The sequence below is a fragment of the Dysgonomonas sp. 37-18 genome (assembly GCF_001899125.1).
Lineage (GTDB): Bacteria > Bacteroidota > Bacteroidia > Bacteroidales > Dysgonomonadaceae > Dysgonomonas.
This window is the reverse complement of record NZ_MKVC01000016.1, coordinates 1-57,671: the sequence shown is the minus strand read 5'-3', so window position 1 is coordinate 57,671 and position 57,671 is coordinate 1. Positions and strand designations below refer to the sequence as shown.

Below are 57,671 nucleotides of genomic sequence, written 5' to 3'. Positions count from 1 at the left end.
TTCGGATGTCTTCGTTGTCTGCTCTGATAAATTATTCGGCGACATTTGCCATTTCCTTTATGTTGAGTTTGTATCTTCAATATGTGCGGGGATTATCTCCTCGTGATGCGGGACTAATACTTATTATACAATCTGTTATACAGGCTATCGCCGCTTTGAGGTCAGGTAGTCTATCCGACAAAATGTCTCCTACATTTTTGGCAACCATAGGCATGTCTATTATTGCAGTCGGGTTGGGTGGATTGTGCTTTATTACCGAGACTACAAGCTATTACTTTATTGGTATCATGATGGTTCTTTTGGGTTTAGGATTTGGTATATTTTCTTCTCCAAATACAAATATTATCATGAGTTCGGTAGAAAGAAAACACTATGGACTGGCATCAGCAACGATGGGTACGATGAGGCTTACAGGGCAGTCTCTGAGTATGGGGATCGCTATAATGGCAATGTCGATAATGATAGGCAATATCGATTTGTCTTTAGCACCGCACCCTCAGTTTATAGGGAGTATGCGTATAACATTCATTACCTTCTTTGTGCTTTGTCTCTTTGGAGTATATGCTTCCTCTGTGAGGGAAAAGAAGAAATCGAAAGAATAAATTTCTATTTTACTTTTCTTCTTATTATCACAATATTCAGCGAGGATAAAAGCAAGAATATACATATTCCGGCAATCAGAGTGATCATAATATCCGAACCTTCGAATTCACTCCATACATTGCGTACAATATCGCTGTACTTGATGCGTATCACCAAGACCGATGCAATTGCAAGTGTGAGTATCGCAAGATTCATCCCGATAGCCATTAATTCGTAAGGGCGCACTACCACGCTTTTTGCATAACCTATCAGACGGAGATTCCGTAGTTTTTCCATATTCTTTTCCAATAGTAGATAGATACTAAGCGTAAGAACAAAAAAGGCTAGTGCGCAGATTATTATTCCTATTGCAATAACAATGCCTACCATTATCTTGAGGAAATACGACATTTTACTCACTGCCGAGTTTTCGCCTTCTACTTCATAGTTGTTCTTTTTGAGGAAGCTCGCAATATTGGGGTCGGCAGGATTGTTTACTTCTACCATTAGTCGGCTGGGATTGGAGACGGCTTGTTCGCCGTAGTTTTCGTTTGCCCATTTCATAAAAGATTCGGGAACAAGGATTGTGTTTATCCGATTCGAAAAACCGGCTATTTGCCCTTTAAACTCTTTATGTTGCCATTTGCCTGATATCGTGATGTTGAAATTCACCATTCCTATTACACTCTGCGAAAGTTTCGGCATAGAGCGAGCTTCGGCAAAACCGAAATTGTAAAGGTCAAGGTAGTTTTTAGGAAGGATAATAGGAACGAATTCATCATCGGGACTAAACTTCCATCTGTCGGTCTTCACATCTATGAAATCATCAGGAACCGATTCGAAAAACATTTCGGTGTTGAAACCTCCCTGATTGGTGCTTATTCCTCCAAAAACCTTATATCTCGAAGCAGTAAATGCTCCTACCTGCGTTGCAAAACTGGTGTTTTCTATATTCTTAATTTCTTCGGCCGAAAAACCTGATGCTTGAGGGTTCAGTGTATTGTAAATCCCTACTTGTTTTGTTAGTACCAGAAAATCCCTCTTCATGATAGTATCCTTTTCCGAAAACAAGGGATTGATATCCAGGTAAAATTGGAGGCCAAGCAGAACAATCGTTAATCCGATAAGATTGGCAATAAAGAATCCGGCAAACTGTCCTTTGCTTATATTTTGTTTCAAGAGCTTCCAAACCAGATTCATAGTGATAATATTTGAGAGTAATCCATTGGTAAATCTTTGCCTATCGAGGTGACTATCAATCCTGCATGCTGTGCTCTTACCTCTTCGTGGATAAGCTCAGTAATGATTTTGGCATTGTTGTCATCAAGATGGCTAATGGGTTCGTCGAGGATAAGAAAGTCGAAAGGTTGGCAAAGCGAGCGGATAATTGCGACACGTTGCTGCTGTCCCCAAGACATTTTTCCTATTGGTTGGTCTTTCTTGTCACTGATGCCCAACCTGTCGAACATCGAATCGATTTCCGATTCTGTTTTGTGGTGAGTGAGATTGTTTTTTAGCCGGATGTTTTCCAGAGCTGTCAATTCGGGAAAGAGACGCAGTTCTTGAAACAGGAGACTCGAATGTTTTGATCTGATCTTATCCCATTTTTTTCTCTTTATATTTTTGACTTCTGCTTCGTCAAAAAATATATTTCCCGAAAAATCGGCTCTGTAGCCATAGATATAGCTACAGAGCGAACTTTTTCCTAAGCCTGATTCTGCTTTTATCAGATATGTTTTTCCCTTCTCAAAAGTGACGTCTTTTCTCCAGATATCTGATTTTATATCTCTTACTTCCGAGAAGACATCAGGAAGGGCGTTTTTTAATTGTATCGTATTCATCTATGTTTAGCTGTTAGCTTCTAGCTATCAGCTTTTTATTTAATATTCCTGAGCGATATGTGTAACTACGCTGTCTACAAATTTACAAATTACAGCAAGGCTATTGCCACTTGTATCTGTAATAACGATTTTACCATTACCACTCATGTCCTGAGTTGTTATATAATTATAATCACCAAGCAAGTCAAAGCCTTTTGTGGCAAGCTCCTTCGCTTTATCATTACCTCCTATTTCTGACAATAATAATGGTTTTAGAGGGCTGAAAGTTCCACATATAAATGTAGTCTTATCTTTAGCCTGATCCGACAGATCACTCTTTAGTCCTGTTGCAGATATGTTTTTGAATACACTTTCGCTATTTGTAAAGAAGAACATATTGTTGTTGATTCCAAAGTAAGCATTCGTATTCTCATCCATTTTTAGCGAATATGTATTTGGATTCAGTTCAGTGAAAACGGCAGCTTCGCCATTAAGTTCTTTTATTTTTCCTTTTGCAATATTCCATATAGAGTTTGCGTCTTTGAGGTCTGCAAAAAATGAAAGCTCAGGAGATGAGTCTGTATATTCAAAATCGTAGTAATCAGATTTCTTTGTTACAATTTTTACATTATTCACGGCAAAAGTAATGTCTCCATCCATGTTGGAGATAAAAGATTTCAGGTCGATGCCTAACTCCGATAAGTTAGAACCTGCACTTTCTTCTATCAGAGAAATGAAGCCTAATTCGTTCAGATAATTATAAATACCTTCTCCTTTCATGTTAGCCGAGATGGAAAAGATAGGTTTATCTGTAAAGTATTTAAGCTGATTACCTTTTAGTTTACCTGTCATCTGCGACGCCAGTTCGTTAAATTTCTTCTCTGCTTCCGGGGTATCATAGTACATTTTATTGCTAAATGCTATTTCCCCTTTTTCGAACGAAATAAAAGCAGCTGTATTTATATCTTTTAATTGGTCATATAATCCTGTTAGCATTTTATTTACAGCATTCCCGTCATGTCCTTGCATTGCCAATGCAGGAGGTAACAAAGAAGACCACATTCCTTTTATATTACTGTATGAAGAGAAGATCGAAATATCCTTTTTGTTCGAAATAAATTCTGCGAATGATTTTTTAGAGTTGATGCTCTCTTTAGCTGTTTGCGTTAGTTGTTTTGTAACCAATGTTTTCAGATCAGGCAAGGCACTATGGTCGCGATAATATACAGTTCCCATATATGTAAGCAATAAAAGCTTGTCCTTAGTCCAGCCTATAACAAAGTTTTGTTGTGCACTTACTGTAGTCACCCCATCTTTTTCTTCCAACATTTGTTCCGGTAGCTCGAAGGTCTTGATAAGTAATTCCTTCAATTTCTTCTGATCGTCCATTTTCAGAACAATACCCATTGTTGTACTGTCCATATACATGTAACAATCGCTAAGAAAGTCGATGCCTGTCGAATTTGGGTTTTTAAGGAAACTCTCAAGCTGTTCAATAGCTTTTGTAGCGTTACCGCCGGATTTAGCCTTGTCAAGGGCTTCTTTTATAACTTTATTCTCCAGTGGCTTATAGTCGGCTTTTGTCAATAGAGATTTTGTATCGATATGTATAACAGTAGCGGCACTCGCCGGTATCGAGTTGGTCAAGTCTGCCGAATCTTTACATGAGTAAAAAAAAGCTACCAATAATGCAACTATGAGAGTAATACCCGTTTGTTTCATAATTTCGTGTTTAAAAATATTAATTCTGCGAATATAAGAAAAAGAAAGGTGTTGAGCTTTGGAATGATTAATTCTTTTCACATTTTATGAAGATTGTTTTGCGAAAAAGATAATTTTGTATCCAAATATAGAACGTAATGAATCTTTTTGAAAATTTAAAGAAAGCATATACACGCATTCACCCCAAACCAAAGTATGGTGCTTTGGAGCTATTAAAATATATAGGTCCCGGACTGTTGGTAACTGTGGGATTTATTGACCCGGGTAACTGGGCTTCGAATTTTGCAGCCGGATCGGAGTTTGGATATGCCCTGTTATGGGTGGTAACGCTGTCTACCGTTATGTTGATTATCCTTCAACACAATGTAGCTCACTTGGGTATTGTGACAGGGCTCTGTCTTTCCGAAGCCGCTAATAAATATTTACCACGAATGGGTTCGCGAACTATATTGTGGTCGGCAATGGGAGCTTCTGTCTCTACATCTTTGGCCGAAATATTGGGTGGAGCTATTGCATTGAATATGCTTTTTGAAATTCCTATCAAAGTGGGAGCCGTATTGGTTGCAGTTTTCGTTTTCGCGATGATGTTTTCCAATTCGTATAAAAAGATAGAGCGCTATATTATTGCTTTTGTCTCCCTTATCGGACTATCTTTTATCTACGAGCTTTTTCTTGTTGATATCGAGTGGGGAGAGGCTGCACAAGCATGGGTAGTGCCTTCTATCCCGGAAGGGAGCATGCTGATTATAATGAGTGTGCTGGGAGCAGTGGTGATGCCGCACAATCTTTTTCTGCATTCGGAAGTGATACAAAGCCGTCAATGGAATTTGCAAGATGAGGCTGTGATTGAAAAGCAATTGAAATACGAGTTTTTCGATACATTTTTCTCTATGTTTATCGGGTGGGCAATAAATAGTGCGATGATCTTATTGGCTGCCTCAACTTTCTTTAGAGAAAATATCGTCGTAAATGATCTTCAACAAGCCCATTCCCTGCTCGAACCATTACTAGGGAGTAATGCGGTTGTGATATTTGCATTGGCGTTGCTGTTGGCGGGAGTTTCGTCTTCTATGACTTCGGGTATTGCGGCAGGTTCTATATTTGCGGGTATGTACGATGAACCTTATAATATAAAAGATATTCATTCGCGTACAGGTGTGATTATCTCACTCGGGATAGCATTGCTAATCATATTTATGATAGGCGACCCTTTTAAGGGGCTTATTATCTCTCAAGCTATTTTGAGTGTGCAACTTCCAATAACTGTGTTTTTGCAGGTAAGGCTTACTTCATCTAAAGAGGTAATGGGCAAGTACGCTAATACTCTTTTTACGAAAATACTTTTGTATGGCATAGCCATAGTTGTTACGCTTCTTAATATATTGTTGTTGGTTAGTTTCTTTGTAGATGTTAAGATATAAACGATATTGCTCGAATAAAGAACTGTTTTTAGGTCTGTTTTTCTCTCTTATAAATACGTTGCGAGCTAAAATATAACATAAGAGAGATCAGATTCTTTTTTGAATACGTATCTTTATCACTTGATTATTAATAAAAACCGGATAGTTATGAAAAAGTATATTGTTTTTGCTCTTATCTGTTCGATTGCATTCGCTGCGTTTACTGGGTGTAACTCAAAATCAAAAACGGATAATACGGCAGATGAAAAAACTGTAAAAACAGAAGTAAAAGGAGAAGCACCGAAGAAGAAATATATTAAGCTGGCCGAAAAAGCGAATGCTTCGATGCCAATGGTATTACCCGGCAATATACGCATAGATCGAGCCGAGGCTGTTTCTGCTACAGAATATAAGTATTACTACACTTTTACTCAAGAGCCTACCGTATCTGTTGACGAATTTGTTCGGAGTGCAAAGCCTGCTATCACTATGGGAATGCGTGAGAATAAAGGCGAAGATCTCGATATGTTTCGTAAAGATAAAATGACGGTAATATTCGCTTACTATAAATTGGATGGTACGCTTTTTGCAGAGATAAAAGTGTCACCAAATGAGTATGCAGAATAATTTCTATTTGTTTTTATCTATTAATAGAATGATTTAAAGGAAAAAGGTGACGATATAAATAAGAATAAAAAGTGTCACTTTTGTCACCTTTTAATAAACCCAAAATATAACTGAATATGATTAAACACATTGTAATGTGGAAGCTGAAGGATGAAGCTCACGGAAATGATAAAGCTACAAATGCAAAGCTAATAAAAGAGAAACTGGAAGCTTTGTCGGGCAAAATTGATGGATTACTCAAGATAGAAGTAGGTATCGACTTCTTAGGAGGTGGCAACTTTGATGTTGCTCTTTATTCAGAATTGAGCAAGAAAGAAGATTTAGAAATATATCAGAATCATCCGTTACATCAGGCTGTTCTTCCTTTTGTCAGAGAGGCTGTAATAGATAGAAAAGCCGTAGACTTTGAGGTATAAATGCAAGAAGATATAATAAAAGACATTCGTAAGAGATGCCGTATGGCTATGAACGGCATCGTTTCAACAAACATGCGTCAGCGTGGTTTGGATTACAAGCTAAACTTTGGCTTGTCTGTTCAGCAGATCAAAGATTTAGCGAAGCGTTATCAACCTGATTCAGAACTCGCGGAAACGCTTTGGGCAGACAATACCCGCGAGCTGAAAATATTGGCAACCCTACTTTACCCAACCGATTCTTTTACAAAAGAAAAGGTATACGAGTGGGGCGTATCTATCCCCAATCAGGAGATAAGAGAACAAGTTTGTGCAAACTTGCTTCAAAATGTGGCATTTGCCAGAGAGATAGCATTGGAATGGGCAAATTCAACTGTTACAGATATCAGAACTACAGGGTACTGGTTGTTGGCGCGTCTGTTCATTGCAAAGAAGACTGAATCGGTAGCTGTAGAATTAGTGTCAACTATTTGGGATGATGTGATATCCGAGAATATTTTTCTGCGGAATGCTGCATTGTTAACTCTAAAACATATTGGTCGTCAATCTAAAGATATTGCAGATCGCATTCTTCAAAAATTATCTGTATATAAGGAAGATAAAGATCTGATAAAGCAAGAGGCGTTTAATAGTATGGCTTTCGAGTTTGATTATTTCTTTGAGGGGTAAGAGTAATGTTTGGATTAGACTTCTCCCTCATATTATTCTTCGTTATTCTTATACCGGCTTATCTGTTGATAAAGCACTTTAAGGGTAGAAAAGAGCCTTTGGCATTATTGATAATGTCTGTCCTTTCTATTCTTTGTTGGCTGCTGATAGGAGTTGTACTTTACTTTCTGGATATAGATATGCAAGCAACGGCATTGTTAGTCAATGTCTTGATCTTTTTACCTATTTTCCTTTCCTCTCTCATCTTATTGATAAAGCTAATTCTTTTTGTAAGACATAAATATAAAAAGCGAGGTGAAATATCTCATTAATAAAGATACTTCACCCCGCTTAATATTCTTAGATTATAAATACCTTAACTACTTGCCAATAGCATATCTTAGTCCCACGTAGAATTTACGACCCTGAGTTGGTCCCCACACCATTGTGGCATCAAAGTCATCACCAAATGGATTTTCTGCCGAGACGATCGGATTCTTTTGTTTGAAATCCGTAATATTTTCTGCACCTACATAGATACTCCAATTACGGAAGTTCTTAGTGATCTGTGCATTCAGTATTGTAAACGAATCGAATGTAGTTTTCCACAAAGGATTCACCACATCAGGGGTTGGCATGCGTCCGCCTCCGTTAAATTGGGCGGTAAGGTCGAATACCCATTTCTTTAAGCGGGTTTCGTAAGAGCCTGTTAGAAGTGCTTTGTAATCACTTATCAGAGGTTTTTTCATTAGTTTGTCTCCGTAAGTTGTTTTTGCATTTGTCCAACGATACGCTCCCAATATATTAAACCCTTTGAATAAGGGGTATGACGCTTCTATCTGATAACTATCGGCATACGATTTGCCCGACAGGTTATAGAACTTTACAGCATGAGGGTCGCTGTCTACATCCGTTACCACCTGATTGTCAAAGTCGGTTCTGTACCACTCTCCCGATATGGTTAGCTCTTCACCTCTGATTGGTATATGAAAAGAGATGCTTGTACCATAGTTCCATGCCGATTCTTGTCGTAGGTTGTCTGCTATTTCTATCTTGCGGCTGCTTGCTAAGAAGTAACTGTTTTCAGGCATAACAAATACTGTACGATAGCCTTTCCCCGCAGATGCTCTAAGGTTTAGCCACTCTACAGGCATATACTTTAAGTGCAGGCGTGGCGTAACGAATGCTTTTTTGTGCAGGGTGCTGTAGTCTGTCCGCAATCCGGCTAGGGCAATGAACTTATCATCCTTATTAAAGGTATATTGCAGATATCCTCCTGTTACAGTTTCTTCATCGGGCTGATTTGTGATTGGCTGAGTCAGATAAATTGATTGATTGTATTTGTCCCAGTTCATACTTAAACCTGTACTTAGTTGATGCATCTTGCCAACCCCTGTTTCATACATCAGCGATGCATATAGATTGTTTTCATATACATTGTATTTGTCTGCTGCATACTTTGATTTCTGATCGTGATATGAGCCTGTGAATATCAGAGCAATATTTCCGTTACGTTCTTCGTCTACAATGTATGAGTTCTTTGTATAAAATTCCCCTCTGTTTGTCTTTACAGATATTTCGTACGGATCAGTATTGATCGAGGCAGAATTTAAAGTATGCATTGTTTGCCCACTGGTACGGTAATCCTGTAAGAAACGAACGCCGAATTGTGAAGCATATCTGCCCGACATATAATTCCACCTGTTCATCATATTAAACTGATGTTTCTTCGGCATGTCTAAGAAACTGTCATCGTTGTCGTCATGTGATGCAGATTCATTCGAATAATGCAGGAATACTCCTGTGCTTAATTTATCATTCAAGATAAATGCTGCATCGGCATTGCCTTCGTATCTTCCGGCATCGCTCGAAAATAAATTCAAGCTGAGAGGATCTGCGCTATTTGGCTTTTTGTATTCCACATTCATTTGTCCTGTAATCGACTCATATCCGTTCTTTACAGAAGCTGCACCTTTAGATATCTGTATGCTTTCCATCCATGGTCCGGGAATGTAATCCAGTCCGTATACTGAGGCTGCCCCTCTAAAGTTAGGATAGTTTTCTGTTAATGTTTGCACGTAAGTTCCGGCTAACCCGAGCAGTTGTATTTGTTTAGCTCCTGTTACCGCATCGCTAAATGATACATCTACCGAAGGATTTGTTTCGAAGCTTTCGGAAAGATTGCAACATGCAGCACGGTGCAATTCTTTGGTTGTTATTTTTTCGGTATTCAATAGGCTTATCCGGGATTTGATTGTTCCCGGTACTGTTCTTTCTACAACGACTTCGCCTAATTCGGCATTTTCTTCCAACACAACGTTTTGTGTGTCTGCAAAATCATGTATGTGGATAACTTTATCTTCAAATCCGACATACGATATGGCGAGCATGTGATCTTTGTGTGGCGTACCCGATATTTCAAAGTAACCGCGTTCGTCAGTCATTACTCCTGCCTTAGCATTCTCCCATCTTACAGACGCACCTATTAAAGGCTGTTTTTGGTTGTCGAATACATAACCTTTCAAGATGTCTTTGCTAAAGGCGAAAATGGGGATGAGGAGAAGTAGAATAAATATTTTAAATATTTTCATTTGGATTCTTATTATTCGATTTGTAAAATACAATAGAAACTTTGTTGCATACCCGATGGTACACAATAAGCTGATGTGTATTACAAAAATCAAATAATAAGTACGCGAATGAGTGACAGGTATTCACGAGGCGGGATATCCGGTGGAGATTCGAATATAGAATTATCCTGAGTATATAAAGAATTATCTGTAAGGATACTCAAAGGAATAGTTGGTGAACCATCCGATATCCAAACGAATGGCACAGATACTATCGGCCTGAATGAAGAGGCATCAATATCTATAGATAAACGAGAGGTGGTGCAAGATATATCCTGAGTGAAAGAAGTGTCTCCGCAAGATTCATCGTGTGATACATCTTTGTGCATCGAACAGCAATCACCTTTCTGCTCTGCTCTCTGATGTTCTAGAGAACAACATGTATGTTGCTCGGTCATGAAAAGAGTTTGCTCGCTACATGAATTGCAGCAGTAGTTTATAATTGTAACCCCTGCACCGGTAAGAAACACCGTTGCGGCAGCAATTATAAGAATGAAATTTTGTGCAAATCTTTTCATATCAAATGCAAAGATATGAGAAAATTATAGACACATATAGGTTTTAAGTTTTTTTTAATTTAGAGTGATTCTATTTAGTCTTTTCTCTATTCTTTCTATTTCGTCACTTCATCAATCAGATAAAATATAGACTTGAAGTTTATATCGCTGTATTCGCTCATCCCGATTTCGCAAGTACGGCTCGTAGAGTATCCGTCTTTACATCCGGCAGGGATTTGTTCGTTGAGGTGTCTTTGTCCGTGAGTATTCAACTCTGGATATGTAAATCCTCTGTCGCCGGCAAAACCGCAACAATTCGTATCCACAAAGGCAACCTCTTTGGAGCATAACTTAGCCAGTTGCAATAGCTTTTGTTCCATGCCAATCTTTTTCACTGAGCATACAGGAAAAACAGTCACTATATTACGAGGGTGTTTGATTTCGAGCTTAGGCATCACAAAGTCGAGCATAAACTCTATTGGGTCATATATCTTTAAATTTTTATTCTCGTATGCCTCATGGAAAGTATAGAAGCATGGACTCATATCAAATAGAATAGGATATTTCCCATTTTCAGAAGCTTTCAATAATGCATTTTCCAGCTCTTTTGATTTGCGGGCACCTTCTTCTTTCAGACCTTTACTACTAAACGCCATTCCACAACAAAGGCTATTGATACCCTCGGGGTAAATAATCGTAAATCCTGCACGTTGTAGAAGCTCCTGTGTCTTTTTTGTCAATTCTACGTCGCCCTTTTCGTAGCCGTTTGATTTGCCCATCGAACGGTTTATACACGAAGGAAAGTAAACAACTTTATCCACCTGTCCTTCATTTATTACCATATCCTTTATCTTGCTCGCTCCCTGGGGCATATCCTTATTCCATTTTGGAATCGTTTTTAGAGATAGGGTTCGCATTGTAGAAGCAATTCCACCCATCAGTGTATCGCCTAATATAGAATGGACGAAGTGAACAAAATTAAGTCCCCCTCTTGCTGCCGAGGTAGTCCCGGCCATGCGGTTGCCGATATAAGACGCTACTTTTTTTGCTGTGTCCGATGCTTCTTCGTGTCGGACATGCTTGATAAATTTTCCTGTATCTATTTTTACAGGACAAACCAAGCCACACAGTCCATCTGTAGCACACGTCTCGTCTGAATAATACTTCGCGTCATTCAGCATTTGTTTCAACCGTGAAGGATCTTCTCCGAATGCTTTTAGTCTTGATATCTCTCGAGCAATCACGATCCGTTGGCGTGGCGATAAGGTTAGCCCCTCTGCAACACAGTTTGGTTCGCAAAAGCCACATTCCATACATTTATCTATTATCTCATTTGCTGCAGGAAGAGGTTTCAGATTCTCAAGATGTATCTTGGGATTCTCGTTGATGATTACACCCGGATTTATAAGTTTATGAGGATCAAAAATATCTTTAATCTTGAGCATGATTTTATAAGCCGCTTCTCCCCATTCTTTTTCTACAAAAGGAGCCATGTTACGTCCTGTTCCATGCTCAGCTTTTAATGAACCATCAAACTTATTGACAACAATGTCGGCCAGTTCGTCCATCATATCTGCATACTTCTGTACCTCGCTTGTACTGTTGAAGTCCTGAGAGAATACGATATGGAAGTTTCCGTCAAGAGCATGTCCGTATAACACGGCATCAGCATATCCTAAACGCTTGAATAAATCTTTTAAAGCCACACATGCATCTCCCAGTCTATCTATTGGAAACGCAACATCTTCTATAAGACATGTTGTTCCTGTTTTTCGCAGGCCTCCAATGGACGACAGAAGTCCTTTGCGAGCTTTCCAGTTAAAATTATATTCTTTACGATCAGATGTAAATTTATATGGTTGTATTGTGGGATATGGTTCAATTGCCTTGCGGATGATAGCCTCTTTTTCATTCATTTCGAGTTGTTCGTTGGCTTGTATTTCTACCAGCAGCAAACAGGCTGTTTCGGGTAATGTCCGAAAATACGAAGGAGCTTCTGGATCGTCTTCGATAGATCGTATAGAGTCTCTATCGAGTAATTCTACTGCAGACACAGGTGTCTTTTTGAGCATAGGAACTACTTCACAGGCTTTCTCTATGGTTTCGAAGATCATTAGAGTACAAGCTTTATATTTCTCGTCAACAACCGTATGGTAGGTTATGTCGGAGGTGAAAGCCAGTGTCCCCTCCGAACCAATCATCAGGTGCTTAATGATGTCGAAAGAATCTTCATAATCTACTAATGCATTTATGCTATATCCTGTCGTGTTCTTTATTTTGTATTTCTGTTTAATACGCTCTGTAAGCGTATTGTCAGCTTTTATTTTATCTCTAAGTTTTTCTATTTCACGGATAATTTCAGGGTGTTTTTCTGTGAAATCCAATTTGCTTTTTTCATCCGAAGTATCAAGAATAGTACCGTCATAGAGGACGATACGGATATCTGCAATTGTTTTGTATGAGTTCTGATCTGTACCACAGCACATTCCGCTCGCATTGTTCGCGGCTATCCCCCCGATCATTGCGGCATTGATAGATGCCGGATCGGGACCTATCTTACGACCAAATGGCTGTAGGTGAATATTTGCTCTTGCTCCTGTTATTCCGGGCTGTAGTTTTATCTTTAAAGCTTCATCATCGAGAATCGTGTATTTCCGCCATTCGTGTGTTGCTACCATCAGCACCGAGTCGGTTATCGCTTGCCCCGAAAGGCTTGTGCCTGCTGCCCGATATGTAACCGGAATGTTCAGTTTTCCTGTCTGACGTATTACTTCTACAGCCTCTTCTTCTGTATGTACCTGTACTACTATTTTAGGAATCAGACGATAAAAACTTGCATCAGTACCGTATGCTAATAGTTGTAGAGGATTGGTAATAATTCGTTTCGACGGAATTGTTTTAGATAATTCTTTTTTCAGTTGCTGATAATTATCAGGTAACATAGTATTTAGCTTTTTAGTGATCAGTATAGGTAAACGGTTTCGGAAAACCAATGCAATTTATAAAACATATTTGAAATAGGAGTACGTTTTAGACTTATTTCAATGGTGAGCAGATGTGATAAAAATCTAAAAGGTCAACGAATTATTTAGAGGTCTGAGGTTTATTTTGTATATTTATTATTCTTTTTAGTTTTGGAGATATGAGTTGCTAAAAAGCATAAATTGATGTATTTTTCCTCTGCTATAATTTATTAAATACAAGAAAAAAGACTAATTTTGCTACTCAAATTTTAACAAACAAAAAACGAAATACATTATTCATTTTTAAACAAATAAAAACAATGAGAATCGAGAAAATTTTCGCACGTGAAATCTTGGATTCAAGAGGTAATCCTACAATTGAAGTTGATGTAACTTTGGAATGTGGCGTGGTTGGTCGTGCTGCAGTACCATCTGGTGCTTCAACTGGTGAAAACGAAGCTTTGGAACTTCGCGACGGTGACAAAAAACGCTACCTTGGTAAAGGAGTGGTTAAAGCTGTTGACAACGTAAACAAAGTTATCGCTCCGGCTCTTTTAGGTGAATCTGCTCTTGATCAAAGAGGTATCGATTTGAAAATGATTGCCCTTGACGGAACAAAGACTAAATCTAATTTAGGAGCTAATGCTATTCTTGGTGTTTCGCTTGCTGTAGCTAAAGCTGCTGCTAACTACCTTGAACTTCCATTGTATCGCTATATTGGTGGTACTAACACTTATACTCTTCCTGTACCGATGATGAATATCATCAACGGTGGATCTCACTCTGATGCTCCTATCGCATTCCAAGAGTTTATGATCCGTCCGGTAGGTGCTCCTTCTTTCAAAGAAGGTTTGCGCTGTGGTGCTGAAGTATTCCACGCTTTGAAGAAAGAATTCCACGACAGAGGTCTTAGTACAGCTGTAGGTGACGAAGGTGGTTTTGCTCCAACATTGAATGGTACAGAAGATGCTCTTGAATCAATCCTTAAAGCTATTAAAGCTGCAGGATATGAGCCGGGAAAAGATGTTACAATCGCTTTAGACTGTGCTGCTTCTGAATTCTTCAAAGGTGGTGTTTATGACTATTCTAAATTTGAAGGCCCTAACGGAGCTAAACGTACATCAGCAGAGCAAGTTGAATTCCTTGCAAGCCTAGTAGCTAAATACCCTATCGATTCTATCGAAGATGGTATGGGCGAAAATGACTGGGATGGATGGAAATTGCTTACAGACAAACTTGGAGATAAAGTTCAGTTGGTAGGTGATGACTTGTTTGTAACTAACGTTGAGTTCTTGAAAAAAGGTATAGAAACAGGTTGTGCTAACTCAATCCTTATCAAAGTAAACCAGATTGGTTCACTTACTGAAACTTTGGATGCTATCGAAATGGCTCACCGTGCAGGTTACACTAGCGTAACGTCTCACCGTTCGGGAGAAACTGAAGATGCTACGATTGCTGACATCGCAGTTGCAACTAACTCAGGACAAATCAAAACAGGTTCATTGAGCCGTTCAGACCGTATGGCTAAATACAACCAATTACTTCGTATCGAAGAAGAACTTGGAGACAAAGCTGTTTACGGATGGCAACGTGTACAACGTAAAAAATAAGAAGGAAACTTCTTGATATTATAAAGGCTGTTCAAATATTTGAACAGCCTTTATTTCTTTAGATCCTTTTGAATCTATATATTTTAGTTTTCTCCCCTTGATAGAGACTATCGCCTACAACAAAATCCTTATTCGACCCAATCTTTGGCGAAATCTTAGTATCTTTACCAACTCCAAAATTTCTTACTGCCGTTCCGGCTAAGTTTAGTGACATATGAAATATATTCGACTTATAATCTTTTCAATACTTATAATATCAAGTGTCTCCGTTTATTCTCAAAGTGAAAAAGATACACCTCGTAATGGTGAAGGTATACACGCTTTTCTGAGAAGAAACAAACGCACAGGGACAGATAATCTTAATAAGTTTCTGGAGTTGAATAAAGGAAAGTTCGGTAAAGAAAATTCTCTATTGAAAGATGTTTCGTATCTATTACCTGACACGGATAAGGATAATACGAAAAAAACAGAGAGCGAAGTTTTGGATTCTGGTCAAACGGGTAAAAAAACGGAGAATAAGCTTTTTGGAGAAAAATATGCGGAATATACGATTAAATCAGATAAGCTAAAAGGTGCTTGTTTCTTCTTATCCAGTGGGCACGGAGGACCCGACCCCGGAGCAATGGCAGAGGTAGACGGTTATGAGCTTTGCGAAGATGAGTACGCTTATGATATAACACTCAGGCTTGCACGCAACTTGATGGAAGAAGGAGCTACAGTATATATGATTATTCAAGATGCAGAGGATGGTATAAGGGATGACCGTTATTTATCGAACAGTAAGCGTGAAACATGTATGGGGGCTACTATCCCTTTGAACCAGATTGCCCGGTTGAAACAACGAACAGATAAAATAAACAGCTTGAGTAAGCGTTCGAAAGCAAAATATAAAAGATCTGTTTTTATCCATTTGGATAGCAGAAGTCAGAAACAACAACTAGATGTATTTTTCTATTACTCAAAGAATAGTACTGCGGGTAAAAAACTCGCGAATACAATGCGTGAGACTTTCTGTGATCATTATGACAAGCATCAGCCGGATAGAGGCTTCACCGGAACAGTAAGTACACGCACCTTATACGTTCTTGATAAAACTCTGCCTGTGGGTATTTATGCCGAGCTTGGCAATATTCAGAATAGTTTCGACCAGCGTCGCTTTTTACAATCAGATAACAGGCAGGCTTTGGCTAATTGGATGTGTAGGGGTTTCATCAAAGACTATGAAAACTGGAAAAAGGGAAAGTAAAGAATAGATATTCTAATACTTTTTAGCTCTTATCCTTTTGAATATTGATAGCTCTACGATACAACAGGTGAAGAAAACCTCCATTGTCAGTTATCATAAAAACTAATATATTTGTATAAATACAAAAAAGTGCATTATGAGATTATTACTTATCAGCAATTCAACAAATCCGGGAGAGGCGTATTTAGACTATCCGAAGTATAACATTAAAGAGTTTTTAGGAGAAAAACCTGTAAAAGCATTATTTATTCCTTATGCTGCGGTTACTTTTTCCTACGATGAATATGAGAAGAAAGTGAATGATCGTTTCAAAGAAATAGGGCATAGTGTTGTTAGCATTCATCACTACGACGATCCTGTAACGGCAGTTGAAGAAGCAGAGGCTATTGTAGTAGGAGGCGGTAATACATGGAAGCTTGTCCGCGTGCTGCGTGATAATAAGATTATAGAGCTTATTCGTAAAAGAGTGAAACAAGGAGTTCCATATATCGGATGGAGTGCGGGTTCAAATGTGGCTTGTCCTACATTGCGAACAACGAACGATATGCCGATCATCGACCCAAAAGGGTTTGATGTGGCAAACCTTGTTCCTTTTCAAATAAATCCGCATTATCTAGATACACATCCCGAAAATCATGGAGGAGAGACACGAGAAGATCGTATCAGGGAGTTTATTACAGAAAATCAGGACATATATGTTGTCGGACTGCGAGAAGGCTCTATGCTGAACCTTGAAGGCGATGACTTGAAACTTATCGGAAAAAAGGCAGCACGTATATTCAAATATGGAGAAGAACCAAGAGAATTGAAAACAGATGATGATTTCAGTTATCTACTAAAGAAGTGATTAAAGGTTCATCTTCTCAATAGACATACCACACTCATAGCCCTCTTCGTAGAGTGCTGTGAGTTTGTTTACATCTTTTTCTATACGATCTACAATGATCGGTTTTTGTGGTCTGATAACAAATACAGATCCTTCCTCCTCAAGCTTGTCTATCAAATCCAATTGAGAATTATAAAGACTATTCCTGTTACTTAAAGCCTCACGCATAGCCGGATATTTCCGGTAAATGAAAGATGGTATTTTTATATCCTTGCTTTCTTTCCTATATCCTTTGTTGCGTGTAAGGATTACTATGTTTTTTTTATAACCCTGATCTATTGCCCTGTTAACAGGGATTGAGTCGCAGATACCTCCATCAAGCATAGGGATATCATCTACATACGCTATAGGGCACATAATAGGTAAGCTACTGGATGCTTTTACAATATCTATAACCCTTTCCTTATTCGATTTCTCTTCTAAGTACTCTGCTTGCCCTGTAAGGCAATTGGACGTTACCATTTCGAACCGTGATGGAGAGGAGAAGTAAGTCTGATAATCGTAGGGTATAATATTTTCAGGAAACTCATGGAACAGTAAATCGAAATCCATGATATTTCGTTTTTTTATATAATGCTTAAGCCCTATATATTTATACTTAGCCAGAAGGTCTATATTGCTATATTTAGCTCTTCCTTGTTGCTTAGAGATAAAAGAAAGTCCATTACACGCTCCTGCAGATACACCTATTGCATAAGGGAATTCTATATTTCGACTCATGAAATAATCCAAAACTCCACAGGTGAAAACTCCGCGCATGCCTCCTCCTTCAAGTACCAACCCTATATCTGATGTATTGATCATCTTCGTTTTTATACTTATTGGGGGCTAAAGGTAGCAATTTTTGCAATAAAAAAAGTTCTGCTCTTTATCGCAAGGAACAGAACTCGAAAAGTAGTAATTCTAAGTATGTGGCTTATTTATTAGCAATAAGACCACTGGAATTATTGTTTACTTGAACTTGCTTAACTGTTAATAGTTTTCCGCTCGCATCATCATATACGTGTATCAAATGCTGCGATTTGGTAGACCATGTTGCCATATTTTTATCCCACTTGGTGAAGATAAGATTGGCCACTTTGCTTCCATCCGAATTATATTCATATACATATTTATAAGTTCCAACCCATCCTTGAGAACTCCATTTGTAATATGTTTTTTCCTTCAGATTGTTTTTTGTATCGTAGACAAACACAGCTTTTTTCAAAGCTTCTAATGAAGTGCCGTCTACTGTTGTATATTCTTTTGTGCAACCGTATTTAGTGGTTTCAATATTGCTATATACTTTATCTTTTGAATTTCCTGCATATATATTAGAGAATGAAAATAGCGTTGCCAAAACTGTTGTTAAAAATATTGCTTTCATGTCGGTATCTTTTAAATTGTTACCTTGTTAATAGATCGAAATTTTGTTTTTTAAAGCGCTTTCTATATATATGACGTTGTCTACTATCGAATAGTTACAAAAAAGTTAATCTATTTTTAGTACTATGTTATGCATAGAAGTGTGTTTTATGTATATATGTTTGTAAATTAGTCGTTTATTGCTGGTGTTAATTAAGGTTAATGATTGAAAGACTGTTCTTTTTTAGCCATATTTTTTATGATATAATTAATAAAATACTTTTCAGTAAGGTGAAAGAACTTATCTTTACATCGTTTTCTGCTTACAGATAATATAGAATATTATTTATTATCCTTAAGAATTAAAGAAATGGAAAAAATTGATTTTTATCAGGTTATAGATGGTGTTAGGCAAGTCATTAATACCGAAGAGCAATTTCTACTATCATTGTCAGAAGGACTGATAACCACGAAACTAAATAAGCAGAACAGAAATATAAAACAGATACTTGGACACTTAGTAGATTCAGCATCTAATAATATACATCGTATTATTCATTTGCAAAACCAGCCTAGCCCATTGATTTTTCCCGATTATGCTAACTTGGGAAATAATGACAGATGGATCGCTATTCAGGATTATCAGACAGAGAATTGGGAGGACTTGGTTCAATTATGGAAATATTCAAACCTCCACATAATCCATATTATCAAACATATAGACACTGATAAGCTCGGTAATGAATGGATTACAGCGCTAGGTGATAGAGTCTCTCTAAAAGAGATGATTATAAATTATCTCCCTCATTTGCACTTGCATATAAATGAGATTCATGAGCTGCATATCAGTAATGCTTAAGACATACTCCTCAAAATAAAGAGAGGATTTGGAAACCCCAAATCCTCTTCTATTATAAGTTATTATTTTCCTCAATTAATAAGCTCTGGCGAATATTACTCGTTGAGCAGATGGCTTTCCTGTAACCATACATTTGCCCGGAGTTTTATCTCCTTCAAGAGGGATACAACGTATTGTTGCTTTTGTCTCAGCTTTCACTTTTTCTTCAGTTTCGGCCGTGCCATCCCAGTGAGCAAGAATAAATACACCTTCCTCTATTTTCTCTTTAAACTCTTCGTATGTCTCTACAGTGATCGTTTGCTTAGCTCTGAAATCGAACGCTTTTTTGTAGATGTTAGCCTGAATATCATCCAATAGATTCTTGATATACATATCCAGTCCGTCACATGATACAGTCTCTTTAGTCAGCGTGTCGCGGCGAGCAATTTCTACTGTGTTATTTTCCATATCGCGCGCACCCATAGCCAAACGTACAGGAACTCCTTTCAATTCATACTCCGAGAATTTCCATCCCGGTTTTTTGTTGTCTGCATTGTCATATTTAACACTGATGCCAAGAGCTTTCAATGATTTTACAATGCCATCCACCTTCTGATTGATTAAGGCTAATTGTTCTTCACCTTTATATATAGGAACAATAACAACTTGGAATGGAGCTAGTTTTGGAGGAAGCACAAGTCCGTTATCATCCGAGTGTGCCATTATCAGAGCTCCGATAAGGCGGGTAGATACTCCCCATGAAGTAGCCCATACGTAATCCATCTTGCCTTCTTTATCCGCAAATTTCACATCGAATGCTTTTGCAAAATTCTGTCCAAGGAAGTGAGATGTTCCCGATTGAAGGGCTTTTCCATCCTGCATCATGGCTTCGATTGTATATGTATCTACAGCACCGGCAAATCGTTCAGATGCTGATTTCACACCTTTAATTACAGGCACAGCCATATACTCCTCGGCAAACTGAGCATACACGTTCAACATTTTTTCCGCTTCCTCTACCGCTTCTTCTTTTGTGGCATGAGCTGTATGCCCTTCTTGCCACAAGAATTCTGCGGTACGCAGGAATAAACGGGTACGCATCTCCCAACGTACGACATTTGCCCATTGATTTACCAAGATAGGTAGATCTCTATATGATTGTATCCAATTACGGTACGTGTTCCAGATAATCGTTTCGGAAGTTGGGCGAACAATAAGTTCTTCTTCCAATTTTGCATCAGGGTCAACTATTACTCCTTTTCCGTCGGGATCATTTTTTAGACGGTAGTGAGTTACAACAGCACATTCTTTAGCAAAACCTTCAACATGGTCAGCCTCTTTACTCAAAAATGACTTGGGGATGAAAAGCGGGAAATAAGCATTCATGTGTCCTGTTTCTTTGAACATATCGTCTAATTGACGTTGCATTTTTTCCCAAATCGCATAGCCGTATGGCTTTATCACCATACATCCGCGTACAGCAGAATTTTCTGCTAAATCTGCTTTTAATACCAAATCGAGATACCACTGACTGTAATCTTGACTTCGAGGTGTCAGTTCTTTAAGTTCTTTTGCCATATTATTGAATTCTGTTTTTCCAAAATTGCTACAAAGTTAGTAAAAGCCCTTAATTAAATGATATTTGATTTGTATTTCTTACAGGGTTTGTTTTATAGAAGTCACTGTAACTTCCAATACCCTGCTCAGAAATGAGTATTTTGCTTTCATATAGTCATATTCCTCTCCCGAAGTAATATATTTCGCTGTTCCTTCTATATAAAAGCCTGTTCCCTGATAATCTTTATAGCCTAAAACATTTCTACTGCCCAATGTAAGTTTTACTTTGTTGTTTACTTCTACATTTTTTTGTGTTTTACGCAAGCCATAGGCAGGGATGAGAATGCGTTCATCTTCTGTAACTTCCAAATATGAGTTCCATGTGTTAGCTATATGAGGTTCTTCCTTTCCCCACGATACGATTGATACTACGCCTTCATTTTCTATTACTTTATGAAATTTCTCTGTAAGTTTCTTTGATTCATTCATTGTTTTCTGTTTTTTATTCAGGCATAAAATTACAATTCATCGGATGGGTAAATCTTAAGCTGGTTTAAGAAATATCTTAAGGGTTCTTTTTTCTAATCTCGCTCAGGTATTCCGGCGTAAGTCCTAGGAACGAAGCAAGCATATATTGAGGAACACGTTGAACAAACTCGGGAAAAGATGTCTTAAAGTGTTTATATATTTCTTCTTTCGAAAGTTCATAGAGCAGCTTCATTCTAAACTGCGAAGCAGCAAGTGCTCTTTCGGTGACTAACCTGAAATATCGTTCTAAAGAGGGCAACTCTAAAATCATTTTTTGAAAATCGTGAAAACCAATAGCTAGCACACTCGAATTTTCTATCGCTTGTATATAATAGTCGGACGCTTTTTGGTTAGAAAGGCTCATAAAATCCGTCATCCACCAACCCTCCAACGCAAATTGAATTGTTTGCTCCGTACCCTTGTCGTTGTGGAAGAACATGCGCATACAGCCTGTTTCAATGAAGTAGTAGGCTTTGCAGACTTGTCCTTCTTCCAATACAAATTGTTTGCTTTTTAGATCGAGTAAAGTTATATATTGAGATAATATTTCAATATCTGAGTCCTCGAAATGAATATAATTGCGAATATGGCTGATCAGTTTACTATACATCGCTTGTTATTTAATAAAGGCTCTAAAGTAATATAAAAAAGACAGAGTTTGTCCTTATTGATATTTTGTATCTTTGCCATCTACTAATATAAGATAATTATGAAATCAAAATATACAGATATTCTTCTCGACTTGGATGATACGCTTATAGATACTATAGAGAATACCCGGCAGACTTTAGTGGAGTTATATGATGATTATAACTTTGGAAACTATTTCCCGTCTTTCGACGATTTTTATACAATATATTATGCCAATGTCAGTCAGCTCTGGGAGATGTATGGGCAAGGTAAAATATCGAAAGCCACTTTGCAAAGAGAACGTTTTATTGCCCCTCTTTCTTTGGTAGAAGATATATCGGAAGAAAAGGCTCTTGCTATTAATGATGATTATATAGAGCGGATCATGCAAAAAAAGAACCTTATCGATGGTGCAGTCGATTTACTCGACTATCTGAAGTCGAAATACAAGATACATATCCTATCCAATGGCTTTACCGAGATGCAATATATCAAAATGGATAATGCCGGACTAACAGGCTATTTCGACAAGGTGATACTTTCCGATGCTGTAGGGGTGAATAAGCCTCATCCGCATTTGTTCGATTATGCTCTGAAAGAAGCAGGGGCGGAGAGAGACACTACAATCATGATAGGGGATAATCTATTCACAGATATCGGCGGCGCATACAATAGTGGTATCGATCAGATTTGGTATAACCCCGGAGGTAAGCCTGTCGGAGATTTTCAGCCGACTTATATTGTTGATAAGTTATCAGCAATAAAGAATATACTTTAGGAAAAGTAAAGAGCCGGTTGGGGATACTTACCGGCTCTTTATATACATCACTAAATAAAGATATATTTATTAAAAATACTTTTTTAAATCTTCTAGCCAGTCTGCTACACGCTTTTCTGTCTCATTGTATTCATTATCTTCATCCAAAGCCAGACCAACGAATTGCCCGTTTACAACAGCATCAGACTCGTCGAATGTATATCCGTCTGTTGGAACGAAGCCTACGATTTCTACTTTTCCTTTCAGAGCCTTATACATCGTATACATACCTCCGGCAAAGCTGGTAGAGAAAGATGCGCTGTCGCCTAATCCAAAGATGGCTACTTTCTTATTTGTAAAGTCCATTTTCTCAAATTTCGGCAAAAAAGCTTCCCAGTCATCCTGTAAGTCACCAATACCTGTTGTAGATGCACCTAAAATAAAAAAATCATATGATTGCAAGTCGTCGACACTAACACCATCGGCATTAAAAAGTGTAGCATCGCCGAGTGCTGCCTGTATTTTTTCCGCTACCGCTTCTGTGGCTCCGGTAGACGAGCCATAAACTATTGCAATTTTACTCATAACTAGTTAAGATGTTTATTAATTGATTATCAATTATCTGGAATCATTCAAAATAGAGGGTGCCATAAAGCTTTGGATGATACCCCTAAGTCCCAGATACACTATAAACGCCAACCATAGGATATTGTTCGCAGAAGCGTCGGAAAACATAAAATATATAAGGAAAAAAGCACCCACCGCTATCAGCATAGAATTTCTCATTTGGTGCGATGCTGTAGCCCCAACAAAGACCCCATCCCACAGAAAAGCAGAGAATCCTGCAATAGGGATCAGCAAAACCCAAGACTGATAGCTTTTGCTTAACTCTAATATATTTTTTTTATCAGTGATCAATGCCAATATATAATCCATGCCGGTGGCATAAATGAGTGTAAACAGTAAAGCTATAATAGTACCCCATACGAAGAGACGCTTCACCAACCGTTTTAGTAAAAACCGATTGTTTTCTCCGATATACTTCCCCGTCAAGGCTTCGGCTGCATACGCAAAACCATCCATCATATACGAGAAGAGGATGAACATTTGCATCAACAAGGCATTAACAGCAAGGATGTCTTTTCCCGATTTGGACGATGCAGACATAAAAAATGTTGTTACTGCAATCAGCGCCATTGTGCGAATGAAGATATCACTGTTCACTTTAAAGAAGGGAACGTATGCGTGTAAGTTTTTGAGAACAGAAAAGTCGATGTGTTTTTTCAACCAACCGTATTTCATATTCCAGACAATTATAAATGATAAGAACCCTGTGTACTGTGCACATGCGGAGGCTAGGGCTACGCCTTCTATCTTCATTCCCAATCCGTATACAAAGGCAAAGCTTAAAACTATATTTACAATGTTTACCGTGATAGCTATAAACATCGGTGTTTTGGCATCCTGCATACCTATAAACCAACCGTTGAATGTGTACATGCCCAATACTGCCGGTGCGGCCCAGATGTATATATAGAAATATTGGTGAGCAAAAACCTTAACGGTAGGGTCAGCATTGAGTAGAAAGAATCCGGCAAGAGCAATAAAGTATTGCAGCAGAACGATTACAATACCTGCACTCATCGCAACCGATAGAGACCTCAGCAGAGTATTGGCTTGTTCTCTATAATCTTTTGCGCCATAGGCCTGTGCTGTGAAGCCGCTTGTCCCCATGCGAAGAAATGAAAAGCTCCAATAAATAAAATTGAATAGCATTGTACCCAAAGCAATGGCTCCGATATAATCTTCCGAGTCGAGATGTCCCACAATATACATATCTACCAATCCGAGCAAGGGAACGGTGATGTTTGAAATAATGTTGGGTATCGCTAATTGTAATATGCTTCTATTCATTGTCACTTTCCTAATATATTTGTCACTTTTTTTATTTAATTATTTTTCTATGTATATGCCTGTAATACAGTTTTGTCTATCCTTTTTTAGAATGCAAAAGGTGACAAAAGTGACACTTTTTTATCTGTTTTTATCATGTCACTTTTTCTAGCTTTTGAGCATTCAATGGTGTTCTCGTAATCCTGCTAAACCATCTATAATAAGATAAATCTGCGAGCAAAACATATTGAACTTTAAAGGTGTACAAAGGTACTGCTCTTATAAAGAACGTACAAATGTTAAATAAATACATCTCGTATCTTCAAAATGTTGTATCTTTATGCATCTCCAATCTTGAATATTTATAATTATAAAGACCGTTTTAAGTACCTATGGATGTAAAAATAGAACAAAGTTGGAAAGACCAGTTGAAAGATGAGTTTGAAAAAGATTATTTCGTAAAGCTTACCGACTTTGTAAGAGTAGAATATAAAACCAAACAAATCTTTCCTCCGGCGAGACTTATCTTTAATGCTTTTGACCATACTCCGTTTGATAAAGTAAAAGTTGTTATTTTGGGACAAGATCCATACCATAACGATGGTCAGGCTCATGGGTTGTCTTTTTCCGTACCCGATGGAATACCGGCTCCGCCTTCTCTCGTGAATATATTTAAGGAGATAAACCGAGACTTGGGTATTCCTGTACCCCGATCGGGAAATCTGACCCGTTGGGCAAATCAGGGTGTATTGCTGCTCAACGCTACACTGACTGTTCAGGCGCATATGGCAGGCTCGCATCAGAAAAAAGGATGGGAAGCATTTACCGATGCAGCCATACATCACTTAGCCGAAAAAAGAGAGAATCTGGTTTTTATCCTTTGGGGAGCATACGCTCAAAAGAAGGCTTCATTTATAGACCCTAACAAGCACTTGGTGCTAAGGTCTGTACATCCTTCACCCCTTTCGGCTTATAATGGATTTTTTGGCAATAGTCATTTCAGTACGGCGAATAAGTATTTGCAATCAAAAGGCATTGCACCAATCGAATGGTAGAGTATAACACATATTGATATAAAAAGATCAAATAAAAATGGCGGCAATAATTACATTGCCGCCATTTTTTATATATGCTTGATTTATTTGCTTATGAAACTCTTAATGATTTTCCGGCTCTAAGTGTAGCTCTTGATGTGATATTGTTCAACTTACAAAGTTTGCTGATTGTTGTACCATGCATCCTTGCAATTTTGCCGAGTGTGTCACCTTTTGATATTCGGTGATATTTTACAGAACCCGTCGCATATTTATTTTTTACATCGTTGCTTGATCTTGTAGTAGAGGATGAGGCAAGGTTTCTTATATCTACACCTTTACTGCTTTTTCTATAGCTGTTTGGTGTTACTGTATAAGTGTCTTTGTGGCAAACCTTGTTATCGAAATCAACAATGTATATAGGATTTATCGGATTGCCTAAAAAGCGGATTTCGAAATGTAAGTGAGAACCTGTCGAACGTCCTGTGTTTCCTCCTAAAGCGATTGGGTCTCCCGATTTTACAACTTGGTCTTCTTCTACTAAGAATCTGGACAAGTGTCCGTAAACAGTTTCCAATCCATTTGGATGGCGCAAGGCTAAGTAGTAGCCATATCCACGTCTTTCGTATTGTTTTACACGTACTTTTCCGTCGAAAGCTGCGTAAATCGTATCACCCACCTGTACTTTAAGGTCTATTCCGTAATGCATACGGCGGCGGCGAGGTCCGAAATTAGAGGTAACATATCCCATGGTCGGCATTGTGAAATTGGCCAGGCTCACTTTGAATGTATCTGGAATATTCTCTATAGAACGGTATGCGTTCACATAACGATTATTCCATATACCTCCGTAAAGATCTTCTGCTGGGATTTCATTCTCTCCAAGGATGCGCTCTTCTTGAATTTCTTTAAGTATAGAAAGGTCTCTTTTTATTTTAATTCCATCTGCATATAGATTGGAATTCGGGGTCTGTCTGCTGTGTCGTTGCTTGTACTTTAGCTCTACTCTGTCGGGTGAGGCTTCTTCTGTTATTTTCTTCTGGGCGAAACCGGTCATTGGGATGAAAAATACTGCCACTAGAGGCAATAATCTTATTCGCTTGAAGCCTTTTGTTAAAATGTTACTGCTTATTCCTGTCATAAATATAAATTAAATCTCGTCACCCGCATATAAGTTAGCTAGCGTGGATTGTTTATAATCAAAAATCTCGTTGTCGTTAAAAAAGCGTTTTAGTTCAATCTTTGCAGATTCGGACGAATCTGATGCATGCACAATATTCTCCTGAGAACTAACCGAAAAATCTCCTCTAATAGTTCCCGGAGTAGCTTCCCTGCCATTGGTTACTCCAATCAGGGAGCGTACAACTTTAGTTGCATTCTTCCCTTCCCAACATTGAAGTATAACCGGACATACCTGCATGGAATCTTTTACACGTTGGAAAAATGGCCTGTCTTTTAAGTGTGAATAATGCTCACTGAGGATGGCATCAGTCAACTGTACCATTTTCATTCCTGCTAGACGTAAACCCTTCTTTTCGAAACGAGAGATAACCTCTCCTATCAGTGCTCTTTGAACACAAGAAGGCTTTAGAATAACGAGGGTTTTTTCCATGTGTGTACCTAAAAATAAATAGAATTTATAAGATATAGAGGCCAAATATAAAACATATTTCAATTTGTAACAACCCCGTAACCTGCGAAAAGGTAGATTTTAACAGTATTTACGCTATGTTTAAGAACATATTTTGTTTGGAATCTCTCTAAACAAAAGCGGTGTTACGCCCTATGGGAGGTGTAGTGCGTTTAACTAAATATAACTAATTTGTAAAGTGTTCCTCAAAGGAGGTGTATTGTCTCTATTTCTTAAATATCAGATATACAGCAGCAATAAGAAAGATAAAAGCCAATAAATGGTTCCATTTGAAAGTTTCAGTCTTGAATGCCAGTGTACTGAACAATACAAAGACAGTGAGGGTGATAACCTCTTGGATGATTTTTAGCTGCATCAGAGTAAAAGGTCCTCCATTACCCTGAAATCCAATTCTGTTTGCAGGTACTTGAAAACAATATTCAAAAAAGGCAATACCCCAGCTGAAAAGTATAACACCAAATAATGGAAGTGATTCGAACCACGAATATTCTTTCATTTTTAGATGCCCATACCAAGCAAAAGTCATGAATATATTAGAAAAGACCAATAATATTATTGTATATACACCGGATAAGTTCATTCTCTGTAGATTAAAAATTTCGCAGCAAAAGTAATTATTTTTTGGAACTTTTGTTTTGATTTAATTCTTACCTTTGAAATATCCATAAAAAACAACACAATAATAATTAGCACTATGAAAAATATTGCAAGAAAAACACTTGATGAATTTATCATCGAGAGACAAGAAGATTTCAAATATTCGAGAGGAGAGCTTTCCCGCCTCTTAAACTCAATCCTTCTCGCCGCCAGAGTCGTTAGTTACAAAGTAAATAAAGCCGGTCTGGTAGATATCTTGGGAGCAGTAGGCACTACGAATGTACAAGGTGAGGATCAGAAGAAACTGGATGTGTATGCCAATGATGTCTTTATACAAACACTTATCAATAGGGAGATAGTATGTGGTATTGCTTCGGAAGAAAATGATAACTTTATTACAATTGAAGGGCTTGACGAGGGGCATAACAATAAATATGTAGTGTTGATGGACCCGCTTGACGGATCGTCCAATATTGAAGTAAATGTATCGGTAGGAACTATTTTCTCTATATACCGTCGCATTTCTCCGATAGGTTCACCCGTTACGATGGAGGATTTCTTACAGCCGGGAGTTAATCAGGTGGCAGCAGGGTATATTATATATGGTACATCGACTATGATCGTTTATACGACAGGTAGAGGGGTGAATGGTTTTACGCTGAATCCTGCGATCGGAAGTTTTTATCTGTCGCATCCGAATATGAGATGTCCTAAAAATGCGAATATATATTCTGTCAACGAAGGTAACTACGTCCATTTTCCGCAAGGCGTGAAAGATTATATAAAATACTGTCAGGAAGAAAAAGAAGACCGTCCTTATACTGCCCGATATATAGGGAGCTTGGTTTCGGATTGCCATCGTAACCTGATTACCGGAGGTATCTATTTCTATCCGTCTACACACAAAGCGCCTAAGGGCAAGCTACGGTTGTTATACGAATGTAATCCGATGGCATTTATTACAGAACAAGCGGGCGGAGCTGCTATAGATGGGCATAATCGGATATTGGAGATTCAGCCGCAGGAGTTACACCAGCGAGTGCCGTTTTATTGTGGAAGCTTGAATATGGTGAAAAAACTAAAAGACTTTATAGAAAGAGCTGAAGAAAAAGAAAAAAAAGATAAATAAAATAAAAGCTCTCATGGTTAACGCTATGAGAGCCTTTGTTTTTAACTAACTTTGTCTCTCGAATATGGAGCTTAGTTATACATTGTCTACAAATGACTATTTAGAGTTGCAACTTTATAATTTGTCTCACAACAACGGTTATAAAAAGCAGCGGAAATGGGATCGTTATCGGTTGCCGGGGTTATCTCTTTTGTTTGGTGCGATCCTGTTGTTTGACGGGATGAACGATATTCTGGCTTATGTCTTTATCGCATCATCACTTTTGTTTTTTATCTTTTATCAACGCTGGTCGGCGTGGATGTATAAGCGTATGAGTAAGCGAAAGGTAATAGAGAGTATGAAAGGAGAATCTCTTTGCGAAATAAAACTTTTGCTGGGGAATGATGTTATAGAAGTCGACAGTAAGCGAGGTCATAATTTTTTTAATGTGCATGATATAAAATCCATTATCGAAATAGAGCGATATTTTTTTCTGATGATGAATCAATATGTTTATATCATTATTCCCAAAGATCAGATTGTTAACAAGGAACAACTGGCAGAAGTTTTCGAAGGATATAGGAATACTAAAGGTATTCCACTTATAGCCGAATTGGAGTGGGAATGGAAGTAAATATTTTTTAGCTTATTTCACATTAGACGAGATGTTTCTTGCCTTAAATGTAAAGTAGAGATTGCAAATTTTATTATATTTGCTCGATTTTATAAAAAGGGTTCGTCCTGACTTCGTATTGGATAAAAACAATCATTATATATTATGGATTTAATTAAAGAGATAGTAGAAAGAGCAAAAGCGAACAAACAGCGTATCGTATTGCCGGAAGGAACAGAAGAAAGGACTATAAAAGCAGCAGATCAGTTGCTTGGTGATGGTGTTGCCGACATTATCCTTATAGGAAATGTGAAAGAAGTAAAAGAACTGGCAGCCGGTCTTAATCTGAAAAATATAGATAAAGCAACCATTCTTGATCCGAAGGATTATGAGAAGAAAGAGGTTTATACGAATCTTCTTTTTGAGTTGAGAAAATCGAAAGGCTTGACTATCGAACAGGCAGCAAAACTTGCTGAAAATCCGCTATATATTGGTTGCCTTATGATCAAAAACGGAGATGCCGACGGCGAAATTGCCGGAGCCGAGAATACAACAGGAGATGTGCTTCGCCCTGCATTGCAAATTATAAAAACAGCACCCGGAATCAGTGTGGTATCAGGTGCTTTTTTAATGTTTACTACTCAGAAACAATATGGTAAAGACGGGCTGTTGCTTTTTGCGGATTGCGCCGTTACTCCCGATCCTACAGCGTCTCAGTTGGCCGAAATAGCTGTTGCTACAGGTCAAACGGCACGTGCTTTGGTTGGAGAAGAACCACAGGTGGCAATTCTAAGTTTTTCGACAAAAGGAAGTGCTAAAAGCCCGTTAGTAGATAAGGTGATTGAAGCTACTCAATTGGCTCAAAAAATAGATCCTACAATGAAAATCGATGGCGAATTGCAAGCCGATGCGGCTCTTGTGCCTGCAGTAGGTAAGCAAAAAGCTCCCGAAAGTGCAGTTGCAGGACAAGCAAATGTGTTAGTGTTCCCTTCGTTAGAGGTAGGAAATATAGCTTACAAACTTGTGCAACGTTTGGGGAATGCCGAGGCTGTAGGTCCTATCCTGCAAGGAATGGCTGCACCGGTAAATGATTTGTCGCGAGGTTGCTCTGTAAGTGATATATATAATATGGTGGCTATTGCCGCTAATCAGGCTATTGCCGCAAAGAAAAAGTAAAATAGTTATAAATAGCTTTGAGAAATAGACAGTTGGTACGAACAATCATTCGATTCGCTTTTCCGACCTGCTCATAGTTTATAACTCTAAATTTATAATTAAAATATTTATGGCAGAAATCATAGAACCTATTGAGGAGTATGGGTTAAGCTCAAAAAATAAGAAGAGGTCTCTTTTCTCTAAGATCGGGGTTGTTGGCTGCGGTCGTGATGGACGACATATTGTAAGCCTTACAGCACTATCGGGTATTGAGGTTACTTTTGTTGAAGTATCGGAAGATAGGATACAACTGGCCTTGAAAGATATAGAGCACGGACTGGATACAAAGATAGAAAACTGGGGGTTGACTCAGGGCGAAAAACGCTCTACCATGGGACGTATCAAAGGAACCCTTGATTATCAGGATCTGCAAGATTGTGATTTTGTGATCGAATGTATCCGTTACGATGTGGATGGTGGACGTAGCACTGATTTGAGGAAAGAAGTTTTCCGCAATCTGGAACAAGTCTTGTCGCCGGATGCTATTATCGCTACAAATGCAACTACAGTCATTATAAGTGAACTGGCTGCTGATCTGAAATACAAAGCACGTTGTATCAGTCTGCATTTTCCTGTCTCACATACAGACGCTCGTTTGTTAGAGATCGTAAGAGGAACATTTACGTCCGAAGAAGCAGTACACAAGGTGTATCACTTTGCTCACATGATCAAGCATACGGCTATACAGGTGCACGAAAGTAGCGGGCTTGTAAGTTTTCGTATGATGATAACAATGCTGAATGAAGCATGTCAGATATGGATGGAGAATGTAGCTTCTATAGAAGATATAGATAAAGAGTTTACAATCATATTCGGACAACGGTTTGGTATTTTCCAACTGGCAGACATACTAGGTATCGAAAAGCTGGTAATGCTTATGGAGGATATGTTCGATGAGTATGGCGATAAGAAATATAAGGCTAGTCCGGTATTGTGGAAGTTGTTCAGATCAAAACAACTTGGCGTATCTACCAAACGAGGTTTTTATATTTACGACGATGCAGGGAAAATAATAGGACCAAACGATTTAATTTAAAGACATGAAGATATTAGTATTGAACTGTGGAAGTTCTTCTATAAAATATAAGCTTTTCGATATGGAAAGCAAGGCTGTGATTGCACAGGGAGGAGTCGAAAAAATCGGTTTGAAAGGTTCTTTCCTTAAGTTTCCGCTACCTAATGGAGATAAAGTCGTTCTTGAAGGTGAAATTCTAGAGCATCAGGCCGGGATAGAATATATATTAGGTGTTTTAACAAGCTCTAAGTATGGTGTGTTAGGCTCTTTGGACGAGATAGACGCTGTTGGTCATCGTGTGGTTCACGGTGGAGAGGAGTTTAATAGTAGTGTATTTATTACCGATGAGGTGATAAAGAAAATGGAAGAATGCATAGAGCTTGCTCCACTGCATAATCCGCCTAATCTTGCAGGTATTTATGCCGTGAAAGAATTGATGGGAAATATCCCGCAGGTGGGAGTTTTTGATACTGCTTACCATCAGACAATGCCGGCAAAATCATATATGTATGGGTTACCATATTCATTATATGAAAAATACGGCATCAGACGTTATGGTTTTCACGGAACAAGTCACAGATATGTTTCACGTAAAGGGTGTGATTTACTCGGTGTTCCGTACGAAGAACAACGTATTATCACAGCTCATATAGGTAATGGTGGCTCTTTGGCTGCTATCTATGGCGGAAAGTCGGTAGATACATCAATGGGTATGACTCCTGTTGAAGGTCTGTTGATGGGTACTCGTTCGGGCGATGTGGATGCCGGTATTATATCTTTCATTATGGAGAAAGAGAACATCGGTACACAAGCTATTTCTACTCTCGTAAATAAGCACAGTGGGCTGTTAGGTGTATCGGGTGTATCGTCTGATATGCGTGAGTTACGTGCCGCAATGGATGAGGGTAACGAAAGAGCTATGTTGGCTTTCGATATGTTTGTACACCGTATAAAGAAATATGTGGGTGCTTATGCAGCCGTTCTGGGTGGTGTAGATATTCTTATGTTTACAGGGGGAATAGGCGAAAATGCTATTGCTGTTCGCGAGCAAGTATGTAAGGATATGGAATATATGGGAATAAAACTTGACGTAGAGAAGAATGCCAAGATACAAGGAGAAGAGGCTGTTGTTAGTGCTCCCGACTCTAAAGTAATCGTTATGGTTGTTCCTACCGATGAAGAATATATGATCGCCTCCGATACAATGGAGATCGTTAATAAATAAGCTTCTATAGTATATTTAGATATGTGAAAAACGGCACAATATTGTGCCGTTTTTCGTTTCTTTATAATACACAAGATTCTTTAACAAATTCATTAACAATTTGTAGTTCACAGTTAAACAAAATTAAACACGGGAAAAATCATAGTCTATTATTTGGAAGATTCCTCAGGGGGATTTACCTTTGTAATGTGTTTTTCATAGTATTAGATTTAAGGTTAACAATGAAGATTGGTTGTCGGGACGACAACCTTTTCTTTTTTATATAGGTTTGAAAATATTTTGTAAATGATTGATAACTAAAGAATAGTGTGAATTGATACAGAAAGTTTAAAACCTATCAAAAAAAAGAAAAAGCGTCAAAAAAGCTACTTTTGTACATGTTTTTGTATCTAATGCACTACCTTTGCATAAAGGCTTTAAAAGCCAATTAAAGATGAGTTACAGTATAAAAATCGTAGCTGAAGCATCGAAAAAAGCTACAAGAACGACTGCAAACTTGAAACTGGTTATCTACAAGACTGGTTATGACAGAGAACCAAAATCCCTCCGACACTCTGTTGAATTAAAAGATTGGGACAAGAATAAAGAACGACTAAAGAGTTCGAGTACACAAGCAGATGTGCTTAATCTTTATCTGAATGCTACAGAAAAGAAACTCTATGATCAGATTTATTTATGGGAGACTAGCGGTATTGACTGGAATCCTAAAGATTTGTTATCTATATTAGACAGCAAATTTGATAAACCTCAGCAAACAAAAGCTGTTACGGTTGTTGCCTTTATCGACAGGCAAATAGACTTTTATAAAACTAAAGAACGAATCAAAAACGGAGAGAAGACAACAGGTTCCTCTAATTGGGAAAACTACCAATGGTTAAAGAATTCACTTTTCGAATTTACAAAGGTGAAGTACAAAAAAGATTTTAACTCTTATCGCTTTAAAGATATAAGCGAGAGTTTTATGCGCTCTTATAGTATTTATATTCAAGAGAAAGGTTTGAAAAATGGGAATAAGGGAGGGTTAAGGCATAAACTCAAAAATCTGAAAGCTGTATTTAATCTTGCTCAAAAAGAAAAAGTGTCAGATGTTGATGTTTGCGTATTTGATGTGGTGAAAGAACACCTGAAGGCATCTAAAACAACACCTAGAGTTTTATCAGATGCAGATTTTATTAGAATACGAGATTTTGATAGGTCGAAGTTGTCTAAGAAAGAATGTTTTCACCTCGATTTATTCTTATTCAGCTATTATAGTGGAGGGATGGCAAATGTAGATGTATGCTATTTAAATAAATCTTGTATCAAAGATGATTATATTGAGTATGTGAGACGTAAATGCGATAAAGTAGCTAATCCTATATTTTTACCTAAGATACTTGAGATTGTAGATCGATACAAAGAAAAATCTTATGGTAATTATGTTCTGCCTATATTCAATGGGAAACAGCAGACAGAAAAACAAAAACATGATAAGGTAGAAAGGATAACTTTAAGTGTGAATAAGACTTTAGCTAGAATATCGTCTCATTTAGGTATAGCTAAAAAAGTAACGTGGTATTATGCTAGAGGAACTTATATAACAAAAGCTATAAATGAGGGGCTCAATGCTTATGAAGTAGTGGATCAGGCTGGGAATAGTGTTAAGATTATTGAGAAGCATTATTATAGGGCTGATAGAAGTGAAATACAAAGAAGAATGATTTCTGCTTTGTAGTTTTTTAAACTTTTTGTTTAAAAAAGGTTATTCTTAATTAATAAAAAGGAATCAATCTCACCTTCTTGACATAGAGATTAAAAGGATAGAATTAGAAAGATGAATTAAACCGTTCATTGAGTATGTCTATCTCGATCCTTTCGAAGCACGCTTTCAGAGTACTAAGGTTATGTACGACTTCAAAGGGGGTATGAAAGCCTTGCTAATTAACTCTTATTCTTTGTATAGAATATGGGGAGGGGGTTGTTATGTGTTTTTATAAATAAAAACCATAAAGCTTACTCTCAAAAGACTAAACTTTATCCGTAAGATTTCCAGTAAACTCTATGCAGACAGAGGATTTCTTTCTCTGAAATTCTATCAATATAAAGGGAGAAGAATAACCATTATAAGACAGATATACTGATGCTGAGAAAAAGAGCTGTCATTTGTAAAAGTCACGATTTTATTTGACATTAATATAATGAACAAGCTCTTTACTCCGTCTCAATGTTTATTCTTTGCAAATCCCCTTTCCAAAAGCCCAAGAGGGCGTTTGGAAAGGAAAAATATTGTCAGATATATCAAAACTTATTCATAAGTGTCTGTCAAATCGAGTCCCATTTTTTACATGTCATTGAATCAGTAAATGATCAACAGAAAAACATCTGCCATTCCTCCTAATTCTGATTTAATGAAGACTGTTACTCTCACTTAATCTATATTTTAATAATTATTTTTTTAATTGCTATATAAGTAATCAATAAAAATTACTGACGCATTTAGTAGAGCTACCCCTCGTGGTTATCCGTAATTGAACAGGCAGGGGCAAACCCGACCCCTACAGATACAAATACGACAGTAAATTCTTTTCATTACTTATTAATGTTTTATTGTTTAGGTGTATGGGCTTACTTGTGAAAATCTAAATAATAATTTCTCGTCCAATTCCTTTTCTAATAATATTACTGGCTAAAAAAGCGAACTGAAAATCTAAATTAGGCAATTTATAATCTCTATAAATCTTCTTTTCTCCAATTACTGAAAAAATAGTGAACAGCATAAGCATCTTTTAAAGCATGTTCCAAATCCTCCCCCCTTTCTCCCGAACGGAATAATTCAGCCTGGTAACCATCAAAAGGGGTAACATATTTTGCAGGAATAAGAAATACACTCTCTCTTTGTTTTGTCGTCAATCCTTCATATAGATTCATTAATACCCATGGACCTGTTGTATTCATGACACAAAAATGTTTTCGCATGTAAGCACTATCATATTCTTCATTCTTACCATATTCTAAGACTCTAGGCGAAAATACTTTTTCTATTATTTTTTTTATAAATGGATGCTCCGGAATACTCAGCATTAGAGCATTATTAAACATAATTTTCTTCTTGAACATAAAACAATGAGAATACGGTTCTAGTGGAAAGCAACATGTTTTATCTTTTAACAGCACTTCTATTGGTTCAATTGATTCATAGTCGAAATCTACGTACATTCCTCCTAATCTATCCAAAATAAGATAACGAATAGCATCCCAACGTTGAATATTGTAGGGATATTGATTGTAAACATCTAAATACTGTGGATAATTTACTAGAATAAAGTCTTCCATCATTTGGTTGTTCCAAAGACGATATTCCCAGTTGGGATAATCTCTTTTCCATGTTTCTCCAAGCTCTTTAAAATAATCTGGTAATGGTTCATCAATTCCAGACCATATTTGATGAATTATTTTTGGTATTTTCATTAGTATTTTTTTATATTATTAAATTATGGAATTTAGCTTTCTTTGTTTAGCATGGAATAATCTGTATTACATAATATTTATTTTATCTAATCATTCCTTCTATACATATTTTTTTTAATGGCATAAAGAACCTTTCCAGTAGTGAGATATCGTCAGTCACGATATCGGCTTGAGCTTGCATTTCGGGCAGGTAAGGCAACACTTTTTTATAAGTGGTGGTCATTCCTTCCGGAAATTCAATTTCTACTGTATAGAAATCGAGCCCTTGTGCGTCTTTTACCGGAACCATAGATATATTTTTTACCTTACCCCTGATGATTCCATATTCATTATCGGGAAAGTTAGAGAAACGGATATTTACTTTTTGCCCTATTTTTACTTTACCCGAACGTGTTAATGGCATCTGTGCTTTACCGATGATTTCCATATTATCTTTTGGTATAATTGTAAATACAGTTTCTCCTGTTGTTACGTTTTGGTTTTTTACCCAATAGTTGGTAAATGTAACATGCCCATCAATTGGAGCAATCAGAGCATAGCTTAATTCCCATGACTGTATCTCTGCAAGTAATTGTGATATATATGTTTTTAATTGCGTTTCAAGTTGATTCTTTTTCTCCAGATATTGATACTCTGTATCTAATAAGCTCTCTTGCATCTCTGTGATTTGTATTTCGGTATTTTGTATCGTAGAATGTATATTTTCCAGTGAAAGATGACCTTGTAGATACTTATTTTTGGTTGATTCCAATTCTTCAGAAGAAATAACCCCACGTTTATTTAATACTGAATCTCTTCGATATTGATTCTGATTGAGTCGAAATTGTTCTTTGATTATCGCTTTTTGCCCTTCTACATTCCTGTAATAATTTCGATATTGATTGATTTTATCTTTCATAAAATCAATCTTTTGTGTGTAATACTGCAAGCGTTTGAATTCATAATAGTTGAAAAGAGTTATGTAAAAGTCAGAATACAGCGACTGCAATGGCCCTAATTTCAACTCTTTAGATGGTAAAGTTATAATAGTATCTATCTTTTGGTTTAGTTGATCGATATATTGTTTTAATATCTGTATATCACTTGTATTAGCGGAATTTTCGATAACAGCCAGATAACTCCCTGCTTTCACTTCTTGTTTATCCTGTACGTCTAACTCCTGTATTTTACCAGAGGTTCTGGCAACTAATCCAGTTGCCGGAGTACTTCCCGTAAGTGTCATTGTAGTAGTTATTATATCCGGATATTTAAAAAAGGCGCTTCCTATTAAAATTATTAGTACAATAATAGAAATAAGGGTGATGCCTCTTCTAAGTATCCATGAAGGGGTACTACCCAATACCTCTTGAAACTCTTCGCTTTTCAATTCAATGTCAGTATTATCTATTGAGTTTTGAATCGATATGAAATTGAGATTCCTGTCAGGAAGGTCAGATTTTAATATTTTTGCCCCTTTTATGTCCATATTCTTTTACATGCCTAGTTCTAATTGATTTTTAACAAGAGTATAATAGGCTCCTTTCTTATTCGTTAACTCTTTGTGTGTACCCTCTTCTATAACCCTGCCTTTATCCATAACCACTATATTATCTGCATTCTGAACTGTGCTTAAGCGATGGGCCACAATAACGACTGTTTTTCCTTTGTAAAAATTATTCAAATTATCTAATATCGTTCTCTCATTATTAGCATCTAATGCATTCGTCGCCTCATCAAAGAATAGAAATTCAGGATTCTTATAAACAGCTCTTGCTATCAATAACCGTTGACGCTGTCCTTGGCTAATACCATTCCCTTCCATGCCTATTTTTGTATTATACTTTAGAGGAAGCGATTCTATAAACTCTTTGATGTTGGCTACTTCTATAGCTTGCTGCAGCTTTTTTTTATCCACAATATCTTCTCCTATAGCTATGTTATTAGCTATAGTTTCGGAGAAAATAAACCCATCTTGCATCACAGCACCAGATTTCTGACGCCATAGGTGAGGGTTAATATCATTGATAGATAGATCTTTAATTTTAATCTTACCTTTATTCGGTTTATAAAAAGCCAAAAGTAGTTTTATCAGGGTTGTTTTTCCACTTCCACTCGCACCAACTATCGCCGTTACCTTGTTCTCTGGTATAGACAGATTTATTCCGTTCAACACATAATCACGGTCTGCACCATCATAACTAAAATATAAATCTTCGATACAGAGAGATTTGTCTGTTGGTAATTCATTTATTTTAGATTCTATAGTTTGCTCTTCATCTTCTTTGTTATGTATCTCATTTAACCGTTCGAGACTGATTTTAGCATCTTGAGCTGTTTGTACAAAGCTGATGAGTTGCCCGATTGGACTTGATAGTTGTCCGATGATATAACTCACAGCCATCATCATACCCAATGTCATGTCTCCTTCAATGACTGAGCGAGCGGCAATAAATGAAATAAAAAGAGATGTCGTCTGGCTGAAAAATACCGATCCCATCTGTTGGTATTGTCCCAAGGCAAGCCCTTTTATACTTATCTTGAAAAGTTTTACCTGTATGCGTTCCCATTTCCATCGTTGCTGCTTTTCACAATTATTGAGTTTTATTTCCTGCATACCGGTTACAATCTGAACCAAGTTGCTCTGCTCTGCTGAGGCTTGGGAGAAGCGAGCCATATCCAATTTGCGACGATATTTTAGAAATATGAGTATCCACAAAATATATAAAGAGTTACCCAAAATAAAAACACCTAATATTGCAAAACTGTAAAATGCGAGAATGAAGGCAAACATGATGAAGTTTACAAATGAGAATAAAGTCGTGAGTGTAGAACCTGTAAGGAATGATTTGATACGGTCATTATCTCCGATGCGCTGCATGATATCTCCCACATTCTTTGTGTCGAAAAAGCGGAGTGGTAGCTTCATCAGTTTAGACAAGAAATCAGATATGAGTGATATGCTTATACGACTGTTCACATGAAGTGTAATCCAATTACGGATAAATTCTACAGCCAGTTGAGTAATAAATAGTATGAGTTGGGCTATTAAGACTAATGTAATAAAACTCACGTTGTTATTGTTGATTCCCTGATCTACTACGGCTTGTGTAAGGAATGGCAGGATAAGAGACAGCGCACTTCCTGCTAGCAGTCCAATTATGAGCTGTATGATTTGAGATCTATATGGGCGAAGATACTCCAGAAAATAATAGATACTCTTATTTGTTTTTTCTAAGCCATCATTTTGAATGTAAAAATCAGGGGTAGGAGTCAGCAGCAGGGCTGTACCAGTATCTTCTCCCTCCAGACGAGAACTTGTCCAACATTTGAGGAATCCGGCTTTGTCCAATGTATATTTCTCTCCGACAGGGTCTGATATCTTTATCTTATAGTCATCATTTCTTTTCTTTTTTATATCATAACATACGATAAAATGGTTCTGATTCCAGTGCAGAATACAAGGAAAGGGCTTTTCTGAGATCAGTTGATCAAAAGTTGTTTTTACGCCATTGGAACGAAAGCCAATAACTTCGGCAGCATCACTTATGCCCAACATCGAAACTCCTTCACGGGTAATGAAACTCTTTTCCCTAAGATATTGTATAGAAAAACTACGTCCATAGTATTTGGAAATCATACGTAAACAAGTAGGACCACAATCCATGGCATCGAGTTGTTTATAGTTAGGGAAGAATTTATTTACCATATATGGAAAGCTAAAAGATAATATACTATTAAAATAATTTATTTAAAGAATTTACTAATCTCTTGTCATTTTTTATGTATCCATCAATTCTTTTATGCATTTTATTGTTTTTATCAAAAACTAAAATATTGGGTATAGACTTAAATTCATAGTATGAGAGTAGCTCTATCCATGTTTGCTCATTGACATAATAATGTTCTCCTTCTATATCTTTTTTCATTATTTCCCATGTCTTAGGTGGAGAAGACTCAGTGGTTACATAGACAAAAACAATACCCTTTTTAACGAGATCTTTTTTATATGGTTTAATTTCATCTATTGATTTGAGACAGGGGCCACACCATGTCGCCCAAAAATCTAAAACAATAATTCTGTCATTATACTTATCAAATATATGCTTCATAAACAATTCGGCTTGATCTGAATTTTGCTTTTCTGTGCTTGATTTTGTAGAATCAGGCGCTGTAATATTTTGCTTTATATCTTCATCTAACAGTATGTTGACCTTATGGTTTTCTGAAAGTAAAATTTTGCCAATATTGCCCTCTTTGTAATAAGATTGGATATTCTCAATCTGTTTTTTGCTAAAAGGGTGCATTTGATTAAGCTGGTTGCTATACGAGTTCGCTAATAGCATATCATAAAACAAATTTTGCTTTTCACCAACAACTTCTTGTAGTTTTTCTTTCACATTATTTATCCATAAAGAAGGAGATGTCTCATCAACTGCTTGAACTCCAAATACTGGATATTGAAGAATATCATGTAATAAGATATGGTAATATGTGGTTGAAAAAAGAGTGGAATCACTTAGATTTATTTTCTTCAAAAAAGAATAATAAGATATTTCTGGCTCTTTTATTTCTTTTTCCTCCAACTCTTTATTTTCTACAATCAAGCTCATGTAAGATTTATATCTCATAAGAGCAACTTGCGTATAAAATAGATTCAACTCATTCTTAAGAATACTTTTACCTTGAGTAGGCAAAATAGTATCCCCATCTATCGTAGATAGAATTTCCTCTATTTGTTTGGTCATATATTGTTGATAAACGATAGGCTCTAATACTGAGTTGATTCCTTGACTAAGAGATGTATTCATCAGTATGTTTAACATTTTCTTATAAAAGTAAGAGCGTTCGTAAGCAGACATACTAATATCATCAATAATTTGTATAGAACTTTGATTGTTTTTATCAATATTAATATTAAGATGGCTTGTTTTATTAGGAGACAAATAGATAAAACTATTATCAAAATATTTTGATTCGATTCCTGCTAAAGTAGAATAAGTAAGAGGTATCTCTAGAGAAAAATCGCCTGTAGAATCAATAGGAAGTTGATATATTATTCTGTCTCCAGTAATCGAATTGGATATTGTTATTTTCAAATCATTGTTCTCAGGTAGAATACCCTTCAAATACCCTTTAATAGTTGATTTGGGAAGGTCTGTCTCTTTTTTAGTGTTTTGGCAGTTAGATAGTAACCCGACAATAAAAAGGCTAAGATAAATTATTCTAATATTTTTCATATATTATTTTTTAAGTTCGCTTGTTATTTGCCTTTTAATAAAGAATACTTTTAACAGAATTCGTCAATTAAGGGAAAAGGAAACCTGTTCCTCTTCCCTTTAATATTACAAATTACTTCCAATAGCAAATTAAACCTGAAACAGGCATATAGGTACAACTTCCGTTTTTTCTTGATGTTGTACAGCAAGTATCCCCTGCATTTTTACCTAAGCAAGCTCCACTTGCAGTTTCATCTTCGCAGTTCGCTTTATACCCTCCAATAATGTTTTTCATGTCTACTTCACTCATCTTAAAAAATCCTTTTAGTTTTAGTTTGTCTAACTTTTTCATGATTAATAAATTTAAATAATGTTGTAGAAATAATTTAAGATTAACTATTGCTCTACAACTTAACAATAGTTTTTTGTATGGTATCTTTAACTTTCAGTGATCATCCATTCACTAAAATAATAATGAATAGAGAAGGCGTCTTGAAGCTTATTTTCTACGTCTTCATCTGACATATTTCCCAATAAAATTTGTCGAGATTCATTTGATGTTATAGGGGTAACATATTTGGATGGAATCAGGTATATAGAGTTTTTTTTTCTATATTCTTGATATAATCTGTTTAGAGCTATAGGTCCTGTTGTTACTAATACTTCAAATCCTTTTTGATAATTATATTTAATCCTTTCACTCCTTTTATAAGAGAATATGAATTCTATTATTGCTTTTATAAAAGGGTGATTAGGGATAGAAGCCATTAATGCATTGTTAAATAAGTACTTTTCTCCTTCTAACTCACTTCCTCCTTCTACAGGTTCAGACGCAAAACAACATTTTTGCCCCTCAAACAATATGTTGTGAGTCTCAAGGCACTCATAGTCAAAGTCTACGTACATTCCTCCAAATTTGTTCAATATCAAATAACGTACAGCATCCCATCGTTGAATGTTGTATTGAAAGCTATTATATGTATCCCAAAGTTGAGGATAATGTTTCTGTACAAATTTATTCATCTTCTGATTATCCCAAAATATATACTTCCATGTAGGGTGATGTTCTTTCCATGTATCACCTAACAGTTCAAAATATTTAGGAAGAGGCTCATCAATACCCGACCAAATTTGATGTATTATTTGAGGTATTTGCATAATTTAAGTTTGCTAGTTTTTTCCTTTTAAACAGTTTGTCTGACCATGCTTTTCAGATGGATTCTTTAATATATACATCAACAAAATACTTTAAATATTCAATATTTTGAAAGTAATCACTGGGCAATTCTATCCCATTAAATATTAAGGTCGGTGTCGCGGCTAGTTTCGCATTTTCTTTCCATATTTTATGCCGTTTATATTCCTCACTCATACCATTAAAAACAAAATTATGTTTCTTAAAAAAAACTTCTTTCTGGTATTTTGCACCACTAAACCATTCATGATAAATTTTGTCTCGTTCTTTTGCTGTTTTACTGTTATTTATATAAAGAAAAAATTCATTACTTAATTCAAGACTTTCATCAAATGAAGAAAGTATGTATTGTACACAGAACTTATTTCCAACTTCGTCCAATAATTTTTCTATCCGTGTATGCATTCTCGCACAAGGTTCACAATGTGGATTCGTAAGAATAGTAAGCATATTCTTTGAACTAGGATCTCCTAATAGAATCCTTGATGTTTGTTTATTTACCTCATAATGAGGTTGTTCTTTTAATAGAGCTAAAAACACATTTTCATTTGCTTTGACGCTATTAAGTTCTTGTGTTACTTTAACTGTTTTTTGTCCTTCAGATAGTATAGGCAAGACTAAGTTTATAATAAGAAAAGGAAATCCATAGATAAGACCTATAGATATGATATTAACTGCATAAAAATCTGGTATTTGTATAAGATTAAATATGAGACTTACAACAAATAGAGACCAAAAGAGAATTTGAACAATCAAGCATAGCGGGCACCATGATTTAGCTTTAAATTTTTGATACCATATACTCCAAAAGCTGTAGGGTAAAACACAGATGTTGATGACAATGAAATAGGGTAAAAGTTTTGGTGTGCATAGAATTATAAAAGTGTTGGATAAGAAATAGCTAAGTCCTAATTCGCTCCACCCTATTATATTCATAAATTTGGCAGCTGGGGACTCTAATACATCATTACAGTCATTTTGAGAGAACAAAGAGCATATTTTATCTGCCTGATTACTATGTGTTTTTATTCTTTTAAGGACAAGTAGATATCCTACATAAGCTCCAATAAGATTTAGACATAGAATAATTATGAGATAGACGCTTTGGTAAATTTGATTTTGAATAAAACCAATAAATACTAGAATTATTGAGAACAATAATAACAAGAATTTTTGAGTATTTATTACTAATTCTTCCTTTATATGTTTATAATAATTTGGCTCAATCGAGGACTTATTAGCTTCAAGAATCAAAGTTGCACCTGACCACATATTGACGAACCTATCAATTGAAATTTTTACTTTTTTTGAGTTCCAAAGATATATTACATTCGAATTGGCAATCTCTTCCACAATAGCGAAACCACTGCCAACATGCGCTATAAACGGAACTTCGAGGTTAAAAATATCTTCTTCTTTATTATTAACCTTTATCCCAATATTTTCAATATTATAATCAGAAAGCATTTTAGATAATCCATATAAGTTGTATTTATGTGGATGTTCGTTATATAAACGCGAAGAATAGGAATGAGTGTGTTTTACATTCAGAAGTCCTAATAATGTCGTAAATGTATTATTCATAGTTAAAATTAAGAGATCGTTAGATATTAAGTGTTAATTGTTTTGGGCTATGTGTATTTCACTTATACAAAACTATAAAAATGAAAAATAAAAAAAATAATTACTTTAAAGTTATATGACTTTTTTATGTCAGTATATATTGTAAGTGTCTTAATGTTAGTGATATGTATTTTATGTCTTTCTTTTTAATATGACTTTTTTCGCTTGTGTATGATTTTTATGTGTTAAATAGGATACCTTTTTTGTTATATAGGATACTTCTACCTTTCTCTTTATGACCAAAGATAATGTATAATAAGATACTTTTCAGTTCTTTATTAAGTCTTTTAAGTAAGTGATAGGAATTATTTGAACATTCCATAATTGTGAATATCCTTTATAGGCATCCCCAATCATGCAAATATGAATTCTCAAAATGTTCAAATAAATAGCTTTCATTACTTATATTATTGTACTTAAAGTCTGAAGTTAGAAACTTTTCTTCATTTTGTATATTTTTATTTAGAGCTATTTATTTTAAATTTCTTTTAAGGAGTTTCTGCTTTATATATGATTTTCTCTAATGAGATAATGGTTGTGATTGTTGATTAATGTTGAATCCATAGCTTTTTAATGTGCTGTTTATCAGTCCATGAATGGTGGGTTATATCCCCTTCTTCGGGATTAGATGTTAAGAATGTGAGACTTCGTAAAATAGACCCAAAATATATATATGGAATACGCAAATAAGGTCATGCCCACCCTCTTATTTTCCTTATAGTGAGTAGTTTGTTTTAGATGTAGTACGATGAGGTAAAATATTTTAATAGACTTATTCTTGTATTACAACAGGTATGACGTATTAAAAGGAAGACTATCTTTTTCTATGTTTTTGATAGCACAATAATAAAACGGATAAAAAGATATAAATTGATATATGTATCTGAATATTTTTGTAGTTTTGTACACGATCATGTATAGATTTTAATCTTTATATAGTCTGTATATTCTGATACTCTTTAATCAAATGAGTTATAGACTGTTTGAAAGGTTTTGCTCTATATATGATTTACCTAATAAAATTTATGGTATTAACCGCCTTTGTGTATATTTTTTTGTATATATCTCAAAAATGACTAAACGTAATTGGCTGATATACAATAAGAAGTAAAAGAGAAGTTGACTGTCGGGACGACAACCTTTTCTTTTTTATATAGGTTTGAAATCTAATAGCTTGAAACTTCCTAAAGAAAGGTACTCCACAGAATCTATTTTTCTCTCTCTTTTCGTATACATCTTATATTATTTATATTACCTTTATTTCATAACATGGAGATAAGGAAGTAGATATGAGAAAAATAGGTGTGATATTTAGCCTTTGCCTACTGTTTTATAGTTGTGAAGTCCCTTCATCTTCTATTAAGGATGAAAAGACACTACGCAGCTTAATAGATAAAGCCTTGAATGAAAATGATGAATTTGCATACAGTGAAGTAAGAGCTCATTATTTTTCAGAAGAAAGACTTCAGGATTTTTGTTATTATGCAATAAAGATGGCTAATAAATATGATTATCCGGATGCATATTATGATGTTTTTAGAACATTGACCCTTACTGAAAATGTACCAATAGATAGTTTAGATAATAAGACTAAATGTTTAGCTTTATACTATTTACTAAAATCAAAAGAACTAGGATCTGAAATCGGAAAATATGATATGGAAAACATATTTCCAGATAGTATTCCTAACTCAACTTATTATTTAGAAGAAATGTCAAAAGAATAATATCTTGTTTGTAAAATAAAGATACCCTTGTTTCTTCGGATTCGTAATTCGGATATTTCCTTAATGTGTTTTATTATATTTATTTTATGAGTGTAACTTTTTGTTATACACTCTGAGTAATTTTCCCCCTTTCTAATTATCCACACAAAGACTATAAGTACTTCAATCTACATCCATCGTTGTACAATCAATTCCAATATTCTATCATCGGAAGGATAGGAATAGGTTTATAGATAAATTCTATTGAAATATATTTGTGTATAAATAAAAACTATATATCTTTGCGATGTATAGATAAAAAATATAAGTATAATTTAAATATAAATGAAATTTATTATGAAGCCTATTATTAATTTACAATTACCGGAATTTAAAGTACAAGCTTATCACAATGGAGCTTTTAAGACAGTAACGCATGAAGATGTAAAAGGGAAGTGGGCAATCTTCTTTTTCTATCCTGCCGATTTTACTTTTGTGTGCCCAACAGAACTTGTTGATGTGGCTGACAAATATGATCAACTGCAAGCAATGGGTGTAGAGGTTTATTCTGTAAGTACAGACTCACATTTTGTGCATAAAGCTTGGCATGATGCATCCGAAAGTATTCGCAAGATCAAATATCCGATGTTAGCTGATACCGTAGGAGTACTCAGCCGTGCATTTGGCGTGATGATCGAGGAGGAAGGAATGGCATATAGAGGTACTTTCCTTCTAAATCCTGAGGGACAAGTTAAGATTGCCGAAATCCATGACAATGGAATTGGTCGTAATGCAGACGAATTGCTTCGCAAGGTAGAAGCTGCTCAGTTTGTAGCAACACACGATGGTGAAGTTTGTCCTGCTAAATGGAAAAAAGGAGAAGAAACACTCAAGCCAAGTATAGATCTGGTTGGTAAGATTTAATATTCAAATTTGCAGACCGGCTTAACAAAGCCGGTTTTTAAATCAACCTAATTAAAAATAAAATACATGTTAGATTCATCTTTTAAAGAACAATTACGCTCGATATTCTCTGAACTGAAAAATCAGTATACATTAAATATTACTGCTTTCGACCAACATGACTCCTATCGTGAACTTGTCGATCTTCTCGATGATGTGGCTTCTTGTTCCGATAATATTTCCTGTCAGATTAATAAAGGTGAAGGGCTCGAGTTCTCTTTATTGAAAAATGGAGAAGATACACGTATTAAATTCAGGGGAGTACCTAACGGACATGAGTTTACCTCTTTATTATTGGCTATACTGAACAGCGATGGCAAGGGTAAGAATATCCCTGACGAATTTGTTGTAAACAGAGTTAAAGCTCTTCGGGGGCCTATACATCTTACTACTTATGTATCGCTGACGTGTACCAATTGTCCTGATATTGTTCAGGCACTTAATGTTATGGCTACTCTCAACTCTGAGATATATCACGAGATGGTAGATGGAGCGATAAATCAGGAAGAGGTTGATGCTCTTAAACTGCAAGGAGTTCCTGCTCTATTTGCTGATGGTAAATTGATTCATGTAGGTCGTGGTGAATTCGGTGAATTATTATCCAAACTGGAAGATCAGTATGGAAGTAAAGAAGTGGCAGATAATAATTCAACAGTCAGAGAGTATGATGTAGCTGTAATAGGTGGAGGCCCCGCAGGAGTTGCAGCATCTATTTACTCGGCTCGTAAAGGTTTAAAGGTGGCCTTGTTGGCTGAACGCATAGGAGGACAAGTAAAGGAAACAGTAGGAATAGAAAATCTGATTTCTGTTACCAAGACAACAGGTGAAGTGCTGTCGAACAACCTCAAAGTACACTTGCAAGATTATCCTGTGGATATACTCGAGCATCGAAAGGTAGAGAAAGTAGAGTTGATTGATGGTAAAAAAACAATATCCGTTGTAGGCGGAGAAAAGATAATTACTCCCGCTGTGATAATAGCTACAGGGGCGAGTTGGAGAAAACTCAATGTACCCGGCGAATCGGATTATATAGGAAAAGGAGTTGCTTTCTGTCCTCATTGCGATGGACCATTCTATAAAGGTAAAGAAGTAGCTGTTGTAGGCGGAGGAAATTCGGGAGTAGAGGCCGCAATAGATCTTGCGGGTATTTGCACTAAGGTAACTCTCTTTGAATATGCAGAAGAACTTAAGGCTGATAAGATTTTGCAAGAAAAAGCCAAAAGCCTCCCTAATGTAGAGATCATACTGAATACCCAAACAACAGAGGTAATCGGTGACGAGAAGGTTACCGGAATAAAAGTCAAAGACCGTACTACTGGTGACGAACGTATCGTCAAGCTGAACGGCATATTTGTGCAGATTGGATTGGCTCCTAATAGTTCTGTTTTTAGAGACTTGGTGGACGTGAATCGTTTTGGAGAAATAGCCATCGATACTCATTGCCGTACGAGCATACCCGGCGTTTATGCAGCAGGAGATGTTACAACTGTGCCATTTAAGCAAATTATAATAGCAATGGGCGAAGGAGCGAAGGCTTCCCTTTCGGCATTCGAAGACCGTATGCGGGGAGTTATCTGATATAAGAATAGCATATTTATCGTCTGTATGACGAGAGATTGAAGAAGGAAAAATTACAGGTATATGTTGCTTGTAATTTTTTTTGTCTGTAAATGTATGAATTAAAAAATACGATGAAACTTTAAGATAAAGTTTCGAATAATTCCATGCAATCTTTTTACCTTTACTTGTGTTTAGTAGTGTTTTTAAAATATGGACTTCAGAACAAAAATAGAAATTCCAGCGTCAGACTTTAAGATATCTCATAAGAGTCATATCATGATATTTGGCTCTTGTTTTGCTGAGAATATGGGTAGGTTGTTTTTGGAAAATAAATTCAATACAAATCTCAATCCTTTCGGGATTCTCTACAATCCCTTATCCATTAGTCAGGCTTTGAGGTTGCTTATCGATCAAAAGGTATTTACAGAAAAAGAAATTTTTGAATATAAAGGACTTTATCAAAGTTTTTGGCATCATGGGTCTTTTTCAGATGTAGATAAGGATAAATGCCTGCGAGGGATAAACCACAGTTTGATGAATGGATCAAATGATATTCGCAAGGCCGATGTTCTTTTTGTTACATTTGGAACAGCGTATGTCTTTCGATCTTTGAAAGAGAATATGATAGTCGGTAATTGCCATAAGCTGCCTGCTGCTGAATTCGAACGTTTTCGTCTTTCTGTTGAAGATATTTTAGCAGAGTGGGAAGGTTTGGTAAAGGATTTGAGAAAAATAAATCCATCGTTGCGAATAGTGTTCACGGTAAGTCCTGTTCGTCACCTCAAAGATGGAGCCCATGATAACCAGTTGAGCAAATCTACTTTGCTTTTGGCTGTAGATAAAATTTGTAGTATGCTAGAAGGTTTGTATTATTTCCCTTCTTATGAGATTGTTTTGGATGAATTACGTGATTATCGATTCTATGATGAAGACATGACCCATCCGAATCAAATAGCAATTAAATATATCTGGCAACGATTGTCAGAGACATATTTTGATGAAGAAGCTCCCCCTATAATAAAGGAATGGCAAAAAATATATCAGGCTCTGAATCATAGGCCTATAAATAACCAAAGTGATGATTATAAGCATTTTTTAAGGCAAACTTTGTTAAAGTTGAAAGCCTTCAATAAGAAATATCCATACATTTGTTGCGAACAAGAAATTGTGGATTTGGAAAACAGATCTTAATTAAAAAAGAAGAATGAAATATTCTATATATCAGGTAGCTAAGATAATTGATGCTATGCCAACCGATCTGAACGAAACTGCCATTAGTATTCTACTTACTGACAGCCGTCAGGTCTTTTTTCCCGACGAAACATTATTCTTTGCCCTTAAGACTAAGAATAATGATGGACATCGGTATATCTCCGAGCTTTATGAGCTGGGCGTTCGTAACTTTGTAGTATCTGATTTACAACCCGAGTGGGAAGAATATGAAGATGCAAACTTTCTTGTAGTGGTAAATACGCTATTTGCTCTTCAACGTCTAGCCGCATATCATCGCAATCAGTTTAATGTGCCTGTTATTGGTATTACAGGAAGTAACGGTAAAACAGTGGTGAAGGAGTGGCTTTATCAAGTCCTTCATCATGATTTTAATATTACGCATTCTCCTCGGAGCTATAATTCTCAAATTGGTGTACCTCTTTCTGTTTGGCAGATGAATAGCCATACACAGTTGGGCATATTTGAAGCAGGGGTATCTCAACCTGAGGAGATGGCAAAGCTCGAGGCGATTATAAATCCTACTATTGGTATATTTACCAATATCGGACAGGCTCATCAGGAAGGTTTCAAATCTATGAAACAAAAATGTCTCGAGAAACTGGAGCTTTTTATAAACTGCGATGTCATTATTTGTGAAGAAGAGAATGAGCTTGTAGACGAATGTATGGAGATAGCCTGTCTTTCTCACAAACGCCTGACATGGTCTCGCAAGGGATCTAACAAAAGCCCATTGCATATAATGAAAGTTGAGAAGCTCGGAAATTGTACGACCATTCATTATTCTATACTGGGAATGGCCTCTCAGTTTACGATTCCTTTTGCTGATAATGCAGCTATCGAAAATGCTATCCATGTATTGGCTACTGCCATCTATTTGCACTTGTCTTTACCCGATATAAATCAGCGTATGGCCGGTCTTGAGCCTGTTGCAATGCGTCTTGATGTACGTCAAGGAAAAAATAATACAATACTGATAAATGATACATACAATTCTGATATAAACTCTTTGGGAATTGCTCTTGACTTTCTGGCTCAAAGGGCAACGGATAGCCAAAAGAGAAAGGTGCTTATAATATCAGATATTCCACAGTCGGGGTTAGTACCTAAAGAACTGTATTATTTGGCATCTAATCTGGTGTTGAATAAAAAAATAGATGTACTTATCGGTATCGGTAAAGAAATTTCTACATATAAGGAATTGTTTAAGAATGGTGAAATGCACTTCTTCAATACGACCAATGATTTTATCCATTCGAATATATGGAGCGATTTTCATGATATGTTTATTTTGCTGAAAGGGGCACGTAGTTTCTCATTCGAGAGTATAAATAAACTGCTGGAGGTGAAAACGCACGAAACAGTGCTCGATATAGATTTAGATGCAATCGTTCACAATTATAACTTTTATAGATCAAGGCTGAATCCTAAAACCAAAATGGTATGTATGGTTAAGGCCGATGGCTATGGTACAGGAGCGACAGAGGTAGCAAAAACGTTGCAGTATCATAAGTGCGATTATCTGGCTGTTGCAGTTGCAGAAGAAGGCGTATTCTTGAGAAAACAAGGAATAAAAGTTCCTATCATTGTTCTCAACTCCGAAGTAGGGGGATTTGAAGAATTGGCGATGTATGCGCTCGAACCCGAAGTGTATAATTTCAGAATATTGGATGCTTTTATAAAGGAAGCCAAATTGCAGGGAATTACAAATTATCCGATACATATAAAAATAGATACAGGAATGCATCGGTTAGGATTTACAGAAGAAGATATTCCTGAATTGATGGAGCGTATTAAGTCGCAAACAGGAGTACGTATCCAATCTGTTTTCTCTCATTTAGCGGCAAGTGAGAGTTGGAACTTTGATAATTTTACAGTAGATCAGATCAAAACCTTTAAGAAAATAACGAAAGAAATAGAGAAGAACTGCCATTATCAGGTAATGAAACATATCCTTAATTCGGCAGGGATAGAACGTTTCCCCAACGAGCAAATGGATATGGTGAGGCTGGGTATAAGTCTTTATGGAGTAAGTGCAAGTGGTTTGAACGGACTTCGTAACGTATGTACCTTGAAGACCACCATTCTACAAATCAAATATATCAAGGCCGGAGAAACTGTTGGTTATGGGCGTAAAGGTCATTTCGATAAAGATGCCACAATAGCAACTATCCGTATCGGATATGCCGACGGACTTAGTCGTCAGTTTGGTAATGGAGTTGGTAAGGTATTGGTGAATGGACACATGGTGCCTATTGTTGGAAATATTTGTATGGATTTATCAATGATCGATGTTACCGGAGTAGATGTGAAAGAAGGAGACTCGGTAGTCATCTTTGGGGAAAATCCATCTGTCGTAGATTTGGCTAAAGAAATAAATACAATCCCTTATGAGATACTAACTTCTATCTCTAGCAGGGTAAAACATATTTATTATAAAGAATAAGTTTTGTTAAGCATATATATAATAATAAAGGCTGCATTTTTGCAGCCTTTATTATTTATAAATGTAATTATTTAATCTTTAAACATCTCATCAAAATCTACAACCTGTTTGCCTGGCAATACTTGGTTAAGTACAACCCCGATTATAGAAGCCAGTGCCATTCCTTCCAAAGAAAATACTTTGCCGATATGTATTGCTGCACCTCCGATACCAATAACAAGTATCACAGAAGATATAATAAGATTGCGCTTACGGCTAAAGTCTACTTTGTTTTCCACAAGCATACGTAGCCCGCTGGAGGCTATTATACCGAACAAGAGGATAGAAACTCCACCCATTACCGGAGTAGGGATAGTAGATAACAAAGCTGATATCTTACCGCAAAAACCAAACATAATAGCAAAGATTGCAGCTCCTACAAACAGATAAATACTGAAAGCGCGAGTTATAGCTAAAACACCGATATTTTCACCATAAGTAGTATTCGGTGGTCCTCCTAATGTAGCAGCTATCATAGTGGCTACCCCGTCGCCCAGCATAGAGCGATCTAGCCCCGGGTCTTTGATCAGGTCTTTGCTAACTACTTTACTCAAAACAAGCTGATGTCCGATATGCTCAGCGATAGGAACGATAGCAACAGGAACCATCATTAAGAATACTCTCCATGTGAAAGAAGGTGTATAATGAACAAATGGGATGGAGAAAGAAGGCATTTCGATCCAGTTTGCATCAACTACGTGTTGCACATCTACAACTCCTAAGATAATAGAAAATACATACCCGCCAATTATACCGACCAATACAGGAATAACACTAAGAAATCCGCGTGTGAAAATGGCCGTAAGAATTGTTATGGTAAGAGTTACTAAACCGATGAGCACATACGTAAGGTCATAATCTCCTGCAGGATTGTTAGTAGCCATGTTAACGGCTGTAGCAGCAAGTCCAAGCCCGATAACCATAATCACAGGTCCTACTACTACCGGAGGAAGCAACTTCATCAACCACTTTGTTCCGGCTCTGTTTATAATAAGTGCAACTACTGAATAAGTAACCCCCACAAGGAAACTACCTACAAGGAAACTTCCCATACCTACACCCGACGAAGGATCGAGTTCCAGAGCTTTTACAGCTATGATGGGATTGATAAAAGCAAATGATGATCCCAGATAAGAAGGGACTTTGCCTTTTGTGATGGCTATAAATACCAATGTACCGATACCACTCGAGATAAGAGCCACAGCAGGGCTCATTCCGGTGAGTGCAGGAACAAGTACGGTTGCTCCGAACATGGCAAATAGATGTTGAATACTCAATAATAGCCATTGGGCGGGTTTAGGCTTTTCTGAAATACCTAAAACAATTTTCTTTTCTTCTTTCATTTTTGAGCGTTTGATATTTGTCTGTTGCACATAAAAAAAGCCGAGAACGAAATGTCCGGCTTTATATTTTATATTTACTATTTATTCAAAATTCTTCGTTTTCATACCTATAGATTTTGTCGGCAATAAAGGTAGTATATTTCTGAAATATAATAAAGTACTTCATAAAAAGATTTTTCAAAAAAAGCAATACCAGCCAAGATATACTTTTGCCGATACTGCTTCTTCGCTATATATAATCAATGCTATTTTTCTATTCTGATTCTTGCATCCACGGCTATAACTCTTTCTTCGTTAGCCAAAAGCGGATTAATATCCATCTCTTTTATTTCCGGAGCAAACCTGAGCATAATCGATAAGCGTACAATGATTTCTACAAACAACTTTTCGTTTAAGCCCTTTTGTCCACGTGTGCCTTTTATTATTTTATATGCTTTTAGTGATTGTACCATCGAAGAAGCTTCGTCAAAACTCAAAGGTGCAAGTCCCGATGCTACGTCTTTCAGTATTTCTACAAAAATTCCACCCAGCCCGCATAAAACAATGTGACCGTATGTAGGTTCATATTTAGCCCCGATAAATAGTTCTTGCCCCGATAGCATCGGCTGTACCATGACGGCTGTGGCATCGGCTATTTTCATCAAGCGGTCAAATTCGATTGATAAATGGTTTGCTGAATGTATATTTAATACAACCCCTCCCACATCTGATTTGTGAATAGGGCCTACACACTTTGCTACAATTGGGTATCCGATTTTGTCGGCAAAAGCGATAGCTTCGTCCCTATTGGCTGTTACCAATTCTTGCACCTGAGGAATACCTGCGGCATCAAACAATTGCCTAACCGTTTCACTATCTATATATCCGTCAGTAGAGTTGCTGATAATAGTTCTTATACGGGGTATATCAACAGATATATCTTCTATTTTGCCTACCGATGGAGGAGTCCAGGAAACAACTTTAGAGAGAGCATTTGCTAAAGCATATTCATCTGTAAAATTGACATGTCCTTTCTTTACAAAGGTTTCCATTTCTTCCGACGCAGCTATCACCGATGGTAATATCGGGTATATCGGTAGTTTGCTGGTCTTTATTTTTTTATCCAGCATATTATAGGCTTCGGCTACATTGCTTACTCCGGGGTTTCCGTATATAACGGCTATACCATTTATTTCTTTAAAGTATGTTTCGCAAAAATCGATACATGTAGCCATGTGTTCACCAGTTCCTGTTCCTATAATATCTATAGGATTAGATACTGCGGCTCCCGGAAGAAGATGCTTCTTTAGTTCGGCTGCCAAGTCTTTATCCAGTTCAGGAACATCGATATTCCCTTTTGATAGAGCGTCTGTTAGTATTACGGCCGGGCCCCCTGCTTGGGTAATTATAGCCAGATTTCGTCCGTTTATTTTCTTTAATGTCAATACTGCTGCAACGTTCGCAAGTTCTTCGCGTGAGTAGCAACGTATAATTCCCGCTTTTCTGAACAGGGCTTCAACGGCTGAGTCGGAACTCGCTATTGCTCCCGTATGAGAAGATGCTGCGCGACTGCCGGATGTGGAACTGCCCGATTTTATGGCAGCTATTTTGCACCCCTTATTGATGAGGGAAGATGAATGAAGAAGAAATCTGTCCGGATTACTAATTTTTTCTAAATAGAGAAGTTTTATTTTCGGACTGGTTTCAGGATCAAATTCTTTATCTAAATATTCCAATATATCTTCAATTCCTATCTGAGCAGCATTTCCGATTGACCACGCTGAGTTAAATCTCAGTCCAATACGCATGGCAGACTCTATGATATAAGTAATTGTTCCTCCCGAACTGGAAATTATATCTACTCCATTCGTATCAAGGCTGGGTATAGGACGAGTGAAAATGCTTTGATGATTCGTGTTGAAAAATCCAGAACAATTAGGGCCGATCATAATAGCTCCGGCCTTATTTACAATTTCTACAAGTTGTTTTTCTCTGATAGCACCCTCTTCAGACTCTTCGCTAAATCCGGCCGAAAATACAATAAAAGCTTTTACGCCTTTTTTATTCGCCAGATAGTCTACAGTCTCTATACATTGGTTGGCAGGTATAGATATAATGGCAAGATCTGCTTGAGGTATATCTTCAACCTTGGTATAGGCTTTAATACCTTGTATGATACCTCCCTTCGAATTTACAATATATAGCTCTTTTTCGAATGTTCCGTTTATAATATTATGCAAAACACTCCCTCCCGGTTTCAAAATGTTATCAGAAGCGCCAACTATGACAATGCCTTTGGGGTTTATTAATTGATTGTAAGACATAAAACAGGTTTTGAGTGTTATTTTGCACAAAAATAATCAAATAATATGATAGCTGAGGAATCTATTTTTATAATATAAAACATGTTTTATTATCCGAAAATATTATTCCGGGTAATAAGTCGATTATTAAAGTATCTGTAAAAAGTGCTTACTTTGTAAGTTTTATTTTTTGAAATACCAGAATACACCAAAATATAAGAATTTTAAGTTATGCTGAAAACGCAAATTTCTATGGCTGCATTTGCAGACACAAAACCACATTACAATATACTGGATGGGCTGCGCGGGGTCGCCGCTATCATGGTTGTCTGTTTTCATATATTTGAAGCTTTTGCCACCAGTCATTTAGACCAACGTATCAATCACGGATATTTAGCTGTCGATTTTTTCTTTATACTGTCAGGATTTGTTATAGGCTATGCTTATGATGGTCGTTGGGGAACAATGAAAGTAAAAGATTTTATTAAACGTCGAATTATACGATTGCATCCAATGGTTGTGATGGGAGCTATTATTGGAGCAATCATGTTCTACTTTCAAGGCTGTTCTGTATGGGATGTATCTAAAGTTACTATTGTGGCTTTGTTTATCGCTACATTATTAAATGCACTCTTGATTCCTGCTACTACTGCAACCGAGGTTCGAGGTTTGGGAGAAATGTTTCCTCTCAATGGGCCCAGTTGGTCTTTATTTTTTGAATATATAGGTAATGTTCTTTATGTTTTATTTATTCGCAGGTTTTCGACTAAGGTTCTTGCTCTACTTGTTTTTATTACCGGGTGTTGCTTGGCGGCATTTGCAATATTGGGACCTTTAGGAGATATATGTGTCGGATATTCATTAAACGGAACAGAGTTTGCCGGAGGGTCGTTCAGGTTGTTGTTTTCTTTCTCTGCAGGTTTGCTGCTTTCTCGTATTTTTAAACCAGCCAAGAATATAAAAGGTGCTTTTTGGATATGTAGTTTTGCTATCGTTGTCCTTTTAGCTGTGCCACGTATCGGTGGAGCTGACCATTTATGGATGAATGGAATATATGACACTCTGTGTTGCGTTGTATTTTTTCCGCTACTTGTCTATTTAGGAGCTTCGGGGCAAACGACCGATAAATACACAATTTGCGTATGCCGATTCTTAGGAGATATTTCTTATCCCTTATATATGGTTCATTACCCTTTTATATATCTATATTATGCTTGGGTGAAGAATGAGAATCTCACATTCCAGGAATCATTACCCGGTGCAGCCGGAGTTCTTGTCGGAAGTATTGCTTTAGCTTATATCTGTTTGAAATTTTACGATACGCCGGTTCGGAAATATTTAGCAAATCGATTTCTAAAACAAAAAAGCAATGTCTAAATCTTTATTTGTTCTTGTTATCTCTATCGGCAAAGTAGAATTTCTGTAGTTTGTTTTTTCTTTAGCGGGTATTTTTCTGATCGTTTTACTTTTTTTCTATTTGCTTGATTGGTCGACTCAGATTGAGTTCTTGTGTCATTTCCCCCTCAAATTTCAAAAAAAGGTTTGAAAAAAAATATGTTTAACAACAGTTTGCATATAAGGGCTATAGGTATT

The 57,671-nt window shown here is 36.6% G+C and carries 48 protein-coding genes (1 of these 48 running past the window's edge); 23 read left to right on the top strand and 25 right to left on the bottom strand.

The window, feature by feature from the left end; all coding sequences use genetic code 11:
• A protein-coding gene (locus BGO84_RS05960) for an MFS transporter (protein WP_283687352.1) crosses the window boundary here: on the top strand, positions 1-602 show its end. It extends 787 nt beyond the left edge of the window; the window shows 602 of its 1,389 coding nt (coding positions 788-1,389); its start codon lies off the left edge, out of view; its stop codon occupies positions 600-602.
• 4 nt (positions 603-606) lie between these two features.
• Here BGO84_RS05960 and BGO84_RS05955 read toward each other — a convergent pair whose 3' ends face one another.
• Genes BGO84_RS05955 through BGO84_RS05945 form a run of 3 tightly spaced genes read right to left on the bottom strand, consistent with a single transcriptional unit; the run spans position 607 to position 4,124 of the window.
• Positions 607-1,782, bottom strand: coding sequence for an ABC transporter permease (locus BGO84_RS05955; protein ID WP_291028412.1), 1,176 nt, complete (start codon positions 1,780-1,782; stop codon positions 607-609).
• Positions 1,779-2,423 carry an ATP-binding cassette domain-containing protein gene (locus BGO84_RS05950; protein ID WP_291028410.1) on the bottom strand — a complete coding sequence of 215 codons (645 nt, stop codon included), beginning with the start codon at positions 2,421-2,423 and terminating at the stop codon, positions 1,779-1,781. Before BGO84_RS05950 ends, BGO84_RS05955 begins: the two co-directional genes overlap by 4 nt.
• Before the next feature lie 39 nt (positions 2,424-2,462).
• On the bottom strand, positions 2,463-4,124 hold the full coding sequence (locus BGO84_RS05945) for a DUF4836 family protein (protein WP_291028408.1): 1,662 nt from the start codon (positions 4,122-4,124) through the stop codon (positions 2,463-2,465).
• Between the two features lie 137 nt (positions 4,125-4,261).
• On the opposite strand from BGO84_RS05945, the gene BGO84_RS05940 reads away from it, so the two are divergent.
• The 4 genes from BGO84_RS05940 to BGO84_RS05925 all read left to right on the top strand — a co-directional run bounded on the left by BGO84_RS05940 (position 4,262) and on the right by BGO84_RS05925 (position 7,233).
• Positions 4,262-5,545, top strand: coding sequence for an Nramp family divalent metal transporter (locus BGO84_RS05940; protein ID WP_291028406.1), 1,284 nt, complete (start codon positions 4,262-4,264; stop codon positions 5,543-5,545).
• Positions 5,546-5,692: 147 nt separating this feature from the next.
• Positions 5,693-6,151 (top strand): hypothetical protein, encoded by a 459-nt coding sequence (locus BGO84_RS05935; RefSeq protein WP_291028405.1) that lies wholly within the window; start codon positions 5,693-5,695, stop codon positions 6,149-6,151.
• Between the two features lie 116 nt (positions 6,152-6,267).
• The gene (locus BGO84_RS05930) at positions 6,268-6,567 is read left to right on the top strand and encodes a Dabb family protein (RefSeq protein WP_291028403.1); all 300 of its coding nucleotides are present in this window, start codon (positions 6,268-6,270) and stop codon (positions 6,565-6,567) included.
• Positions 6,568-7,233 carry a DNA alkylation repair protein gene (locus tag BGO84_RS05925; RefSeq protein WP_291028402.1) on the top strand — a complete coding sequence of 222 codons (666 nt, stop codon included), beginning with the start codon at positions 6,568-6,570 and terminating at the stop codon, positions 7,231-7,233.
• A gap of 359 nt (positions 7,234-7,592) precedes the next feature.
• Here BGO84_RS05925 and BGO84_RS05920 read toward each other — a convergent pair whose 3' ends face one another.
• The 3 genes from BGO84_RS05920 to BGO84_RS05910 form a co-directional block, all read right to left on the bottom strand.
• The gene (locus BGO84_RS05920) at positions 7,593-9,803 is read right to left on the bottom strand and encodes a TonB-dependent receptor (RefSeq protein WP_291028400.1); all 2,211 of its coding nucleotides are present in this window, start codon (positions 9,801-9,803) and stop codon (positions 7,593-7,595) included.
• Positions 9,804-9,892: 89 nt separating this feature from the next.
• Positions 9,893-10,360 carry a hypothetical protein gene (locus tag BGO84_RS05915; RefSeq protein WP_291028397.1) on the bottom strand — a complete coding sequence of 156 codons (468 nt, stop codon included), beginning with the start codon at positions 10,358-10,360 and terminating at the stop codon, positions 9,893-9,895.
• Positions 10,361-10,455: 95 nt separating this feature from the next.
• The gene (locus BGO84_RS05910; protein WP_291028395.1) at positions 10,456-13,281 is read right to left on the bottom strand and encodes an FAD-binding and (Fe-S)-binding domain-containing protein; all 2,826 of its coding nucleotides are present in this window, start codon (positions 13,279-13,281) and stop codon (positions 10,456-10,458) included.
• A gap of 341 nt (positions 13,282-13,622) precedes the next feature.
• Between BGO84_RS05910 and eno the strand changes: the two genes are divergently transcribed.
• From eno to pepE, 3 genes are all read left to right on the top strand, one after another.
• Positions 13,623-14,912 (top strand): phosphopyruvate hydratase, encoded by a 1,290-nt coding sequence (eno, locus tag BGO84_RS05905; protein ID WP_006842055.1) that lies wholly within the window; start codon positions 13,623-13,625, stop codon positions 14,910-14,912.
• A gap of 214 nt (positions 14,913-15,126) precedes the next feature.
• The gene (locus BGO84_RS05900) at positions 15,127-16,158 is read left to right on the top strand and encodes an N-acetylmuramoyl-L-alanine amidase (protein ID WP_291028393.1); all 1,032 of its coding nucleotides are present in this window, start codon (positions 15,127-15,129) and stop codon (positions 16,156-16,158) included.
• Positions 16,159-16,294: 136 nt separating this feature from the next.
• On the top strand, positions 16,295-17,005 hold the full coding sequence (pepE, locus tag BGO84_RS05895) for a dipeptidase PepE (protein ID WP_291028390.1): 711 nt from the start codon (positions 16,295-16,297) through the stop codon (positions 17,003-17,005).
• Here the strand turns inward: pepE and BGO84_RS05890 are convergent, their stop codons facing one another.
• Positions 17,006-17,848, bottom strand: a complete 843-nt coding sequence (locus BGO84_RS05890) for a patatin family protein (protein ID WP_291028387.1) — start codon at positions 17,846-17,848, stop codon at positions 17,006-17,008.
• Positions 17,849-17,960: 112 nt separating this feature from the next.
• On the bottom strand, positions 17,961-18,410 hold the full coding sequence (locus tag BGO84_RS05885) for a DUF3836 domain-containing protein (protein WP_135106958.1): 450 nt from the start codon (positions 18,408-18,410) through the stop codon (positions 17,961-17,963).
• 348 nt (positions 18,411-18,758) lie between these two features.
• Between BGO84_RS05885 and BGO84_RS05880 the strand changes: the two genes are divergently transcribed.
• Positions 18,759-19,247: a DinB family protein gene (locus tag BGO84_RS05880; RefSeq protein ID WP_291028384.1), complete on the top strand. Its 489-nt coding sequence runs from the start codon at positions 18,759-18,761 to the stop codon at positions 19,245-19,247.
• Positions 19,248-19,322: 75 nt separating this feature from the next.
• On the opposite strand, the gene proS is transcribed toward BGO84_RS05880, so the two are convergent.
• From proS to BGO84_RS05865, 3 genes are all read right to left on the bottom strand, one after another.
• A complete protein-coding gene (gene proS, locus BGO84_RS05875; RefSeq protein ID WP_291028382.1) occupies positions 19,323-20,804 on the bottom strand; it encodes a proline--tRNA ligase in 1,482 nt (493 codons plus the stop codon).
• A gap of 78 nt (positions 20,805-20,882) precedes the next feature.
• Entirely contained in the window at positions 20,883-21,272 is a 390-nt protein-coding gene (locus BGO84_RS05870) for a pyridoxamine 5'-phosphate oxidase family protein (protein WP_291028380.1), read from the bottom strand.
• 76 nt (positions 21,273-21,348) lie between these two features.
• Entirely contained in the window at positions 21,349-21,921 is a 573-nt protein-coding gene (locus BGO84_RS05865) for a Crp/Fnr family transcriptional regulator (protein ID WP_291028379.1), read from the bottom strand.
• 99 nt (positions 21,922-22,020) lie between these two features.
• On the opposite strand from BGO84_RS05865, the gene BGO84_RS05860 reads away from it, so the two are divergent.
• Complete coding sequence (locus BGO84_RS05860; RefSeq protein ID WP_291028377.1) at positions 22,021-22,719, top strand: YjjG family noncanonical pyrimidine nucleotidase; 699 nt, start codon at positions 22,021-22,023, stop codon at positions 22,717-22,719.
• Positions 22,720-22,788: 69 nt separating this feature from the next.
• On the opposite strand, the gene BGO84_RS05855 is transcribed toward BGO84_RS05860, so the two are convergent.
• Both BGO84_RS05855 and BGO84_RS05850 read right to left on the bottom strand, forming a co-directional pair.
• Positions 22,789-23,283: a flavodoxin gene (locus BGO84_RS05855; RefSeq protein WP_006842069.1), complete on the bottom strand. Its 495-nt coding sequence runs from the start codon at positions 23,281-23,283 to the stop codon at positions 22,789-22,791.
• 33 nt (positions 23,284-23,316) lie between these two features.
• Complete coding sequence (locus BGO84_RS05850; RefSeq protein WP_291028375.1) at positions 23,317-24,612, bottom strand: MATE family efflux transporter; 1,296 nt, start codon at positions 24,610-24,612, stop codon at positions 23,317-23,319.
• Between the two features lie 371 nt (positions 24,613-24,983).
• Between BGO84_RS05850 and ung the strand changes: the two genes are divergently transcribed.
• Positions 24,984-25,646, top strand: a complete 663-nt coding sequence (ung, locus tag BGO84_RS05845; RefSeq protein WP_291028373.1) for a uracil-DNA glycosylase — start codon at positions 24,984-24,986, stop codon at positions 25,644-25,646.
• Positions 25,647-25,737: 91 nt separating this feature from the next.
• Here the strand turns inward: ung and BGO84_RS05840 are convergent, their stop codons facing one another.
• The 3 genes from BGO84_RS05840 to BGO84_RS05830 all read right to left on the bottom strand — a co-directional run bounded on the left by BGO84_RS05840 (position 25,738) and on the right by BGO84_RS05830 (position 27,856).
• Positions 25,738-26,766, bottom strand: a complete 1,029-nt coding sequence (locus BGO84_RS05840; RefSeq protein WP_135106942.1) for a peptidoglycan DD-metalloendopeptidase family protein — start codon at positions 26,764-26,766, stop codon at positions 25,738-25,740.
• A gap of 9 nt (positions 26,767-26,775) precedes the next feature.
• Complete coding sequence (gene ndk, locus BGO84_RS05835; protein WP_135106940.1) at positions 26,776-27,237, bottom strand: nucleoside-diphosphate kinase; 462 nt, start codon at positions 27,235-27,237, stop codon at positions 26,776-26,778.
• A 244-nt stretch (positions 27,238-27,481) separates the two neighbouring features.
• Positions 27,482-27,856, bottom strand: a complete 375-nt coding sequence (locus BGO84_RS05830; RefSeq protein WP_291028370.1) for a DMT family protein — start codon at positions 27,854-27,856, stop codon at positions 27,482-27,484.
• A 114-nt stretch (positions 27,857-27,970) separates the two neighbouring features.
• Between BGO84_RS05830 and fbp the strand changes: the two genes are divergently transcribed.
• The 6 genes from fbp (at position 27,971) to BGO84_RS05800 (ending at position 34,763) form a co-directional block, all read left to right on the top strand.
• Entirely contained in the window at positions 27,971-29,002 is a 1,032-nt protein-coding gene (fbp, locus tag BGO84_RS05825; protein WP_135106936.1) for a class 1 fructose-bisphosphatase, read from the top strand.
• A 64-nt stretch (positions 29,003-29,066) separates the two neighbouring features.
• A complete protein-coding gene (locus BGO84_RS05820; protein ID WP_291028368.1) occupies positions 29,067-29,615 on the top strand; it encodes a YcxB family protein in 549 nt (182 codons plus the stop codon).
• A 144-nt stretch (positions 29,616-29,759) separates the two neighbouring features.
• Positions 29,760-30,770, top strand: a complete 1,011-nt coding sequence (gene pta, locus BGO84_RS05815) for a phosphate acetyltransferase (protein WP_283687375.1) — start codon at positions 29,760-29,762, stop codon at positions 30,768-30,770.
• 109 nt (positions 30,771-30,879) lie between these two features.
• On the top strand, positions 30,880-31,845 hold the full coding sequence (locus BGO84_RS05810; protein WP_135106931.1) for a 3-hydroxyacyl-CoA dehydrogenase family protein: 966 nt from the start codon (positions 30,880-30,882) through the stop codon (positions 31,843-31,845).
• 4 nt (positions 31,846-31,849) lie between these two features.
• Complete coding sequence (locus BGO84_RS05805) at positions 31,850-33,049, top strand: acetate kinase (protein WP_291028366.1); 1,200 nt, start codon at positions 31,850-31,852, stop codon at positions 33,047-33,049.
• A 433-nt stretch (positions 33,050-33,482) separates the two neighbouring features.
• Positions 33,483-34,763 carry a phage integrase SAM-like domain-containing protein gene (locus tag BGO84_RS05800; protein ID WP_291028363.1) on the top strand — a complete coding sequence of 427 codons (1,281 nt, stop codon included), beginning with the start codon at positions 33,483-33,485 and terminating at the stop codon, positions 34,761-34,763.
• A gap of 995 nt (positions 34,764-35,758) precedes the next feature.
• Here the strand turns inward: BGO84_RS05800 and BGO84_RS05795 are convergent.
• The 7 genes from BGO84_RS05795 to BGO84_RS05765 all read right to left on the bottom strand — a co-directional run bounded on the left by BGO84_RS05795 (position 35,759) and on the right by BGO84_RS05765 (position 44,470).
• Positions 35,759-36,496, bottom strand: coding sequence for a glycosyltransferase (locus BGO84_RS05795; RefSeq protein ID WP_291028361.1), 738 nt, complete (start codon positions 36,494-36,496; stop codon positions 35,759-35,761).
• A gap of 82 nt (positions 36,497-36,578) precedes the next feature.
• Positions 36,579-37,961 carry an HlyD family efflux transporter periplasmic adaptor subunit gene (locus BGO84_RS05790; RefSeq protein WP_291028359.1) on the bottom strand — a complete coding sequence of 461 codons (1,383 nt, stop codon included), beginning with the start codon at positions 37,959-37,961 and terminating at the stop codon, positions 36,579-36,581.
• 6 nt (positions 37,962-37,967) lie between these two features.
• A complete protein-coding gene (locus BGO84_RS05785) occupies positions 37,968-40,181 on the bottom strand; it encodes a peptidase domain-containing ABC transporter (protein WP_291028356.1) in 2,214 nt (737 codons plus the stop codon).
• A gap of 28 nt (positions 40,182-40,209) precedes the next feature.
• On the bottom strand, positions 40,210-41,712 hold the full coding sequence (locus BGO84_RS05780; protein ID WP_291028354.1) for a thioredoxin family protein: 1,503 nt from the start codon (positions 41,710-41,712) through the stop codon (positions 40,210-40,212).
• Positions 41,713-41,824: 112 nt separating this feature from the next.
• Positions 41,825-42,043 carry a TIGR04149 family rSAM-modified RiPP gene (locus BGO84_RS05775; RefSeq protein WP_291028352.1) on the bottom strand — a complete coding sequence of 73 codons (219 nt, stop codon included), beginning with the start codon at positions 42,041-42,043 and terminating at the stop codon, positions 41,825-41,827.
• Positions 42,044-42,129: 86 nt separating this feature from the next.
• Positions 42,130-42,849 carry a glycosyltransferase gene (locus BGO84_RS05770; RefSeq protein WP_291028350.1) on the bottom strand — a complete coding sequence of 240 codons (720 nt, stop codon included), beginning with the start codon at positions 42,847-42,849 and terminating at the stop codon, positions 42,130-42,132.
• Between the two features lie 52 nt (positions 42,850-42,901).
• Complete coding sequence (locus BGO84_RS05765; RefSeq protein WP_291028348.1) at positions 42,902-44,470, bottom strand: vitamin K epoxide reductase family protein; 1,569 nt, start codon at positions 44,468-44,470, stop codon at positions 42,902-42,904.
• Between the two features lie 1,328 nt (positions 44,471-45,798).
• Between BGO84_RS05765 and BGO84_RS05760 the strand changes: the two genes are divergently transcribed.
• The 5 genes from BGO84_RS05760 (at position 45,799) to BGO84_RS05740 (ending at position 52,414) form a co-directional block, all read left to right on the top strand.
• Entirely contained in the window at positions 45,799-46,236 is a 438-nt protein-coding gene (locus tag BGO84_RS05760; RefSeq protein WP_291028346.1) for a hypothetical protein, read from the top strand.
• A gap of 336 nt (positions 46,237-46,572) precedes the next feature.
• Positions 46,573-47,139 carry an alkyl hydroperoxide reductase subunit C gene (ahpC, locus tag BGO84_RS05755; RefSeq protein ID WP_135106925.1) on the top strand — a complete coding sequence of 189 codons (567 nt, stop codon included), beginning with the start codon at positions 46,573-46,575 and terminating at the stop codon, positions 47,137-47,139.
• Between the two features lie 66 nt (positions 47,140-47,205).
• Positions 47,206-48,756, top strand: coding sequence for an alkyl hydroperoxide reductase subunit F (ahpF, locus tag BGO84_RS05750; protein WP_291028344.1), 1,551 nt, complete (start codon positions 47,206-47,208; stop codon positions 48,754-48,756).
• A 192-nt stretch (positions 48,757-48,948) separates the two neighbouring features.
• The gene (locus tag BGO84_RS05745) at positions 48,949-49,929 is read left to right on the top strand and encodes a GSCFA domain-containing protein (RefSeq protein ID WP_291028341.1); all 981 of its coding nucleotides are present in this window, start codon (positions 48,949-48,951) and stop codon (positions 49,927-49,929) included.
• Positions 49,930-49,942: 13 nt separating this feature from the next.
• Positions 49,943-52,414 carry a bifunctional UDP-N-acetylmuramoyl-tripeptide:D-alanyl-D-alanine ligase/alanine racemase gene (locus BGO84_RS05740; RefSeq protein ID WP_291028339.1) on the top strand — a complete coding sequence of 824 codons (2,472 nt, stop codon included), beginning with the start codon at positions 49,943-49,945 and terminating at the stop codon, positions 52,412-52,414.
• A 71-nt stretch (positions 52,415-52,485) separates the two neighbouring features.
• Here BGO84_RS05740 and BGO84_RS05735 read toward each other — a convergent pair whose 3' ends face one another.
• Positions 52,486-53,796: a solute carrier family 23 protein gene (locus BGO84_RS05735; protein ID WP_291028337.1), complete on the bottom strand. Its 1,311-nt coding sequence runs from the start codon at positions 53,794-53,796 to the stop codon at positions 52,486-52,488.
• Between the two features lie 245 nt (positions 53,797-54,041).
• A complete protein-coding gene (locus BGO84_RS05730) occupies positions 54,042-56,099 on the bottom strand; it encodes an acetate--CoA ligase (protein ID WP_291028334.1) in 2,058 nt (685 codons plus the stop codon).
• Positions 56,100-56,309: 210 nt separating this feature from the next.
• Here BGO84_RS05730 and BGO84_RS05725 point away from each other — a divergent pair, with 210 nt between their 5' ends.
• Complete coding sequence (locus BGO84_RS05725; protein ID WP_291028331.1) at positions 56,310-57,455, top strand: acyltransferase; 1,146 nt, start codon at positions 56,310-56,312, stop codon at positions 57,453-57,455.
• Positions 57,456-57,671: the final 216 nt, after the last annotated feature.

Coding starts and splice junctions, on each gene's coding strand:
- BGO84_RS05955 (WP_291028412.1), bottom strand. CDS start 1,782: ATGAATCTGGTTTGGAAGCTCTTGAAACAAAATATAAGCAAAGGACAG.
- BGO84_RS05950 (WP_291028410.1), bottom strand. CDS start 2,423: ATGAATACGATACAATTAAAAAACGCCCTTCCTGATGTCTTCTCGGAA.
- BGO84_RS05945 (WP_291028408.1), bottom strand. CDS start 4,124: ATGAAACAAACGGGTATTACTCTCATAGTTGCATTATTGGTAGCTTTT.
- BGO84_RS05940 (WP_291028406.1), top strand. CDS start 4,262: ATGAATCTTTTTGAAAATTTAAAGAAAGCATATACACGCATTCACCCC.
- BGO84_RS05935 (WP_291028405.1), top strand. CDS start 5,693: ATGAAAAAGTATATTGTTTTTGCTCTTATCTGTTCGATTGCATTCGCT.
- BGO84_RS05930 (WP_291028403.1), top strand. CDS start 6,268: ATGATTAAACACATTGTAATGTGGAAGCTGAAGGATGAAGCTCACGGA.
- BGO84_RS05925 (WP_291028402.1), top strand. CDS start 6,568: ATGCAAGAAGATATAATAAAAGACATTCGTAAGAGATGCCGTATGGCT.
- BGO84_RS05920 (WP_291028400.1), bottom strand. CDS start 9,803: ATGAAAATATTTAAAATATTTATTCTACTTCTCCTCATCCCCATTTTC.
- BGO84_RS05915 (WP_291028397.1), bottom strand. CDS start 10,360: ATGAAAAGATTTGCACAAAATTTCATTCTTATAATTGCTGCCGCAACG.
- BGO84_RS05910 (WP_291028395.1), bottom strand. CDS start 13,281: ATGTTACCTGATAATTATCAGCAACTGAAAAAAGAATTATCTAAAACA.
- eno (WP_006842055.1), top strand. CDS start 13,623: ATGAGAATCGAGAAAATTTTCGCACGTGAAATCTTGGATTCAAGAGGT.
- BGO84_RS05900 (WP_291028393.1), top strand. CDS start 15,127: ATGAAATATATTCGACTTATAATCTTTTCAATACTTATAATATCAAGT.
- pepE (WP_291028390.1), top strand. CDS start 16,295: ATGAGATTATTACTTATCAGCAATTCAACAAATCCGGGAGAGGCGTAT.
- BGO84_RS05890 (WP_291028387.1), bottom strand. CDS start 17,848: ATGATCAATACATCAGATATAGGGTTGGTACTTGAAGGAGGAGGCATG.
- BGO84_RS05885 (WP_135106958.1), bottom strand. CDS start 18,410: ATGAAAGCAATATTTTTAACAACAGTTTTGGCAACGCTATTTTCATTC.
- BGO84_RS05880 (WP_291028384.1), top strand. CDS start 18,759: ATGGAAAAAATTGATTTTTATCAGGTTATAGATGGTGTTAGGCAAGTC.
- proS (WP_291028382.1), bottom strand. CDS start 20,804: ATGGCAAAAGAACTTAAAGAACTGACACCTCGAAGTCAAGATTACAGT.
- BGO84_RS05870 (WP_291028380.1), bottom strand. CDS start 21,272: ATGAATGAATCAAAGAAACTTACAGAGAAATTTCATAAAGTAATAGAA.
- BGO84_RS05865 (WP_291028379.1), bottom strand. CDS start 21,921: ATGTATAGTAAACTGATCAGCCATATTCGCAATTATATTCATTTCGAG.
- BGO84_RS05860 (WP_291028377.1), top strand. CDS start 22,021: ATGAAATCAAAATATACAGATATTCTTCTCGACTTGGATGATACGCTT.
- BGO84_RS05855 (WP_006842069.1), bottom strand. CDS start 23,283: ATGAGTAAAATTGCAATAGTTTATGGCTCGTCTACCGGAGCCACAGAA.
- BGO84_RS05850 (WP_291028375.1), bottom strand. CDS start 24,612: ATGAATAGAAGCATATTACAATTAGCGATACCCAACATTATTTCAAAC.
- ung (WP_291028373.1), top strand. CDS start 24,984: ATGGATGTAAAAATAGAACAAAGTTGGAAAGACCAGTTGAAAGATGAG.
- BGO84_RS05840 (WP_135106942.1), bottom strand. CDS start 26,766: ATGACAGGAATAAGCAGTAACATTTTAACAAAAGGCTTCAAGCGAATA.
- ndk (WP_135106940.1), bottom strand. CDS start 27,237: ATGGAAAAAACCCTCGTTATTCTAAAGCCTTCTTGTGTTCAAAGAGCA.
- BGO84_RS05830 (WP_291028370.1), bottom strand. CDS start 27,856: ATGAACTTATCCGGTGTATATACAATAATATTATTGGTCTTTTCTAAT.
- fbp (WP_135106936.1), top strand. CDS start 27,971: ATGAAAAATATTGCAAGAAAAACACTTGATGAATTTATCATCGAGAGA.
- BGO84_RS05820 (WP_291028368.1), top strand. CDS start 29,067: ATGGAGCTTAGTTATACATTGTCTACAAATGACTATTTAGAGTTGCAA.
- pta (WP_283687375.1), top strand. CDS start 29,760: ATGGATTTAATTAAAGAGATAGTAGAAAGAGCAAAAGCGAACAAACAG.
- BGO84_RS05810 (WP_135106931.1), top strand. CDS start 30,880: ATGGCAGAAATCATAGAACCTATTGAGGAGTATGGGTTAAGCTCAAAA.
- BGO84_RS05805 (WP_291028366.1), top strand. CDS start 31,850: ATGAAGATATTAGTATTGAACTGTGGAAGTTCTTCTATAAAATATAAG.
- BGO84_RS05800 (WP_291028363.1), top strand. CDS start 33,483: ATGAGTTACAGTATAAAAATCGTAGCTGAAGCATCGAAAAAAGCTACA.
- BGO84_RS05795 (WP_291028361.1), bottom strand. CDS start 36,496: ATGAAAATACCAAAAATAATTCATCAAATATGGTCTGGAATTGATGAA.
- BGO84_RS05790 (WP_291028359.1), bottom strand. CDS start 37,961: ATGGACATAAAAGGGGCAAAAATATTAAAATCTGACCTTCCTGACAGG.
- BGO84_RS05785 (WP_291028356.1), bottom strand. CDS start 40,181: ATGGTAAATAAATTCTTCCCTAACTATAAACAACTCGATGCCATGGAT.
- BGO84_RS05780 (WP_291028354.1), bottom strand. CDS start 41,712: ATGAAAAATATTAGAATAATTTATCTTAGCCTTTTTATTGTCGGGTTA.
- BGO84_RS05775 (WP_291028352.1), bottom strand. CDS start 42,043: ATGAAAAAGTTAGACAAACTAAAACTAAAAGGATTTTTTAAGATGAGT.
- BGO84_RS05770 (WP_291028350.1), bottom strand. CDS start 42,849: ATGCAAATACCTCAAATAATACATCAAATTTGGTCGGGTATTGATGAG.
- BGO84_RS05765 (WP_291028348.1), bottom strand. CDS start 44,470: ATGAATAATACATTTACGACATTATTAGGACTTCTGAATGTAAAACAC.
- BGO84_RS05760 (WP_291028346.1), top strand. CDS start 45,799: ATGAGAAAAATAGGTGTGATATTTAGCCTTTGCCTACTGTTTTATAGT.
- ahpC (WP_135106925.1), top strand. CDS start 46,573: ATGAAGCCTATTATTAATTTACAATTACCGGAATTTAAAGTACAAGCT.
- ahpF (WP_291028344.1), top strand. CDS start 47,206: ATGTTAGATTCATCTTTTAAAGAACAATTACGCTCGATATTCTCTGAA.
- BGO84_RS05745 (WP_291028341.1), top strand. CDS start 48,949: ATGGACTTCAGAACAAAAATAGAAATTCCAGCGTCAGACTTTAAGATA.
- BGO84_RS05740 (WP_291028339.1), top strand. CDS start 49,943: ATGAAATATTCTATATATCAGGTAGCTAAGATAATTGATGCTATGCCA.
- BGO84_RS05735 (WP_291028337.1), bottom strand. CDS start 53,796: ATGAAAGAAGAAAAGAAAATTGTTTTAGGTATTTCAGAAAAGCCTAAA.
- BGO84_RS05730 (WP_291028334.1), bottom strand. CDS start 56,099: ATGTCTTACAATCAATTAATAAACCCCAAAGGCATTGTCATAGTTGGC.
- BGO84_RS05725 (WP_291028331.1), top strand. CDS start 56,310: ATGCTGAAAACGCAAATTTCTATGGCTGCATTTGCAGACACAAAACCA.